The organism is Halorientalis regularis (assembly GCF_023698535.1).
Classification (GTDB): Archaea; Halobacteriota; Halobacteria; order Halobacteriales; family Haloarculaceae; genus Halorientalis; species Halorientalis regularis.
On sequence record NZ_JALJCL010000014.1, the window covers coordinates 54,985 to 109,711 of the forward strand.

At 65.4% G+C, this 54,727-nt stretch carries 58 protein-coding genes and 4 tRNA genes (1 of these 62 cut by a window edge); 23 read left to right on the plus strand and 39 right to left on the minus strand.

What is annotated here, in order from left to right; genetic code table 11:
- Positions 1-1,111, plus strand: partial view of a bifunctional N(6)-L-threonylcarbamoyladenine synthase/serine/threonine protein kinase gene (locus MU521_RS16890; RefSeq protein WP_092694064.1) — the 3' portion only. 554 nt of this gene lie to the left of the window's left edge; 1,111 of the gene's 1,665 nt are visible here — the last part of the coding sequence; its start codon lies off the left edge, out of view; the stop codon is at positions 1,109-1,111.
- Here MU521_RS16890 and MU521_RS16895 read toward each other — a convergent pair whose 3' ends face one another.
- Positions 1,112-1,456 (minus strand): DUF6653 family protein, encoded by a 345-nt coding sequence (locus tag MU521_RS16895; RefSeq protein WP_217630181.1) that lies wholly within the window; start codon positions 1,454-1,456, stop codon positions 1,112-1,114.
- Positions 1,457-1,645: 189 nt separating this feature from the next.
- On the opposite strand from MU521_RS16895, the gene MU521_RS16900 reads away from it, so the two are divergent.
- The 3 genes from MU521_RS16900 (at position 1,646) to MU521_RS16910 (ending at position 2,846) form a co-directional block, all read left to right on the plus strand.
- Positions 1,646-1,918, plus strand: a complete 273-nt coding sequence (locus tag MU521_RS16900; protein WP_092694062.1) for a DUF5808 domain-containing protein — start codon at positions 1,646-1,648, stop codon at positions 1,916-1,918.
- A gap of 39 nt (positions 1,919-1,957) precedes the next feature.
- Positions 1,958-2,608, plus strand: a complete 651-nt coding sequence (locus MU521_RS16905) for a non-canonical purine NTP pyrophosphatase (RefSeq protein ID WP_092694060.1) — start codon at positions 1,958-1,960, stop codon at positions 2,606-2,608.
- 61 nt (positions 2,609-2,669) lie between these two features.
- On the plus strand, positions 2,670-2,846 hold the full coding sequence (locus MU521_RS16910; protein WP_175452911.1) for a hypothetical protein: 177 nt from the start codon (positions 2,670-2,672) through the stop codon (positions 2,844-2,846).
- 43 nt (positions 2,847-2,889) lie between these two features.
- On the opposite strand, the gene MU521_RS16915 is transcribed toward MU521_RS16910, so the two are convergent.
- The 3 genes from MU521_RS16915 to MU521_RS16925 form a co-directional block, all read right to left on the minus strand.
- Positions 2,890-3,363, minus strand: coding sequence for a DUF7384 family protein (locus MU521_RS16915; RefSeq protein ID WP_092694058.1), 474 nt, complete (start codon positions 3,361-3,363; stop codon positions 2,890-2,892).
- 131 nt (positions 3,364-3,494) lie between these two features.
- Entirely contained in the window at positions 3,495-4,583 is a 1,089-nt protein-coding gene (locus tag MU521_RS16920) for a putative sulfate/molybdate transporter (protein WP_092694056.1), read from the minus strand.
- Between the two features lie 302 nt (positions 4,584-4,885).
- Positions 4,886-5,548 carry a potassium channel family protein gene (locus MU521_RS16925; protein ID WP_092658324.1) on the minus strand — a complete coding sequence of 221 codons (663 nt, stop codon included), beginning with the start codon at positions 5,546-5,548 and terminating at the stop codon, positions 4,886-4,888.
- 148 nt (positions 5,549-5,696) lie between these two features.
- On the opposite strand from MU521_RS16925, the gene MU521_RS16930 reads away from it, so the two are divergent.
- Complete coding sequence (locus MU521_RS16930; protein WP_092694054.1) at positions 5,697-6,086, plus strand: hypothetical protein; 390 nt, start codon at positions 5,697-5,699, stop codon at positions 6,084-6,086.
- A 19-nt stretch (positions 6,087-6,105) separates the two neighbouring features.
- Here MU521_RS16930 and aceB read toward each other — a convergent pair whose 3' ends face one another.
- Complete coding sequence (gene aceB, locus MU521_RS16935; RefSeq protein ID WP_092694180.1) at positions 6,106-7,410, minus strand: malate synthase AceB; 1,305 nt, start codon at positions 7,408-7,410, stop codon at positions 6,106-6,108.
- 113 nt (positions 7,411-7,523) lie between these two features.
- Positions 7,524-8,183 (minus strand): helix-turn-helix domain-containing protein, encoded by a 660-nt coding sequence (locus MU521_RS16940; RefSeq protein WP_092694052.1) that lies wholly within the window; start codon positions 8,181-8,183, stop codon positions 7,524-7,526.
- 295 nt (positions 8,184-8,478) lie between these two features.
- Here MU521_RS16940 and MU521_RS16945 point away from each other — a divergent pair, with 295 nt between their 5' ends.
- The gene (locus MU521_RS16945; RefSeq protein WP_092694050.1) at positions 8,479-8,661 is read left to right on the plus strand and encodes a hypothetical protein; all 183 of its coding nucleotides are present in this window, start codon (positions 8,479-8,481) and stop codon (positions 8,659-8,661) included.
- A gap of 151 nt (positions 8,662-8,812) precedes the next feature.
- Here the strand turns inward: MU521_RS16945 and aceA are convergent, their stop codons facing one another.
- The 6 genes from aceA to MU521_RS16975 form a co-directional block, all read right to left on the minus strand.
- Entirely contained in the window at positions 8,813-9,883 is a 1,071-nt protein-coding gene (gene aceA / locus MU521_RS16950) for an isocitrate lyase (protein WP_092694048.1), read from the minus strand.
- Between the two features lie 725 nt (positions 9,884-10,608).
- Complete coding sequence (locus MU521_RS16955; protein WP_245681207.1) at positions 10,609-11,898, minus strand: RNA-guided endonuclease InsQ/TnpB family protein; 1,290 nt, start codon at positions 11,896-11,898, stop codon at positions 10,609-10,611.
- A 143-nt stretch (positions 11,899-12,041) separates the two neighbouring features.
- Positions 12,042-12,113, minus strand: a tRNA-Thr gene (locus MU521_RS16960).
- Between the two features lie 131 nt (positions 12,114-12,244).
- The gene (locus MU521_RS16965; protein ID WP_139171149.1) at positions 12,245-13,555 is read right to left on the minus strand and encodes a homing endonuclease associated repeat-containing protein; all 1,311 of its coding nucleotides are present in this window, start codon (positions 13,553-13,555) and stop codon (positions 12,245-12,247) included.
- A gap of 316 nt (positions 13,556-13,871) precedes the next feature.
- Entirely contained in the window at positions 13,872-15,125 is a 1,254-nt protein-coding gene (locus MU521_RS16970; protein WP_092694046.1) for an RNA-guided endonuclease InsQ/TnpB family protein, read from the minus strand.
- 196 nt (positions 15,126-15,321) lie between these two features.
- The gene (locus MU521_RS16975) at positions 15,322-16,071 is read right to left on the minus strand and encodes a DUF7114 family protein (protein WP_092694044.1); all 750 of its coding nucleotides are present in this window, start codon (positions 16,069-16,071) and stop codon (positions 15,322-15,324) included.
- A gap of 61 nt (positions 16,072-16,132) precedes the next feature.
- On the opposite strand from MU521_RS16975, the gene MU521_RS16980 reads away from it, so the two are divergent.
- Together MU521_RS16980 and MU521_RS16985 are read left to right on the plus strand one after the other, a co-directional pair.
- Positions 16,133-16,813 carry an enoyl-CoA hydratase/isomerase family protein gene (locus tag MU521_RS16980; RefSeq protein WP_092694042.1) on the plus strand — a complete coding sequence of 227 codons (681 nt, stop codon included), beginning with the start codon at positions 16,133-16,135 and terminating at the stop codon, positions 16,811-16,813.
- An 80-nt stretch (positions 16,814-16,893) separates the two neighbouring features.
- Positions 16,894-17,532 carry a hypothetical protein gene (locus MU521_RS16985; RefSeq protein ID WP_092694040.1) on the plus strand — a complete coding sequence of 213 codons (639 nt, stop codon included), beginning with the start codon at positions 16,894-16,896 and terminating at the stop codon, positions 17,530-17,532.
- Here the strand turns inward: MU521_RS16985 and MU521_RS16990 are convergent.
- From MU521_RS16990 to MU521_RS17000, 3 genes are all read right to left on the minus strand, one after another.
- Positions 17,529-18,383, minus strand: coding sequence for an NAD+ synthase (locus MU521_RS16990; RefSeq protein ID WP_092694038.1), 855 nt, complete (start codon positions 18,381-18,383; stop codon positions 17,529-17,531). The genes MU521_RS16985 and MU521_RS16990 overlap by 4 nt on opposite strands.
- 230 nt (positions 18,384-18,613) lie before the next feature.
- Positions 18,614-18,925, minus strand: a complete 312-nt coding sequence (locus tag MU521_RS16995) for a hypothetical protein (RefSeq protein ID WP_092694036.1) — start codon at positions 18,923-18,925, stop codon at positions 18,614-18,616.
- A 110-nt stretch (positions 18,926-19,035) separates the two neighbouring features.
- Positions 19,036-19,212, minus strand: coding sequence for a hypothetical protein (locus MU521_RS17000; RefSeq protein ID WP_175452910.1), 177 nt, complete (start codon positions 19,210-19,212; stop codon positions 19,036-19,038).
- 294 nt (positions 19,213-19,506) lie between these two features.
- On the opposite strand from MU521_RS17000, the gene MU521_RS17005 reads away from it, so the two are divergent.
- Positions 19,507-19,577: transfer RNA gene (locus tag MU521_RS17005), tRNA-Gly, on the plus strand.
- A gap of 124 nt (positions 19,578-19,701) precedes the next feature.
- On the opposite strand, the gene MU521_RS17010 is transcribed toward MU521_RS17005, so the two are convergent.
- Positions 19,702-20,862 (minus strand): DUF8743 domain-containing protein, encoded by a 1,161-nt coding sequence (locus MU521_RS17010; protein ID WP_217630179.1) that lies wholly within the window; start codon positions 20,860-20,862, stop codon positions 19,702-19,704.
- Between the two features lie 65 nt (positions 20,863-20,927).
- The gene (locus MU521_RS21695; RefSeq protein ID WP_342670346.1) at positions 20,928-21,164 is read right to left on the minus strand and encodes a TRAM domain-containing protein; all 237 of its coding nucleotides are present in this window, start codon (positions 21,162-21,164) and stop codon (positions 20,928-20,930) included.
- Here MU521_RS21695 and MU521_RS17020 point away from each other — a divergent pair.
- Positions 21,157-21,220, plus strand: a tRNA-Gly gene (locus MU521_RS17020). The genes MU521_RS21695 and MU521_RS17020 overlap by 8 nt on opposite strands.
- Positions 21,221-21,410: 190 nt before the next feature.
- Here the strand turns inward: MU521_RS17020 and MU521_RS17025 are convergent.
- Positions 21,411-21,713 (minus strand): hypothetical protein, encoded by a 303-nt coding sequence (locus MU521_RS17025; protein ID WP_092694034.1) that lies wholly within the window; start codon positions 21,711-21,713, stop codon positions 21,411-21,413.
- Positions 21,714-21,909: 196 nt separating this feature from the next.
- Here MU521_RS17025 and MU521_RS17030 point away from each other — a divergent pair, with 196 nt between their 5' ends.
- Positions 21,910-23,013, plus strand: a complete 1,104-nt coding sequence (locus tag MU521_RS17030) for a sensor histidine kinase (RefSeq protein WP_092694032.1) — start codon at positions 21,910-21,912, stop codon at positions 23,011-23,013.
- On the opposite strand, the gene MU521_RS17035 is transcribed toward MU521_RS17030, so the two are convergent.
- The 4 genes from MU521_RS17035 to MU521_RS17050 form a co-directional block, all read right to left on the minus strand.
- Positions 23,014-23,433 (minus strand): DUF8057 family protein, encoded by a 420-nt coding sequence (locus tag MU521_RS17035; protein WP_092694030.1) that lies wholly within the window; start codon positions 23,431-23,433, stop codon positions 23,014-23,016.
- Entirely contained in the window at positions 23,430-24,116 is a 687-nt protein-coding gene (locus MU521_RS17040; protein WP_092694028.1) for an RAD55 family ATPase, read from the minus strand. The genes MU521_RS17035 and MU521_RS17040 overlap by 4 nt, the downstream gene beginning before the upstream one ends.
- Before the next feature lie 93 nt (positions 24,117-24,209).
- A complete protein-coding gene (locus MU521_RS17045) occupies positions 24,210-24,938 on the minus strand; it encodes an Nmad3 family putative nucleotide modification protein (protein ID WP_092694026.1) in 729 nt (242 codons plus the stop codon).
- A gap of 36 nt (positions 24,939-24,974) precedes the next feature.
- Positions 24,975-25,250 carry a DUF7577 domain-containing protein gene (locus tag MU521_RS17050; protein ID WP_092658290.1) on the minus strand — a complete coding sequence of 92 codons (276 nt, stop codon included), beginning with the start codon at positions 25,248-25,250 and terminating at the stop codon, positions 24,975-24,977.
- A gap of 320 nt (positions 25,251-25,570) precedes the next feature.
- Here MU521_RS17050 and MU521_RS17055 point away from each other — a divergent pair, with 320 nt between their 5' ends.
- Positions 25,571-26,827 carry an RNA-guided endonuclease InsQ/TnpB family protein gene (locus tag MU521_RS17055; protein WP_092694024.1) on the plus strand — a complete coding sequence of 419 codons (1,257 nt, stop codon included), beginning with the start codon at positions 25,571-25,573 and terminating at the stop codon, positions 26,825-26,827.
- 130 nt (positions 26,828-26,957) lie between these two features.
- Here the strand turns inward: MU521_RS17055 and MU521_RS17060 are convergent, their stop codons facing one another.
- On the minus strand, positions 26,958-27,866 hold the full coding sequence (locus tag MU521_RS17060) for an acyltransferase (protein WP_092694022.1): 909 nt from the start codon (positions 27,864-27,866) through the stop codon (positions 26,958-26,960).
- Positions 27,867-28,031: 165 nt separating this feature from the next.
- On the opposite strand from MU521_RS17060, the gene MU521_RS17065 reads away from it, so the two are divergent.
- Together MU521_RS17065 and MU521_RS17070 are read left to right on the plus strand one after the other, a co-directional pair.
- On the plus strand, positions 28,032-29,126 hold the full coding sequence (locus tag MU521_RS17065; protein WP_092694020.1) for a CPBP family intramembrane glutamic endopeptidase: 1,095 nt from the start codon (positions 28,032-28,034) through the stop codon (positions 29,124-29,126).
- Positions 29,127-29,174: 48 nt separating this feature from the next.
- Entirely contained in the window at positions 29,175-30,227 is a 1,053-nt protein-coding gene (locus MU521_RS17070; protein ID WP_092694018.1) for an aldo/keto reductase, read from the plus strand.
- Between the two features lie 121 nt (positions 30,228-30,348).
- Here the strand turns inward: MU521_RS17070 and MU521_RS17075 are convergent, their stop codons facing one another.
- Positions 30,349-30,747, minus strand: coding sequence for a pyridoxamine 5'-phosphate oxidase family protein (locus MU521_RS17075; protein ID WP_092694016.1), 399 nt, complete (start codon positions 30,745-30,747; stop codon positions 30,349-30,351).
- Positions 30,748-30,804: 57 nt separating this feature from the next.
- Complete coding sequence (locus MU521_RS17080; RefSeq protein WP_092694014.1) at positions 30,805-31,152, minus strand: hypothetical protein; 348 nt, start codon at positions 31,150-31,152, stop codon at positions 30,805-30,807.
- 85 nt (positions 31,153-31,237) lie between these two features.
- Here MU521_RS17080 and MU521_RS17085 point away from each other — a divergent pair, with 85 nt between their 5' ends.
- On the plus strand, positions 31,238-32,341 hold the full coding sequence (locus MU521_RS17085) for a tRNA (guanine(26)-N(2))-dimethyltransferase (protein WP_092694012.1): 1,104 nt from the start codon (positions 31,238-31,240) through the stop codon (positions 32,339-32,341).
- On the opposite strand, the gene MU521_RS17090 is transcribed toward MU521_RS17085, so the two are convergent.
- Entirely contained in the window at positions 32,338-32,739 is a 402-nt protein-coding gene (locus MU521_RS17090; RefSeq protein WP_092694010.1) for a hypothetical protein, read from the minus strand. The two genes, MU521_RS17085 and MU521_RS17090, sit on opposite strands and share 4 nt — an antisense overlap.
- 111 nt (positions 32,740-32,850) lie before the next feature.
- On the opposite strand from MU521_RS17090, the gene MU521_RS17095 reads away from it, so the two are divergent.
- Both MU521_RS17095 and MU521_RS17100 read left to right on the plus strand, forming a co-directional pair.
- Positions 32,851-34,119 carry a YihY/virulence factor BrkB family protein gene (locus tag MU521_RS17095; RefSeq protein WP_092694008.1) on the plus strand — a complete coding sequence of 423 codons (1,269 nt, stop codon included), beginning with the start codon at positions 32,851-32,853 and terminating at the stop codon, positions 34,117-34,119.
- Between the two features lies 1 nt (position 34,120).
- Positions 34,121-35,026: a phosphatase PAP2 family protein gene (locus tag MU521_RS17100; RefSeq protein ID WP_092694006.1), complete on the plus strand. Its 906-nt coding sequence runs from the start codon at positions 34,121-34,123 to the stop codon at positions 35,024-35,026.
- A 116-nt stretch (positions 35,027-35,142) separates the two neighbouring features.
- Here the strand turns inward: MU521_RS17100 and glnA are convergent, their stop codons facing one another.
- Positions 35,143-36,513, minus strand: a complete 1,371-nt coding sequence (gene glnA, locus MU521_RS17105) for a type I glutamate--ammonia ligase (protein ID WP_092694174.1) — start codon at positions 36,511-36,513, stop codon at positions 35,143-35,145.
- Positions 36,514-36,639: 126 nt separating this feature from the next.
- On the opposite strand from glnA, the gene lrp reads away from it, so the two are divergent.
- From lrp to MU521_RS17120, 3 genes are all read left to right on the plus strand, one after another.
- Positions 36,640-37,095, plus strand: a complete 456-nt coding sequence (gene lrp, locus MU521_RS17110; protein ID WP_092694004.1) for an HTH-type transcriptional regulator Lrp — start codon at positions 36,640-36,642, stop codon at positions 37,093-37,095.
- Between the two features lie 168 nt (positions 37,096-37,263).
- Positions 37,264-37,875 carry a TetR/AcrR family transcriptional regulator gene (locus MU521_RS17115; protein WP_175452909.1) on the plus strand — a complete coding sequence of 204 codons (612 nt, stop codon included), beginning with the start codon at positions 37,264-37,266 and terminating at the stop codon, positions 37,873-37,875.
- Positions 37,872-39,299, plus strand: coding sequence for an MATE family efflux transporter (locus MU521_RS17120; RefSeq protein ID WP_092694002.1), 1,428 nt, complete (start codon positions 37,872-37,874; stop codon positions 39,297-39,299). The genes MU521_RS17115 and MU521_RS17120 overlap by 4 nt, the downstream gene beginning before the upstream one ends.
- Here MU521_RS17120 and MU521_RS17125 read toward each other — a convergent pair.
- The 4 genes from MU521_RS17125 to MU521_RS17140 all read right to left on the minus strand — a co-directional run bounded on the left by MU521_RS17125 (position 39,296) and on the right by MU521_RS17140 (position 44,500).
- Positions 39,296-40,252, minus strand: a complete 957-nt coding sequence (locus tag MU521_RS17125) for an AEC family transporter (protein WP_092694000.1) — start codon at positions 40,250-40,252, stop codon at positions 39,296-39,298. The two genes, MU521_RS17120 and MU521_RS17125, sit on opposite strands and share 4 nt — an antisense overlap.
- 107 nt (positions 40,253-40,359) lie before the next feature.
- A complete protein-coding gene (locus MU521_RS17130) occupies positions 40,360-41,037 on the minus strand; it encodes a PGF-CTERM sorting domain-containing protein (protein WP_092693998.1) in 678 nt (225 codons plus the stop codon).
- A gap of 38 nt (positions 41,038-41,075) precedes the next feature.
- Positions 41,076-43,790 carry an alkaline phosphatase PhoX gene (locus MU521_RS17135; RefSeq protein WP_175452908.1) on the minus strand — a complete coding sequence of 905 codons (2,715 nt, stop codon included), beginning with the start codon at positions 43,788-43,790 and terminating at the stop codon, positions 41,076-41,078.
- 260 nt (positions 43,791-44,050) lie between these two features.
- The gene (locus tag MU521_RS17140) at positions 44,051-44,500 is read right to left on the minus strand and encodes a hypothetical protein (protein ID WP_092693996.1); all 450 of its coding nucleotides are present in this window, start codon (positions 44,498-44,500) and stop codon (positions 44,051-44,053) included.
- Between the two features lie 219 nt (positions 44,501-44,719).
- Here MU521_RS17140 and MU521_RS17145 point away from each other — a divergent pair, with 219 nt between their 5' ends.
- Positions 44,720-45,601: a hypothetical protein gene (locus tag MU521_RS17145; protein ID WP_092693994.1), complete on the plus strand. Its 882-nt coding sequence runs from the start codon at positions 44,720-44,722 to the stop codon at positions 45,599-45,601.
- A gap of 249 nt (positions 45,602-45,850) precedes the next feature.
- Here the strand turns inward: MU521_RS17145 and thsB are convergent, their stop codons facing one another.
- The 6 genes from thsB to MU521_RS17175 form a co-directional block, all read right to left on the minus strand.
- On the minus strand, positions 45,851-47,512 hold the full coding sequence (thsB, locus tag MU521_RS17150) for a thermosome subunit beta (protein WP_092694169.1): 1,662 nt from the start codon (positions 47,510-47,512) through the stop codon (positions 45,851-45,853).
- 204 nt (positions 47,513-47,716) lie between these two features.
- Positions 47,717-48,589: an alpha/beta fold hydrolase gene (locus MU521_RS17155; RefSeq protein ID WP_092693992.1), complete on the minus strand. Its 873-nt coding sequence runs from the start codon at positions 48,587-48,589 to the stop codon at positions 47,717-47,719.
- An 81-nt stretch (positions 48,590-48,670) separates the two neighbouring features.
- Positions 48,671-49,492: a DUF6159 family protein gene (locus tag MU521_RS17160; RefSeq protein WP_092693990.1), complete on the minus strand. Its 822-nt coding sequence runs from the start codon at positions 49,490-49,492 to the stop codon at positions 48,671-48,673.
- A gap of 415 nt (positions 49,493-49,907) precedes the next feature.
- Positions 49,908-49,991 (minus strand) — tRNA-Ser (locus MU521_RS17165).
- Between the two features lie 27 nt (positions 49,992-50,018).
- Positions 50,019-50,231 (minus strand): DUF7981 family protein, encoded by a 213-nt coding sequence (locus MU521_RS17170; RefSeq protein ID WP_092693988.1) that lies wholly within the window; start codon positions 50,229-50,231, stop codon positions 50,019-50,021.
- Positions 50,231-50,608, minus strand: a complete 378-nt coding sequence (locus tag MU521_RS17175; protein WP_092693986.1) for a Rid family detoxifying hydrolase — start codon at positions 50,606-50,608, stop codon at positions 50,231-50,233. Before MU521_RS17175 ends, MU521_RS17170 begins: the two co-directional genes overlap by 1 nt.
- A gap of 105 nt (positions 50,609-50,713) precedes the next feature.
- Here MU521_RS17175 and MU521_RS17180 point away from each other — a divergent pair, with 105 nt between their 5' ends.
- Together MU521_RS17180 and MU521_RS17185 are read left to right on the plus strand one after the other, a co-directional pair.
- Positions 50,714-51,568: an SDR family NAD(P)-dependent oxidoreductase gene (locus MU521_RS17180; protein WP_092693984.1), complete on the plus strand. Its 855-nt coding sequence runs from the start codon at positions 50,714-50,716 to the stop codon at positions 51,566-51,568.
- A 31-nt stretch (positions 51,569-51,599) separates the two neighbouring features.
- The gene (locus MU521_RS17185; protein ID WP_092693982.1) at positions 51,600-52,559 is read left to right on the plus strand and encodes a patatin-like phospholipase family protein; all 960 of its coding nucleotides are present in this window, start codon (positions 51,600-51,602) and stop codon (positions 52,557-52,559) included.
- Positions 52,560-52,564: 5 nt separating this feature from the next.
- On the opposite strand, the gene ilvA is transcribed toward MU521_RS17185, so the two are convergent.
- Together ilvA and MU521_RS17195 are read right to left on the minus strand one after the other, a co-directional pair.
- Positions 52,565-53,776 carry a threonine ammonia-lyase gene (gene ilvA / locus MU521_RS17190; RefSeq protein ID WP_092693980.1) on the minus strand — a complete coding sequence of 404 codons (1,212 nt, stop codon included), beginning with the start codon at positions 53,774-53,776 and terminating at the stop codon, positions 52,565-52,567.
- Between the two features lie 245 nt (positions 53,777-54,021).
- Positions 54,022-54,669 (minus strand): CRISPR-associated protein Cas4, encoded by a 648-nt coding sequence (locus MU521_RS17195; protein ID WP_092693978.1) that lies wholly within the window; start codon positions 54,667-54,669, stop codon positions 54,022-54,024.
- Positions 54,670-54,727 lie beyond the last annotated feature (58 nt).

Below are 54,727 nucleotides of genomic sequence, written 5' to 3' on the forward strand. Positions count from 1 at the left end.
CCCCGGCGGCCCGAAGGTCGAAGAAGCCGCAGAGGACGGCGCGTACCACGAACTCCCCTACGTCGTCAAGGGGATGGACTTCTCCTTTTCCGGCGTGATGAGCGCGGCCAAACAGGCCGTCGACGACGGGGTTCCCGTCGAGGACGTGTGTCACGGCCTGCAGGAGAGCGTCTTCGCGATGCTGACGGAGGTCAGCGAACGCGCCCTCTCGCTGACCGGGGGCGACGAACTCGTCCTCGGTGGGGGGGTCGGCCAGAACGACCGCCTGCGGGAGATGCTGGGTGAGATGTGCGAACAGCGCGGCGCGGAGTTTTTCGCCCCCGAACCGCGCTTCCTCCGTGACAACGCCGGGATGATCGCAGTGCTGGGCGCGAAGATGTACGACGCGGGCGACACGCTCTCGATAGCGGAGTCGGGCATCGACGCGGACTTCCGGCCGGATCAGGTCGAAGTCAGTTGGCGCGGGCGGGCGTCGGACACGACGCCCGCCGAACGAGCGAGCGGCGGGACGCCGCGAGCCGACGAACTGCAGGGCGCGGAGGCGACGGTCGAGATCGACGGGGAGCGCGTGATCAAACACCGACGCCCGCGGAGCTACCGCCACCCGAAACTGGACGAGCGGTTGCGCGTCGAGCGCACCAGAGAGGAAGCCCGGCTCACCGCCGACGCGCGCCGCTACGGCGTCCCCACGCCGGTCGTGCTGGACGTGGACCCCTGGGAGACCCGGCTGGTCTTCGAGCGCGTCGGCGACGCGGACCTCCGCGAGCGATTGACCGAGGCGAACGTCCGTGACGTGGGGCGGCACCTGGCGACGATCCACGAGGCCGGGTTCGTCCACGGCGATCCGACGACGCGGAACGTGAGGGTTTCCTTCGAGGGAACCAGTGGGGACGATGGCCGCACCTACCTCATCGACTTCGGGCTAGGCTACTACACCAACGACCGCGAGGACTACGCGATGGACCTGCACGTGCTGGCCCAGTCGCTTTCGGGGACGGCCGACGACCCCGAGGCCCTGCTCGCGGCCGCCGAGGAGGCATACAGTTCTGTGGGAGACGAGCGCGTTCTCGATCACCTGCGCGAGATCGAGGGGCGCGGGCGGTACCAGTAGTCACTCGGGGGTCACGTCGGCGGCGTGGTGGTCGTAGTAGTCGGCGACGAAGGCGACGAACAGGAACTTCAGCGCCATCGCGCCGGCGGTGGCGACGGCGGTCCGGACGGGCTGGCGGCGGACGGCCGCGCGGACGGCGTAGAGGGTGAGGAAGGCGTTGGCGACGTTCAACAACTGGATCGGGTGGCAGCGGTTCCCGTGTTCGAGCCAGAGGCGTTCGCCGTAGACGACGCGGGTCATCCACGCGTCGTCGTCGGACGGGGGCGGGAACAGGACGGGATCGAGGGCGACGAACAGCACGGTGCCGACCAGCAGGCGCTCGTCCCGGCGGTAGATCGAGAGCATGAGGGGGGAGACTGGCGACGCGCGACCAGCCGCTTTTCGGGTTGGCGTGACGTTCCCGGACGGCCTCGCGCACGGCGACTCGGGACGGCTGTGACATGTGTCAACAGATACGACGAGGTGAGATACAGACGAGTCCCGATCTGCCCCGTCAGGACAAACGTCTTAACGGGGCCAGACGAAATACGGAGTATGGCTGACAAGCCGGAGTCCGGTGAAATCTTCGGGGTACCGTACAACTTCGAGCGGCCGAGCATCAAGCGTCTGCTCTCGTCGTACTGGCGGCCCGGCGAGGGGATGCTCGTCGAGAAGCCCTTCGGCATCGGCTACACGCTGAACCTGGCCAACTGGCGGTCCTGGATCGTGCTGGCCGTCGCCGGCCTCCTGTTCTACCAGGGTCGGCAGTCGAGCGAGGAGGGCGAAGCCGGCGACGAGGACGAGCCCGTCGAAGTCATCGTCGACTGAATCGACGCGTCTTTTGACCGGCGGCGCACACCGCCGGGTATGCTCCGGTTCGTGACGACCAACCAGGGGAAGGTGCGGGAAGCCCGCGAGTATCTCGGGGACGGAACGGTCGAACAGCTCGATTTCGACTACACGGAGATCCAGGCCGACGATCTCGCGACCGTGGCGGCCCACGGCGCGCGGGAGGCCTACCGCCACATCGGGGAGCCGGTGCTGGTCGACGACGCCGGGCTGTTCGTCGACGCCTTCGACGGCTTCCCCGGCCCCTACTCCTCGTACGTCGAGGACACGGTGGGCGTCGAGCGCGTCTGGCGGCTCACCCGCGAGGAGGACGACCGCGCGGCGTCGTTCAAGACCGTGCTGGCTTACTGCGACGGCGAGGGCTTCGACGCGTCGCCGGAGCCAGTCGATCACGAGCGCCGCGGGCAGGACCAGAGTGCCGAGGAGCGCGCGGCGGCGACGACGGACGACCAGGTGGCCGCGGGTGACCTCCCGGTGAAGATCTTCGAGGGGTACGTGCCCGGCGAGATCGTCGCGCCGCGGGGGGAGGGCGGCTTCGGCTACGATCCCATCTTCGAGCACGACGGGACGACCTTCGCGGAGATGACGCCGGAGGAGAAGAACGCGGTCTCCCATCGCGGGCGAGCGTTGGCGAAGTTCGGGGAGTGGTACCGGGAGCGAACGGAGTGAGCGACCGGTACGTCGGAAGACGAGCGAAGCATCTATGTGACGTGCTGATTCAGTGACAGGGATGCTGGAGACGAGAGGGAAACGGCTGGCGGCGGGCGCGGGATTGCTGTCGGGGGCCGTCCTGACGACGACACTCTTGTTCGTGTATCAGGAGAGTCGGTTCCGACTCGTTGCCCCGGTCGCGGGTCTGTTGGACGCCACGATCACGTACTACGTGCTGTCGAAGAACGTCGAGTAGCGGAGAGGCGTTCGCGAGCGACGACGAGACGGGCGTCTGAACCTCACGCTCGCGGGTCCCGGTCCGGGCCGGGATACGCGCCGCCGACGACGACCCCGTACATCGCTTCGGGATCGAACAGCGAGACGAACGCCCGCGGGTCGCGGACGCTCACGTCGACGTGTTTCCGGAGGGCCGCGCCGGCCTGGACGGACTGGAGTCCTTCGTCGAAGGTGAGGAGGTGCGGGGCGTCGCCGTTGTAAGCGGAAGCGAGCGCCGGGTGGTCGCCGGGCGGGTGCTCGACGGGTTCGCGCAGGGCCTCGATCGTCTCGCGCCACTCGCCAGCCAGAGCGGCGTCGGCACAGTCGGCGATCACGGCTTCGGCGTCGTCGAGCAGGCGGTCGCTGGCGAGCAGCGACACCCAGTCGTGGGCCCGCGCGATGTCGAGGGCCTCGCGGGCGGGCCCGTCCACGAGTAGGTCGGCCGCCAGCACGTCCGCGTCCGCGACGAACCGGGCGGGGTTCGGTCCGTCAGTCATCCTCGTCACCTCTGCGGGCCGCCAGTCGTTCGCGGACGGTCGCGAGGGCGACGTCGTACTCGTCGGCGCGGTCGAAGAGATCGGCCCAGGTCATACCCGGAATGGGTGGGCAGGTGCCGAAAACCCACCGCTCACGCGAGCCAGCGCTCGCGGGCGAGCCAGTACCCCAGGCCGGCGAGGAAGGCGACGCCGACGTTGGTGGCCACGGCGAGCAGACCGATGGCACCGACCAGCGGCAGGTGGTCGGTGTCGAGCGCGACCCGGCCGAGCTGGACGGCGACGACGCCGAGCAGGGTACCCAGGAGTGCCATCGGGAAGGACAGCCAGAGGCCGGCCACAAGCGCGCCGGCGAGATAGAGCACGCCGAGGACGACGTTGGCGGTCCCACTGCGCGCGCCGAAGGCGTACTTCCCGGCGAGGCCGCCGCTGCCGTGACACATCGGCAGGCCGCCCAGCGGCACCGCGGCCAAGGACATCCCGCCCATGCTCCGGGCGAGTCGGTCCGGCGACACGTCGCGGTCGAACAGGTCGGCACAGAGCAGCGAGGTCGCGACCGCGGCGTTGCCCACGGTCATCGCCAGCTGTGCCATAGTACCTTCGAGGGCACCAACCGTGAGCGCGGGACCGCCGGTCGGAAACAGCGACGCGGCGGGGAGTGCGGGTGCGGGGACGCCCGCAGCGACCGCGGTCCAGACGGTGCCGGCCGCGAGGACGACCAGCGCGGCGGCGCGGCGGTAGCCGGCGACGGCGACCACGCCAGCCAGCGCCGCGCCAGCGGCTGCGACCGCCGGGTCGCCCAGCGCGAGGTCGAGACCGGCCTGGGCGAGCAGGAGAGCGACGGCGAACTGAACGCCGCGGATGACCGGGCGGCCGACCACGGTCTGGAGGCGGGAGAGCGTCCCCGTCGCGCCGACGACGAGCAAGACGCCGCCCGCGAGCAGGCCGGCGGCGACGAGTTCGCCGTAGGTCAGCGCACCGGCGATGGCCAGCCCTGCCAGCGCCTTCATCGGCTCGACCGACAGCGGGAGGCCGTACCGGAGCCCCCAGACGATCTGGAAGACACCGAACCCCACGAGGACGTGGGCGAGCGACGCGGGCGTCAGCGCACCCAGCGCCACCACGAGGGGCAACACCGTAACCGAATCCCCTAACGCGCCCGTCAGGTCCCCGACAGCCACGGGAAGACGCTCCTCGACGCGTTCGACGGTCGATACGGCCACGACACGCTTTCGGAACCGGTGGCATATCAGCGTTGTCAGCAACCGTTGGCCGTTTCACGACGCGTGCCACGTGTCCGGTATCGGCTAGCCGCCGCGACGCGGCGGGCGGTCCGGTCGCCTCGTGAGTGGGGCCCTCGTGTGGTTCCCCCGAGTGTGACGGATGTCTGACGCGATTTTAAGTACTACCGGCACCTGCTGAAAATTAGGGCGCGCTCAGGCGGCCTCAGTCTCCCATCCTTTCGCGCGCCCGGACACCGTTGACCCCACCCCACTTTCCTTTCACCGACGCCGAGGGCGACGGCTCAGGCACTCTCGCCGCGCAACTGTTCGCGAGCGGCCGGCAGCGAGTCCGGATGTGAGATCAGGGCCACGCTGTCGTCGGCCTGGATCTCGGTCTGTGGCAGTGGGATCGTCATGGCCTCGTTCGCGCGCCCGTGGGCGTAGACGCGGGCGTCGGCAGGGAGATCGATCTCGACGACGCGTTTGCCGATCATCGGCGAGTCCTCGGGGATCTGCACACTGGCCGCCGAGAGCTGTTCGGTGATATCCGCGAGGACGTTGAAGTCACCGCCGAGCAACGCGGTCTTCGCGCCGGCGGCCCCGAGCCGTTCGGGGTAGATGATCTCGTCGACATCCTCGGCGTATTTCTCGTAGATCTCCTCGCGGTAGTCCTCGTCGATTCGCAGTACCGTTCGACAGCCGTGGTGTTTTCCGACCATACAGGCCGCGAAATTCGTGTTGAGGTCACCCGTGAGCGCGGCGATGGCGTCTGCCGCCTCGATTCCAGTCGCGTCCAGCACGTCCTCTTCGGCTCCGTCACCCTCGACGACGGCAAAGCCCTCCGATTCGGCGCGAGCGATCTTGTCGTGGTCGCGCTCGACGATGACGACCTCGTGCCCTTCCGACTGGAGGGTCTGTGCGGTGCGCATCCCGACGCGCCCGAAGCCGACGATAACGAACTTCATGGGTGTGTGGTATGCCACCATGGATAAAAACACTAGCCCCGCTGTCGGTGCGGGAGCGGCCGGACGGTCACGCCGCCCGAGTGCCGTGTCGAGGCGGTATCCGGCGGGACCCGGAGGCTTATGCATATTGGTCACTTTACACAGGGTGATGTCCGATCGGGACGCTGTGCGTGACGTGTTGTTCCAGTACACCGATAGCCGGCCCTGCCGACTGCTCTGGGGGGCGCTGGGCGATGGCGGTGACCTGGCCGATCTCGACCTGGCCGACTACGTCGAGGTGACGCGGGTGACCGACGGCGACGTGTGCCTGGTGACCAGAGCCGACGAAGCAGACATGTACCTGCGGTGGGACCGCTCGCTCGGGCGTTTCGTCTACGCCGCGTTCTGGCCGCCCTGGGGCGTCGTCGACGCCGGCGCGGCCGACCGGGCGCGTGCGGAGTCGCTCCTGGCCGAGCGCGACCGGCCCCGGCCCGTCCCCTTCGCGGAGACGCCCTTCGCGAACGGCGGTCCCGCGTCCGATCTGTCCGACTGGCTATAAAAACGAAGACGGTTGCCGCTCAGTTTCCGACGTCCATCGCGCGGTCGACGACGTCCTCGCTGTACAGCTCCGCGAGGTCGTCGTGCTGGTCCGGGCGGTTCTCGTAGACGTCCTGGAAGAGCTTGACCGGCGTCATGAGGGCCTGGTAGGTCGCCTCGTCCCACATGCGGTCGCTGGAAACGTCGACCTGTACGCCGTCGATCTCGACGGTGGCCGCGCGGGTCATCGCGATGGCACCCTTGCCGGCCTCCTTGGCCGCCTCGAACTCCTCCATGGAGTCGACGATGTCGTCCATGCTCGGGACGTAGTCGACCAGATCGAGCAGTTCGTCGGCGAGGTCCTCCTCGGACTCGACGAAGATCTCGTCGCTGCCGACTTCGAGTTCGTAGCCGCCGTCCTCCTCCTCGAGTTCGATCCGGTCGCCGCTGTAGACCTCGACGCCCTCTCGACTTTCGAGTTCGACTTCGCGACCGTCGGCGTCGATGATCCAGTAGCCCTCCTCCGGCGGGAGCGGGCTCTTGTTGGCCTCGACGACCTGCCCGGGGGTCAGCGACCAGATGCCGAGCATCCCCATCGCGTTGTTGGCGGTGATGCGCTCGTGGTAGCCGTCCACGTCGCGGATGTCGTCGTAGGGGCCGTCGACGGAGATACAGCCGGCGGCGCTGGCCGCGCGGGAGGTGTTGTGGCGGAGTTCCTTCCACTCGGGGAGGCCGCCGGTCGGCGTGATCGCGCGCTGGTCTTTGGTGTAGTCGACCTCACCGTCGACCAGCAGGAACAGGCGTTCGAGGTTGTTGTCGGCCTTGCCCATCTCCTCGCGGAGCTTGCCCATGGCCAGCTCGGCGGAGCCGGACTCGATGATGACGGACATCGCGAGGCTCCCCTCTTCGAGACCGTGCTCGTTCTCGACGATGGTAATGAACTCGTCGGCCTTCTTCCAGTCGTCGATGTCGCCGACTTCGGGGATGACGAACCCGTCGATGTTCTCGACGGCTCCGTTCTCGGGGTCGGTGATCTCGAGCATGTGCTGGAAGCCCTTGTAGCGCGTCGAGGGGTCGTCGCGGTGCCAGACGACGCGGGGGTGGATCTCGCCGGGGAACTCCTCGCCATCGTCGGCGACGACCTCGGCGATGTTCTCGGCACCCTCGTCGCGCATGTTGGGCGCGGTGGCGTCCTCGTTGTCCGGCACCCACACGTCGGGGGCCTGCATGCCGCGCAGACCGATGGCGCTCCGGAGCTTCTTGGCCGAGTCGTCGGCTCCGCTCTCTGCTGTCGGAGTCGTGAAGAACGTCCGCACGAACTTTCGGTCGTGGAGACGCTCGTCGATTGCAGTCATTGTAGTCACTCGAAGGGATTACTCCGCGGTTCTTAAAGCTGGCCGAATCGAGTCGCAAGCCGGCTATGCGGGTGCCTACCGTCCGGACGCCGACCGGGACGGGGTCACTCGGAGTCGTCGCTCGTCACCAGCAGCGAGTTGTCGACCAGGTTGACGATGGCCCGGCGGAGCCGTTCGGTGACGGCCTGGTCGGAGATGCCCAGTTTCTCGGCCAGCTCGACGGTCGTACAGGTCCGGGGGATGTCGTAGTAGCCGGACTCGACGGCCAGCACCAGCGCCTCCCGCTGGGTCGGCGTCAGTCCGAACCAGGGACCAGCATCGGGTCGTGTGGGGTTGTACACCCGGATCACCTCGAACGAGATGCCGGCGCCGTTCAGCGACTCCCGGAACTCGGACAGGCAGTCGTGACCGGGGAATCGGAGTTCGAACTGCCAGGCGTCGCTGTGGCCCGTCGCGGCCAGAATGTGGCCATCGTTCTCGACGATAGCGCCGAAGAAGTGGTCGAACTCGACGTCCCAGTCGATGGCGTACAGCGTGCGGTCCTCGAATTCGTCGATCTCGGTGACCGCGTCCACAGCGGGGTGGTCCCGGACGCTGGATTCGAAGGAGGACCGATCGCCGTCGTAAACCCAGAACAGCGGCACCGCTCGCTCGCCAGCGGGCACCATCGTTTCCACCTCGATCCGAACGCCGGGGACGATATCGAGGATGCGACCCAGCTCGAAATCACTCGCGACAACCTCCATCTCCACGATGACACTCATGAGCCGTTCAGTGTCCTGTGGTTCTTGTTCTGGGGTCAAATGTGGCTGCCTTGGTATGCGAGGCTACACGGTCCAGTCATAAGCAATCCCGGGTTTTTTTTAAGATTTTGGACACTGGTTCGGAGACGACGGACGGATTGGGCAGTAATGCATGGTATACCATGTTAATCACGGGGTTGTTAAGTCGGGGCCCCATAGCAGGGAGTACGGCGATTGTACACTGCTACGGACCTCGCGCGGCGCGACTCGGGGCACCGGTTCTGCCGAAGTCACTGCATACCCCCGTGAGGACACCATGGAAGACCCACACCTGAACGTCACCGACGAACCGAGGTTCGAGACGATACTCTCCGAGTTGATACACACGGCACACCAGAACGGCATCGACGTCGAGGGTGGCTGGGACGTCGACGGCGAGGACGGCCACCCCGACTGGGACGTGGTCGTGACCGTCGTCGACCGGGCCGCCGACGACTGAGCGGGCGACGCGTTTTTCGACAGCATCAGACGGACGGAGCAGCCGCTATCCGGTTCGCGTCGAAAGAAAAGCGGCGATTAGAGACCGCTGTGCTCGCGGGCCAGTGGCCCGCTCGCACGTCCGGGGCTTCTCGCTGCGCTCGAAGCTCCCGTCAGTCGTCCTGGTCGGAGCTGATGACCGCGTCTTCCTCTTCGTCGCTGAAGCCGGCGGACTCTTCCTGGCGCTTGGCGGCTTCGGGGTCGAACTTGGCCTCGATGTTCTGGAAGCGCGGGACGAACGAGAGTTCGTGGTGGCTCTCGGTCTCGTGGCCCAGGTAGCGGTCTTCGAGGTCCCACTGCGCTTCTTCGTCGTTCTCGGCGATGTTCTTCATGTCCTCGTAGACCGCGTGTGCGCCCGAGTGCAGGGCGTACAGCGTGATGAACTGGTACTTGTAGCCGAGGTCGCCCAGTTCCTGGAACGTGAGCGGGTCCTCTTCCTCGGACCAGGCGAAGGAGCTGGAGTAGTTGAACGCCAGCTTCAGGTCGGGGTGGGTCTCGTGGATGGTCTCGGCGTACTCGACGGCGTCCTCGCGGGACGGGTCGGGCATCTCGGGCCAGACCAGGTCGACGCCGGCGTCGGCGTACATCCGACCACGCTCGAGGTGTTCCTCCCAGTCACCGTTGGCCGAGCCGTAGGCGTCGGTCCGGGCGATGATGACGGTGTCCTCGTCCTGCTTCGCGTCGACGGCGGCCTCGAAGCGGGCCTTGGCGTCTTCGCGGGAGACGATCTTCTTGCCGGCGATGTGACCACAGCGCTTCGGGGTCGTCTGGTCCTCGATGTGGACCGCAGCGACGCCGACCTTCTCGTACTCTCGGACCGCACGGCGGACGTTGTGGATGCCACCGTAGCCGGTGTCACAGTCCGCGATGACGGGCAGTTCCGTGGCCTCGACGATGCGCTTTGCGTTCTCGACCATCTCGCGCATGTCGACCATCTCGAGGTCCGGGAAGCCGAACTGGCCCAGGACCGTCGAGTACCCCGACATGTACGCGGCGTCCAGACCGGCCATCTCGGCCAGTCGGGCGTCGAGCGCGTGGTAGAGACCGGGCGCGAAGACGTAGTCCTGGTTGTTCAGCTGCTCGCGCAGTTCGCGTGCCTTCTTGTTGTCGACGTCGCGAAGGAACGGTTCTGTCGTCTCGACACTGCTTGCAACGGGGTCTTCCCCATCTGAGTCGTGTGCCATGGTTATTGCGTCTAGGTCCTCCAGTAGAATCGGTTTATCTCTGTCGAAACGGTCCGCGAACGGTGGGACCTACGTGCCGCCCGAAGACCGTGCGGGAGAGCTCCAGTTCCGGTCGGCATCCGTGTTCGACCCAGCCGGTCGACCCCACTCCGGGGGCCAGCAGCGGCGCGAACCGCCCACTGTGCCCACGTGCCGACAGCGGCTGACGACTGGAATCTGCGACGGATCGTACACGGTAGCATGGAACTCCGCCCGCGTTGCCGCGGTGTCTGTTCGTACGCATCCGTCACGAGCATACATCAGCGGAAAAATGTTATGGTCTATAATGTTAAAACTCTTTAATCGGCCTCCCGGACCTAGAGCGAGCTAACGAATATAAGGGATTGTGGTTCTCTAGCACGGGATTTGGCGGTTATCAGATCTCGGTCGAGCCGGCGCACACAGCCGTCGCTCGGGGGTATGGCGTCGAAGTAGAAAGGGTGGGGGATCGGTGGGGGGTGGGGTGGGGTGGCACCGTGTTGGTGCCTACTCATCGATAATCGTGGATGGGTAAAGTATCTTGTGGCCGATTATCAGCAATAAAACTCAAGCGTGATGAACGTCGGCGTCGGTCCGGAAGAACGGGCAGTAGATGTGACTCTCCGGTCCGTTTCGGCCTCGTGACTCTGCACCCGTCGCTGTCGCTCCGTGGTCGTCGAGTCGCGAGAAGCGCCTAGGCCGGAATATCAACTGCGTCGGTGTGACCAGCAGCCGGCATCCGATGGTGTCGGTGGCGTGGTACCACACCGGCGCTTGTCCGTGAACTCGGCCTCGAACCCATCGGGGTAAGCGGTAAATCCGCTGTTCGGAGTCACCGTTCCGGACTTCAGGGCGAGTTGACCGTCGCCCGTCCGCCGTGACGACTGTTGGCCCCGGCGGACGTACCGCAATCCGATATTTTTCGCTGCGTTGTAATCCGCGTTCGCTTCCGTCTCACAGGCCCGACACTCGAACCGGTCACGAGTGGGACGGTTCGCATCGGTGACGAACCCACACTCGCCACACCGTTTCGACGTGTCGGCAGGGTCAACCTGTTCGACCGCGATGCCGTGCCGTTCAGCCTTGTACTCGACGAACTGGTAGAGTTTTCTGTAAGCCCACCTGTGCCCCCACGCATCGTCCGTTCGTTTCCGGATGTGTGTGAGGTCCTCGAAGACGATGCGATCGCACTCGTATCGGACAGCTTCGGTGACGATTCCCTTGGAGACACGATGCATCTCGTCGCGAACGGTTCGCAGTTGGCGGCCGCTCGCCTGTTCGAGCGTTCGGTGGGCGCTTCGGGTTCCGGTCCGTTGCAGCCCAGCACGTGTCTTCTCGAATTCGCTGAGAGTGTGATGTAGCTCTCGTCCCGAAAAGAACCGCGCAGTGCTTGTGACAGCGATGTTTTCGACACCGAGGTCGACCCCGAGAACCGTTCCGTCCTCGGCGGTGTTCGGTTGGTTGTTCGATTTCGGGCGTCGAAAACCGAGATGGAGGAAGTAGTCGTCCCCGTCAGCAGTGAGCGTGCTTTCGGTCACTTCCCAGCGTTCCGAATCAAGGAACCGCCACTGAAATCCGTCGTCGTCTTCCGGAAGGACGAGCGGACAGCGAATCCGGTTTTCGGTCGTACTGAGAGACACCGTCTCGTCGTCGAACAGCGTCAGCGTTCGAGAATCGTACGTCACTGTCGGCGCAGTGAACCGTGGCGTGCTGGCTTTCTCCCCCCTCGATCTGCGCTCGATACAGCCAGTTATCGCCTCTGCGGCTTGGTGTGTGGCGAGAATCGCATGTTGGCTCCCGAGATCGGTCTGCTCACGCAGGGGATCGTAGGCGAGTGACTGGACATCCGACTTCGCCTGACAGCGGTTCCACGCGAGGTCGGTCGCGATCTGACATCCACGCTTCCACTCGGATATCGTCTCTTCGAGTAGCGCGCGCTGCTCGTCGGAAACGTCGAGACGAGTGATCGCGGTCCGATACACGCAGTCGTCCGCCACGGGTCCGTTGCCGTCCGGCGGTTATGTTAATGTGACGATGAGACAACAGTTCGAGCGTTCTGCTCTCACACCTCGACTGTAGTACCACCGGTCGGAATTCTAGAGGTTACAGCCAGTGCGGGTCGGCGACGAAAATTCGAGAGAGCCTGAGGCGGGAATTGAACCCGCGGTCTCGTCCTTACCAAGGACGCGCTTTACCGCTAAGCTACCCAGGCGCTCGATGGGTTTCTACACCCGTTTTTCCTCTTCCGCACCCGATTCTACTACAGAGGCGTATAAGAATGTGATGAAAGCCACCGCGTGTGCCGTACCGTGACGCGCCATCAAACAAATCAGGGTGGGGCATTTATGGGTGGACTTCAGGAAGAGCAGCATCAACCAGTTCAGTCTGTTTTTCGACGGGAAGAGGTTCCAATTGAGAATGGCATTTTTTACAGACAGTTACTAAATTCGTTAGATCATTTGCTTTGTCTAAGATACGTTCGACGGCCTTTCGGTCAGATTCGGATAGAGATTCTTCCGAACGAATGTCATCTTTTAGCTTGTCCGGCAGTATTTCAAAAAAGGACATAATTTTGTGAAGATGGTGAACCTCTAAATCACGATCATAGATATCGGTATGCTCCTCCGAAGTCAAGCCACAACTACGGCACTTGTAATTATCGCGCTCACGGGCTTGTTCAGCGATATTACGCCAATTTGAACCATACGGAAATTCCAAATAAGACCCATCATCGTACGCATACAGATCAGCAAGTTCTTTCATATCATTCCACGACTCAAACGAGTTTTTCATCACCCACGGTACTGGGTCTGTAGGACGCCGATGCCTCCTATATTCTCGTATTCTTGGACTCCGGCCAATTTTTTCAGCCACATATTGGAGTGCCTCGATGCATTCCTCTTCAGTATATTGGGACGGTTGAGGTAACAGCCCAGCGCTATCTAACGCCTGATTCCACGAGCCAAAGAGTCGCATTATCGTATCTACGGACGGGTCTGTTGGCTGTTTTAATTTGAGATACACCCTTTTTGATAACTGTCCGTCATGCTGTTCACTGACACGGGATATAGAATTGATTACTTCTGATTTAGTCCATCCATGCTTCTCCACAACCTCAAGACCCGCGGCCTCCTTCGCGGCATTCCAAGATGAGAATTGATGCTTTATGTTAGCCGCAGAGATTTCACCCTCAGAAATTGTGTTGTCATATTCTCTTTGACTGGGGCTCTTCCCAAGCTGATTCGCAACTTTACGGAGCGCACGAACACACTCCTCCTTTGAGGGCCCATCAGGGCCCGAAGAACAGGGGGATAATCCAGCGGCTTCCTTTGCTGTATTCCATGAATCAAATAATCCCTTGTAGGCACCCACGTTCGGTTCATCTTTGCGCGAAACCTGCTTATATTCCTCTAAAGTAGGGCTTCTGCCCAAGCGATCTGCGACTCGTTGTAGTGCATCAATGTATTCGTCTCGTGAGGGACTAACCTCTCCTCCAGTCGGTCTTCGGTCAATATCGTGTTTCTTCATCCAACGTAGAATAGTGTCTCCAGAAACCCCAACAATATCTCCGATCTCTTTGAGATTTAATTCCTCTTCCCAATATTTCTCTCGGAGCCAATCTGCATTTCTGTATTTTTTCGAGTTCTCAGTCATCCCAGCTACTATCCATTGTTGGTCACCTTATCCAAAAAATGTATTCTCTATATCTCTATCTGAACACATTATAGAAAAAGAAACTAAGGATCTCTGTTAGCGAGTTTCGCTTACCAGATTTGCTCCACCGCTGATGACCGAGTTTCGGAGTCTGAGTGGAGGTACTTCATCGTCGTCGTCACGCTCTTGTGGCGAAGTTGCTCCTTCGCGTGGTGTGGCCCGACATGATTCGCCCAATGAGTCGCCACGCCGTGCCGAATTGAGTACCACGTCCCGGCCGTCCGCTGTGCCCGGTTCTACTGGGCTGCTGTTTGAGCTACCCACCACTAAGGTCGTGGGATTCAGCGTGGACTCCTGTTCTAACCTCTGGCGAGGCAGGGGAATAGTCTCCGTTCACGTTCAGCGTCCCGCTGTTCAAGCGCACGCCCAAGGGTGCGCCTCCATCGCCCCCGGTTTGGTTGCGACGGAGATACCGTAAGCCGATGTTTTTTGCAGCGTTGTAATCCGCGTGGTTCTGATAGCCGCAGTTCAGACACTCGAAGTCCTCACCATCGCGGTTATCAAGATGCGTGAACCCACAGTGCGAACACCGCCGCGACGTGTTCTCTGGATCAACCTGCTCAACCTCAATCCCGTGTTCTTCGGCCTTGTACTCTACGTATTCGTAGAGACGGTCGAACGCCCACTGGTGACCCCACGACGCACCAGTTCGCTCGCGGATGTTAGTCAAACCCTCGAACACAATCACCGAACATCCATTTTCGCAGGCTTCTGCGACGATCTCGTTGCTAATGCGGTGCAGTATCACTTTGAACCGCCCTTCCTCTTTTTGCCCCACGGACTGGATATTCTCGTGTGCCCATCGGGTCCCGCACTGCTGGAGGGATTCACGACGGTTCTCGTATTCTCTGCGCCAGTGATCGAATTCCCCGCCTGTCCAGAACGTGCCCGTCGAGGTGACGGCGAGGGTGTTCACGCCGAGGTCAACCCCGAGAACCGTTCCGTTCTCAGTGGTTGTCTGTGACGATGTGTCAGACTCCACTTCATTCTTGCAACGGATGTGAAGTATCCAGTCACCGTTACGATAGTGCAGTTCCGCACCCGTGGTTTCGTACGCGTCTGAAAACAGGTACTCTGAGTGCGGTGTGTCGCTGTCCTCGTCGGGAAGCACGTACTCGGCTTCGATTCGTCCGTCGGTGGTAGCGAGGCTCACATAATCGTCATGAAACGTCGCGGTGCGCTTGTCATAGACGACGTGCGGACTGGTGAACTGGGGTTTAGACGCGCTCTTGTCCTGCTTCCAGCGTGCGACCACGCTCTTGCAGGCTTCGGCGGCCTTGTTTCTCGCTGCTTGTACCAGTCCACCGTTGAAGCCGTCAGTCTGCTCGCGTACGTCGTCGTAGGTTTCATCGTCCAACGTCGTCTTGCTGGTGGTAACGTACCCGCCCTGAAACGCGTAGTCAACGACGTACTGTGCCGACCAGAGGAACGCATCGACGGTGTCTTCGAGGAGTGCAGCGTCGTCACTGGCCACGTCGAGTGCAACGGGCACGGTACGCCGCACTTCCACGTCTTATACGTAAAACGGGTGTTACATAAACAATGGGGAGTCGGACTACCATCGTAGCAGAGCTTGGTTCCCAGCTGCCACCTTCATATCACGTCTAAACAAATGGGATTTTGCTACAATATAAAATAAACCACGTCGCCGTGGCGAACCGTGACGCACCACCCACAGCGAGTCCAGAATCGTCGATTCTCGGGCGTCAGTGGTCCGCGGAGGTCCGCGCACCGCTGGCGGGCGACGGGTCGGTCCCGACCAGTCCGCCGAGTCGGTCGCGGACCTCGGCGGTGAGGACGGCCTCGGCCTGTGGGAGGTCGCCCTCGACGGTCGCGAGGTCGGTGACGAACTCCCGGCAGCCGACGGGGGCGCTCCCGCCCGCGGCGGTGGTGCCGGCGACGACGGCCAGCTCGAACACGTCGGCTTCGAGGTTGCCGTCGAGCGTGGGGTCGTCGGTCTCCCGGCGGACGGTCTGGTCCTGGCCGAACGAGCGCACGACCGTGACGGCAGCCTCGGCCGCCTCGGTCCGTGCGAGGAGGTAGAAGCCGCGTGCGACGAGGATGTCCGCGACCAGTACGTCGAGATCCGCCGCGGCGGCCGCCCGTTCCTTCCCGTCGCCGTCGCCGGATCGGGCCGCCGCGACCGCCGAGGTCGACCAGTCGTCGAGTCCGCCGCGGCCGGCCCACGGTTCGGCGTGGGCCAGCGAGCGGGTGAGGCGGAGCCCTTCGTAGATGAGCTGGACGCCGGCGGCGCGGTCGTCGATGCCGTCGGTGCCGACCTCCTCGGCCCCAGCAGAGGCCCCCTCGGCGACGGCCGCCGCACTGCACAGCGTCAGTGCGCCCGGCGCCATCGATCCACCCTCGATGCGCTGCTCGATGCGCTCGAAGAGACGATCCGGATCGACATCGTCGACGGCCTCCAGCGCCGCTCGCCGAACCACAGCGGCTTCGTCCATTACGCTGAACTAGCGGGGGGAAAGGCAAAGACCTTTGGAAACGACCGACCACGGACCCCGCATGATAACGACCGAACGGGCCGACGACGTGCTGGTCGTCACGCTCGACCGGCCCGACCGACGCAACGCCCTCACCCCGTCGGGGCTGGACGCACTGGAAGCGGCCGTCACCGACGCCGACACCCCCGTCGTCTACCTGCAAGGGGCCGGCGACGCCTTCTGTGCCGGGGCCGACCTGAACGTGGTCGCCGACCTCGACGACCCCCAGGAGTTCGCCGCCCACGGCCAGGTGGTCGCTCGCGCCATCGAGGACGGCGAGCCCGTCGTCGTCGCAGGGATCGACGGGCCCGCCCGTGGCGGTGGCGTCGAACTCGCACTCGCGTGTGACCTCCGGGTCGGCACCCCGGACGCGAGTTTCGCCGAGACCGGCGTGGAACTCGGCCTGTTCGGTGCCTGGGGTGGTACCGCACGCCTCCCCCGCGTGGTCGGCGAGGGCGAGGCCATGGACATCGCGCTCTCGGGACGGGTCGTCGACGCCGAGGCGGCGCTCCGGATGGGACTGCTCTCCCGGATCACTGCCGATCCACGGGCGGTGGCGGACGAGATCGCGGCCAACGACCACGGCGCGCTCGCCGTCCTCAAGCGCCGACTGCGCGACGGCGCTGGCACGACCGAGCAGGAGCGTCGGGAAGCGGACGCGTTCGCGGACCTGCACGCCGCGGCCGACTTCGACCGGACGTAGCGCCGCGGGGACGAGACTGCCGGATCGAAAAGGTTGAATCGTGGAGTCTCCAAGTGTGGGGGTACGACACGGGGAATCTCATGCCGGAATGTAACTACTGCGACGCGTCGTTCGAGCAAGAGGGGGCGTATCTCGAACACCTGCACACCGAACACGACGAATCGGAACTGAGCCGCATCGACCGTCGCCGGGTCGCCGACCACGTCGGCGACGACGAGGAGGGGGAGTTCCCGACGGGGCCGGCCATCATCGGTGGGACGCTTCTGCTGACGGTAGGTATCCTCGTCTACGTCGTGTTCTTCCTGAACATCGGCGGCGGGAGTGGCCCCGCGGCCGCCAGCGGGAGCGTCGGCGACGTGGAACAGACGCCGTACGGCCTCCAGACCGTTCACCAGCACGGAACCATCGACGTGATCATCGACGGGAACACGCTCGACTTCAGCCAGCAGCAGTACCAGCTGCAGGCCGACGCGTTCCACTTCGAGAGCGGCAACGGCGTGCGCTGGCACAAACACGCCCAGGGCGTGACGCTGGAGTACGCCATGTCGACGCTGAGCATCGGCGTCACCGACTCGTCGGTCACCTTCCAGGGGACGACCTACAACGAGAGCGACCCGGACACGAACGTCACGGTCGCCGTCGACGGGAACGACGTCGACCCGTCGTCGTACGTCCTGCAGGACGACGACCGTATTCGGATCGTCGCCAACAGTTCCTAAGACAGCGGCTCCGGCCCCGGCGGCGTCCGTCGCTTGTGCGCGCTGCGCTCGTAGAGCCCGCGAACTCGGTCGATGACCGACGGATCGACCCCGATCTCGCGGGCGGTCGCGGACTTCGACAGCGGCCCGTCGACGTGGAGCGCGAGCACCGAGTCGAGCGTCTCGTACGTCAGCCCGAGTTCCCGTTCGTCGGTCTGGCCCGACCACATCTCGGCGCTGGCGGTCTTTTCCGCCAGATCGTCGTCGACGCCGAGGTGTTTGGCCAGCTGGCGTACCTGCCCCTTGTAGAGGTTGGCGATGGGATGGCAATCGACCGCGCCGTCGCCGTACTTGGTGAAGTAGCCGACCAGTGCCTCGCTGCGGTTGCCCGTCCCCAGCACCAGCGCGTCCTCCTGGTTCGCGTAGAAGTAGTTCAGGATCGCGCGCGCCCGGACCCGGAGGTTTCCGACGGCCGTCCGGACGGGGTCGGACTCCACGTCGGTTTCGGGGTCGATCCCCGGCACCACGTCCAGAATCGTGTCGACGATGGGTTCGACCGGCACCACGTCGTACTCGATCCCGAGCGTCTCCGCGACGCGTTCGGCGTCGCTCATGTTCCGTTCGCGGTTGACCTCGCTAGGCATCACCAGCCCGTGGACGCTGTCGGTCCCCAGCGCCTCGACGGCCAGGTACGCCGTCAGCGTGCTGTCGATCCCACCCGAAAGCCCGATGATGGCGTCTTCGACCCCCGCCGCGTCCACCTGGTCGCTGATGAACGACGTGATGTGATTCCGACGGGCGTCCAGTTCCGCCGTCGACAGGGAGAGATCGAGCGGCTGATCGGCACGTGCAATCGCGTCCGTTTCTGCCATGCCCGTTCGTTCGACCCCGATGAACTAATACGTCCCGACGCCCCCCGATTTCCGGACAGGCGTTCGGTTCGAGCGGGCGGAAAAGAACAAATCTCGTCCGACACGAAGTCCGGCGTGGTCCCGGAGGAAAACTGAGGCCACCGGAAGCCGGGGGCAGGTCGATGGGCCACGGCGTGACGGGCAGTTTCGAGCTCTATCGCGTGTTGGCCGCGGTCCCGGGAGCGGGCCAGTCAGCGACGCACGGGGCTGACGAGGTCGCTGGTCGCCGCGCACTCTCTCATCTCGGCCCACGTCTCGAAGTCGGTGGTCGTGGCCACGAACGCGTCGCGTTCGTCCGCGGAGAGCCGCTGGACACTCCCGACGGTGTCCCGCTCGCAGGGACAGGCGCGGCAGAACGCCTCGAGCGACTCGAAGTCCGTGTGTTCCCGGACGAACGACCGGCAGAAGAGTGCCTCGGTATTCGGTTTGGGTGTGACGGCTCGTGCGACGGTGGTCGCCAGGCGGGCAGGGGCGTACGTCCCGACCCGATGGTCGAGCGCCATACACCATCCCTCCCTCCGGAGACGTGTAAAACCAGTGCCACACGACGAAGTCGGGGATGTCGGATAGCCCGTCCCGGCCCGAACGCGTCACGAGTCGTGATCCGTGCACCTCACTCGGGCGTCGGCGTCTCGGTCTCGGCGACGGTCACATCGACGGCCGCGTTCGGGACCGCGTGGACGATCCGGACCTGTGCCGTCCCGTCGTCGGTCTCGTTCGCCGGTGTCTCGTCCTGTGCGACGCCCGCTGTCGCCCCGGCGACCAGCAGGGTCCCGAGGAGTACGGCCACCGGAACGACACCGGAGGTGCGGCGCGGATAGTTCGTTGGTATGCACCGATGCGAGGACCGACGACGGCTTGGTCATGCGCGGGATAGCAACGGTCTGCAACTGTTGTCCGGCGGTCGGTCTGGTGATCGGCGGATTTGGCTCGGCTTAGGGCGCGTGCAACGGTCGCTGGGTGCGTCGAGTGAAACGCTACGTTCAAGTGCCGGGATGCGGTACGCTGGAACGTGAGCGCGCCGGTGTACCATCGAGCGAAGCGAGATGGTGCTCGGGGCACGAGCGAACGAAGTGAGCGAAGTGCGCCGATGGTCCAGTGGTAGGACTCGAGCTTCCCAAGCTCGCGGCCCGGGTTCAATTCCCGGTCGGCGCATTTCCTGCGGCGAACAATTCGTGAGCCGCAGGTATCGGAGAGGGAATTGAAGTAGAGAAGACGCAGCGCAACCGACGGGAGCGACCGTCTTCGCGTGGTTCAATTCCCGGTCGGCGCATGACAATTAGAACAGATCGTCAGTCGTCTCTGCTGACCGAAGCGCCCCGAGAGTAGTATATCGAAGGCCTTGCGGGTACTTCGTCTCGTAGGGAACGGGGTCTTCCAACTCGTACAGACTGTCCGGTTCAAACCGAATCACCATCTTGTCCTCTGCGATTTTCGCGCCGTCGGCGTACTCTTCGATGGGGCGAGATAATTCGGCTTCTTCAGGTGGAACTACATCCTTGACCGTAGCGAAGTATTTGACCTGTCGCACGTCGCCAGTCACGTACATTGCTACGTACTCAAACTCGCTCCCGACACGAACGAACCCCCACGCATTGTTCTCCTTCAGGAAGGGCAGACCGGATTCTTTCGTCGGGAACACTGCGACCTTCGCGTCCCCGTTGCCATCCACCTCGGCGCGTCTAATCTGACCGGCGATGTGATTGTCCGATGGTTCGATACCACCACCGCTACCACCACCTATCGGGCCGTCTGTGCCACCATCATCAGTGTCTATTTCGGATTCAATATCCGAGACGAGGCGGTCAATCATCTCCTTCGCCTGTGTTTCCGCAAGCGACGAGATAGCGTCTGAAACCTCGTCAGCTAGCGTGTTCGAGAGTTCGACTGCCAAGTCGTCCTTATCCGCTTCGAGGGTTCGGCGGGCTTCACGGAGTTCGTTGATACGTCCGAGTATTTTCCCTGACTCCCCTGACTCGATAGCGTCTTTTTCGTAGGCCTTCAGGACAGCAAGGCGGTTTGGAAGGTCTTCCAGGGCTACGTCACCGACCTTCTGAACGTCTACGTTCGAGGCGTCCACACGGCGCTGAAAGAAGCGGTACTGCTTGCCGTTCGTGAGGATTCCGTAGGTGACATTCTTGTTTGTCATGTACGACGACAATTGGTCTTCGTGGTCGTCGGTCAGGGCTGTGTCTGCCCCCTTGGCCTCGAGGAAAGCGACCGGTGTGCCATCGAGAATCAGCGCGTAATCTACCTTGTAGGTCTGCCCGAACGCTTCGACAGAGTATTCAAGCTGAGTGTTTTGCGGAATCTGCCAATCGAGAAGATCTAAAAAGTCACGTAGCACGGCGGCCTTCGTGTTAGCCTCGTCCATCTGTGGAGAAGAGTCGAGAACGGCGTCAGATTGTTCGACATACTCCCAAACAGTGTCCCTATCCATGTTGTTCTGTCACGTCACAGCGGCGGCTTATCAAACCCTGCGAACGAATTTCGGTGGCAAAGGAATCAGTCGTAGTAATTCACACGCTCGACAACTTCCGCGAAGGCGGCGTTCTGATATACATCGGTAATCTCGACGGTGACGTGCTCGCCCTGTTCGGTGTCGGGCATATACGTTTTGCGTGAGAAGCGGGCGACTGTTGGACGGATTTTGGGTGTAGACGCCTGAAAGCGCCGGTGCCGAGTCGAGCGGAGCGAGACGAGGGCTGATAGACGAGCGCCAGCGAGTCTATCAGAAGTCAGTGGTAGGACTCGAGCTTCCCAAGCTCGCGGCCCGGGTTCAATTCCCGGTCGGCGCATTTCCTGCGGCGAACAATTCGTGAGCCGCAGGTATCGGAGAGGGAATTCAACTACGCAAATCCGAGCGGTAGCGAGGATTTGCCATCGGGTTCAATTTCCGACCGACGATGTCGGTCGGCGTTCACCTCCCGGTACTCGGTGAACTGCCGGCCGGCGCATACCTGTGGCGAACAACTCGCCAGCCCTGGCTCACTCCTCCCGGCCGAACCGGGAGAACAGGCCGACGCCGATGGCGATGCCCGCGGCGATGCCGGCACCGGCGACGGGACCGGTGGCCGACGGGATCTCCATCCCGGCACTCGCGTCGACCGGTTCGGTCGCGCCGGGATCGTCGGCGGCCGGGGCCGGCGTGGCGGGTGCCGGCGTCGTCGCGTTGTCGGCGGCGGCCGCGCCGGAGACGAACAGGGTCCCCAGCACAGCGAGCGCGAGCGCCAGTCGCGCCGCTCGGTCGATCACACTGTACACGGTTCCGTCGTCGCGTGTCTGTCCCATCCGTTGACCCCCTGGAAGCGTTCGCTGCGTTGTCGTCCCCACGACGCCCACTCGATGCTTCCGTTGATACCACCAACGTCAGCATCCATATAAAAGGTTGGTCCTCACATCCGAGGGATCGGGGGTGGTCGGCCGTCCCGCATCTGCCACTCCGATACACATAAGGCGGCGAGTCGAACAGGGAAAACCAGGGGACATGGCCTGGACCGATGTCGACGAGTGGGTCATCGACACGTTCTTCGAGTGGATCGTTCCAGTCGTGAGTCTCGTCTTGCTCGCGTTGTTCGTCGGGTTGGTCCGGATGCACGTCGACGAACCGTTCTTTCGGGCGCTCGATCTCGTGCTGCCGGCACTGTTCGTGACGCTGATCGTCTGGCAGGGGCTGAAGCTCCACGAGCAGAACCTGACGACGGAGGGCCGACGGACGGTCGCGGTCTGGTACGCGCTGGGGATCTACACGATGGTGGGGCTGGCCGGGTGGTCGGTCCTGCTGGGGCTGCTGGGCCAGGACGTGCCGATGAGCGTCGAGTCGACGACGGAGATCGTCGCCGGCGGCTTCTTCGGGCTCCTGGTGGGGACCGCACAGGTCCGGGCCAAACAGAACGCGGAGGCGGCGACGCAGGCCCAGATGGAACAGGAGTTCGTCGAGCGCCAGCAGGAGACCAACGAACTGTTGAACCGCATCCTGCGTCACCACCTGCTGAACGGACTGACGGTCATCCGGGGGCAGGCACAGCTGCTGGAAGCCCGCGTCGACGGCGAGGGAGTCGATCACGCCGAGACGGTGATCGACCGCGCCGACGAGATGACGGCGACCATCGAGGAGATCAGAGACATTACGCGGACGCTCACCGAGGAGCCGACCCTGTTGCCGGTCGATCTCGGGGCCGTCCTGTCCGAGGAACTGTCCGCGGCCCGGGAGACGTTTCCCGAGGGGACCTTCGAGGTGGTCGGCTCGATTCCGGCCGACTGCACAGTCCGGGCCAACGACCTGCTCGGACGGGCCATCGCGAACGTCCTGGCGAACGCGGTCGAACACAACGACAGCGAGGACCCGCAGGTGGAAGTGTCGGTCGCGAAACGGGAGGACGAGGTCGTTCTCTCGGTGGCCGACAACGGCCCTGGCATTCCCGACGAGGTGCGGGCGGACGTGTTCGAGCCAAGCGAGCGGGGACTCGACAGCGACGGCGAGGGACTCGGGCTCTTCCTGACGGCGTCGGTCCTCGAACAGTACGGCGGGCGCGCCTGGATCGGCGACAGGGGGAAGGGGGCCGTCGTGAATCTCGAACTGCCACGGTAGCTACTCCAGGAACTCGGGGAACTCGGTCTGCTCGGGGTCCCGATCCGGTTGCTCGGTCATCTCGGGGAGATCGGAGACGGCGGAGGGGAGGTCGGTCGCACGACTGGTCGTGTCGTCGTCCTCGGCGGGCTCGTCGTCGTCCAGTTCCGCGCTGATGACGGCCGCCCAGATGTCTTCGAGGTCGGTCGCGTTGTCGACGGCCCGTTTCCGTTTGGTGCCTTTCTGTTTCCCCTCCTTGTAGGCGAGTTCGACGATGCTGGCGTCGTAGTTTGTCCCCATCGCCTGGTGGACGGCCTCGTACTCCTCCTCGTTGCGCTGGCCCAGCGAGGCGGCGACGCCGAGCGCGAAGGCACGCTCCATGGCCTCGTCGCGGTCGAGGTGGTCCCAGTCGGTGTCGAAGCGATTCTCGTAGAGGTTCATCGCTGTACTTTCTCGTTGGGATGGACTCGCAACCCGCTGTCCGAGAAGTCGATCTTGTGGATGTCACAGTCGATGGCCGTCCCGCGCATCTTGATCGTCTGGACGCCGCGTGTCATCCCGCCGGCTTCCATGTAGTTGTGGAAGAAAACCACTCCGTGGGCGAGGTAGTGCTCGTCCGAGTAGGAGGTCGGATCGGTCATCTCCGAGATGAGCAGGATCGTCGCGTCGGTCTGTTTCAGCGAGGAGAGAAAGCCCGTGATCTCCTCGGACATATCGGCGAAGAAGTGCTGGAGGAGCATCGTCGAGTCGATGACCGCGCGGTCGATATCGTTGGACTCGATGAAGGCCTTCAGCCGGTTTGTCAGGCCGCCGTCGGTGCCGAACTGGGTGATGGTCCGCTTGCCGGCCTCGGTCACGAGATTGAGAAACTGCACTCGATCCGAGCGCATCACCTTCTCGAAGCCGAAATCGAAGTTCGACATGTCGTGGACGAGTTCGTCTTTCGACTCGTGCATCGTGACGTACAGGCAGTTCTCGCCGTTGCGGGCCCCCTCGGTGATGAACATCGAAGAGAAGGTCGTCTTGCCGCTCCCCGGCGGGCCACTGACCACGTACAGCCGGTTCGCCGGGAGGCCGCCCTCGACGATCTCGTCGAAACCCGGGACACCGCTCGAAACGCGCATACCCGGAACAGATCCATCTCGGAATATATGTGTTCCTGCTGTGTTCTCACGATTGAGAACGGTACGGGGTCACGGCCCGGGTCGTTGGCCGTTTCACCGGCCCGACAACCGCGCGGCGTCGGCGGGATCGAGGGTCAGGACCCGGTCGGTCGCGTCGGGTTCGAACCGGAGCGGGCGACGCCACCACGGCCCCTTCCCGGAATCGGCCGAGAGGGCGGTCACGACGGCGTTGGCCTGGCTTCCGGTCGACGAATCGCTCAGTGGGACGGCGGTGTCGTACAGCCCCGACGCGTCGGGATCACCGTGGACCAGCACGCGCGCGTCGAACGGGTCGCGTTTGACGTGGGCGTTGTTGGCGAAGGCGGCTCGGGCCTCGGCATCGGCGGGCAATTCGCGGTACTGTTCGCCCGTCAGGGGGTCCCGGGCCAGTCGGAACTGGCCGATCAGGAACGCGCCCCACTCGGGCGGGGCCCAGTCGGGCCGGTCCCCGTCGGTGGCGAGTGTCGCGTAGAACAGCAGGTAGTCGCCGGCCGCGAGGTCGAGGATGGGGGCAGCTTTCACGCCGTTGGGATCGCCGTAGGTGTAGCGGTCACAGCCAGGATACGCCGCGAACTCCGGGTCGAGGTGGACCGGGTGAGACCGGTAGTCCTCGGGCACGTCGGTGGTTAGGTCGAGGTCGGCGTAGGTCGGGACGGTCGCGTCGGTATGGGTGGGTTCTGCCTCGGGGATGGGGACGTACTCGAAACTGCCGTCCGAAAAGAGCGGGCCGCGGACGCCGGGCTCGTTGGTGTTGGCGGCGACGTTGATCGCGACGCTACGCATACCTGCCAGTCGGCGCAGTGGGGCAAAACCTCGTCGCTACCGGAGCGGTGAGACGCAGTGTTTGCAGTACCGATACGTCGCTTCGTGTTCGTTGAACGTGCCGCAGTGTTGGCACACCGTGCCATCGTCGTCACGGGTCCGGCGACTCGTCTGGTCCCGCTCCAGTCCGTCGGTCGCGGCCGAGTACTGCTCGCCCGAGCCCGTCGAGGCTCCCTCGACCGACGGGTCGCTGTCCCGGAAATACCGGTACACCAGCAACTGGAGCAGACTGAACCCGACGATGTACGCCACGATCCAGGTCCAGACCTCCATGCCGTGTGATAGGGTGTCACGGTACTTGGCTTTTCCGTCGGTTGCAGGGGCCGAGGGGGAGCCGGTCGGGACGGGACAGTACGGGCGGGACCGTGTTCAGCAGTTTCGAGGCAGAGCCCCCGGCCTCAAGGAGCGAGAGCTTCTGACTGGTCGGAAGCGCGAAGCGAGTAGGCCGGGGAGGACAACGCGGAACGGAGTTCCGCGGGCCGTGCGAGCGGGCAAAGCCCGCGCGCAGAAGCCGACACTCCCCGACACACATGACGGGACTGTCGCTGTCCGACTCCCGATCTATTGAGAACCGTCGGAACGGCACCTGAAATATGGAGGTCAGACGTACCGCGCCGGTCAAACTCGTTGTTCCCGACGAGTACCGCGACGACCTCCACGAAACTGCCGAGCAATTCCTCTACTGTGCGAACGAGGCAAGTGACTACTGCTGGGACAACACCGACTACGAAGACTGTATCACCTCGAATGTGACAGCCAGAGACGCGCTCTACGACCGACTCCGCGAAGAAACCGACCTGACAGCGAACCTCGTTCAAGAAGCCATTCGGCGTGCTATCCACGCCGTCGATAGTGGTGTTGACCGCTGGAAGAAGGGCAAGCGGACGAACAAACCGGAGTTCACCTCGTGGAGTGTGGTCTACGACAAGCGGAGTGCGACGTTCTACCGGAACGAGATCTCGCTTTCGACGGTGAACGGACGCATCGAGTGTGACTTTGAGTTGCCGGCAGATAGTCCAACACCATACGAGGAGTACGTGCTTTCGGACGACTACGAGTTTCGGACGAGTACACTCCAATACGACCAAGCGACCGACGGGTTTTACTTCCACATCAAAACGCGGAAGGTAGATACAGACGGTGAGGCTGTTGAAATCGGGAGTTCGGACGATACCGGGCACCAGACAGTCCTCGGGATCGACCTTGGTGTGAACAGCCTTGCCGTTTCGTCAACGGGCACGTTCTGGAGTGGCGACGAGTACGACCACTGGATTCACGAGTTCGAGAAGCGCCGGGCAGAGATGCAACAGCGTGGCACACAAGCCGCTCATAACGCCTTGCTTCGACTTGGAAAGCGAGAGCGAGCATGGCGCAAACAGTACATCCACACAGTCGCCAACGAGGTCGTTGAGGAGGCGGTTGTCCACGACTGCGACGTGATCGTGTTCGCGGATTTGACCGACATCCGAGGGCGGCTGCCCCACGCTGACTGGCATCACATCTGGGCATTTCGCCGTCTTGTCGAGTACGTCGAATACAAAGCGCCAGAACGGAGTATGGCTGTTGAGCAGGTCGAACCCGCCCACACCAGTCAGCGGTGTTCTCGTACTGACTGTGGGTTTACTCACGAAGACAACCGCGACGGCGAGCAGTTCCAGTGCCTCAACTGCGGGTGCGAAATCAACGCGGACTACGACGGCGCGAAAAACGTCGGCCTGCGGTATCTGCGGAAGCGACAACACAGACTGCGTTCCTCGCCCACGCCGGGGAGCGCAGACGCACCAGTAGACGTGCGTGTAAATGGTGGGATGCTGAACGGCGACGGCTATCGGCCAACCGCCGAGAGCTGATCGCCGGGAGTCCACATCAAAGCCACCGAAAGGCGAAGCCTTTCGAGGCCTCGATAGAGCTCCGCTCTATCGGTGGCCCCACCCTCAACGAGCGAACCCCCTGCGGGTGAGCGAAGTAGGGTGGGGTAGTTTACCTGTCGGGCGGCGAGAGGTCCCGCTGGAACTCGTCGAACACGTCCACGTCGGGCACGTCGTACTCGACGACGCGCTCGTCGCTACGGTCGACGTTAGCGTCCTCGATGGGGTCGGCAACGCGCTCCCAGCCCTCCTTGATCGCGATGGATTTGGCGGGCTGGCCGGCGGCGATGTGGTGGGCCGGCACGTCCTTGCCGGCGATGGATTTCGCCGCGAGAATGGAGTTCTCGCCCATGCGCACGCCCGCCTGCACCATCGAGTCGTAGGTGACGCGCACGTCGTCCTCGATGATGGTGTGGTAGTCGGTGACTTCGGTCTGGTCGACCACGTCGTGGTCGTGGGTGTAGACGTGGGCGTTGTCGGAGATCGACACGCGGTCGCCGACGGTGAGCGTCCCGCGGTCATCGAGGTGGACATCGTCGTGGACGACCACGTTGTCGCCCAGTTCGATGTTGTGGCCGAAGGTGAACGTGATCCCCTTGAACAGCCGGAGGTCGTCACCGGCCTCGGCGAACAGGTGATCGGCGAGCATCTGGCGGAAGCGCAGAGCGAAGGCGATGTTGTCGGCCATCGGCGTGGCGTCGAACTGTCGCCAGAGCCACTGGAGGTGCTTCGAGCGCTCGTATTCGCCCTCGTCCATGCCCGCGACCTCGGCGTAGTACTCGCTCTCCAGGGTCGCGTTACAGGGGTCGTACCCCTGCAGTCGGACGCGTTCGGCCGGCGACACCGACTCGCCGGACTGCCAGCGTTCGTAGGCCTGGCGGTCGCCGTGGAGGTCCACGAGTACGTCCTCGACCACGTCGCATGTGTTCTCGTCACTGCTGAGGCGCTCGTCGACCTCGTCGATGAACGCCCGGAGCCCCTGTTCGGCCAGGGGCGGCAACGAGACGTGACGCTTCGTCATACCCCTCTCATTGGAACCCGCGTTGATAGGGGTTTTCGTTACTCTCGGGACCGTTACCGGAAGGTAACCGCCGCACACGTTCGGGCGACCGGCGCGACCCGAGACGGCTGTTCCGAAACGAGCGTGACCCCCACGTTCATTCCATCGGCGGCCGACACACCGGCCATGGCCGACGAGCGCGGGCCCGACGAGGGAGCGTCGGGCCTGGACGACGGGACGCCGAACGAGGACGAGCGCGCCGGGACGGAACCGGGGTCCGGCGGACCAACGACGCAGGGCGCCGGCGGACGCGGCGTCGTCGGCCACGTCGTGAGCGTCTTCTGGAACCGCCGGGAGCGCCGCCTCCGACTCCCCTGGCGGTTCGCGGTTGCGGCCGTGCTGGTCGGCCTGCTCGTCCTCGTCGTCGGGTCCGTGGCCGTGGTTGCCCTCGGGGACGCCTGGATCGACGGTGCCGGCGGACAGGTGCTCTCCTTTGTCGGTATGGTTGTCGGCCTCCCGGCGGCGAGTTATCTGGTCGGGCGGCGACGAATCGACGGGCTGGGACTGGGGCTCGACCGTCAGTGGGCCCGTGATCTCGGCTTCGGCCTGGCGCTCGGTATGGTCCTCCCGACGCTGCTTTTCCTCGTCGGCGTGGCCGCCGGCTGGGTGACTATCACTGGGGTCGTCGGGACGACGCCCGATGCCTTCCTCGTGTTCGGTGACTGGCCCGTGTCGCTCTCCTTGCTCGCCGTCGTGCTGTTTTTCGTCGGCGTCGCGGTGTCCGAAGAGCTGTTTGTCAGGGGCTACCTCCTGACGAACCTTGCGGAGGCACTGGGTGGGTTCGACCGGATCGGCCCGCGGCTGGCGATCGGACTCGCCACGGTGTCGACCGCCGGGCTGTTCGGCCTGCTCCACGCCGAAAACCCCAACGCGACCGCCCTCTCGATCGCCAACATCACGCTGTTCGGCGTCCTGCTGGGGCTCGGGTACGTTTGGACGGACCGGCTCGGCGTCCCCATCGGACTCCACCTGGCGTGGAACACCGTGGTCGGCGCGGTGTATGGCTTCCCCGTCAGCGGCCTCACGATCGGTGTCACCGTCTTCGAAACCGAAACGAGCGGCCCCGCGCTCCTCACCGGCGGCGCGTTCGGCCCGGAGGGCGGCCTGCTCGTCCTGCTCGCGCTCGTCGTCGGCACCGGCCTGACCGCGTGGTGGGTCCGCCGGGCGTACGGCGATCTGGCGCTCCGGGAGTCCGTGGCGGTGCCGACCCTGCGGGAGTAGCGGTCGGCAATCGTACGCGCTAAGTGGGCCGCGTGCCAACGAAGGGGTATGAACCAGCGCGAACTCGGAAACTCGGGCGTCGAGGTCAGCGAAGTCGGCTTCGGGGCCTGGGTCGTCGGCACGGACTGGTGGGGCGACCGCTCCCGCGAGCAGGCCGTCGACATGGTCCAGCACGCCCTCGACCGGGGGATCAACTTCTTCGATACCGGCGACGTGTACGGCCACGGCGACTCGGAGGAGCTCGTCGGCGAGGCCCTGAGCGAACACCGCGAGGAGGTCACCGTCTCCACGAAGGTCGGCTACGACTTCTACAACAACCCGCAGGCTGGCCACGGCGAACTCCCGAAGCGCGTCGATCCCGAGTGGATCCGCACGGCGCTGGACCGCTCGCTCGATAGGTTGGGGATGGACTACGTCGACGTGTTGATGTTGCACAACGCCAACGTCGACGAGGTCACGCCGGACGTGCTGGAGACGCTGGACGAACTCCGCGAGGAGGGCAAGGTCGAGGCCATCGGCTGGGCGCTCGGCCCCTCCATCGGCTGGCTCGCGGAGGCCACCGAGGCCGTCGAGCAGGAGTTCGACGCCCTCCAGCTCGTGTTCAACGTGTTCGAGCAGACGCCCGGCCGCCACGCCATCGAGGAGGTCCGCCGGCTCGACGCCGACACCGCCATCCTCCCCCGTGTCCCTCACTCCTCGGGCCTCCTGAACGAGCAGGTCACGCCCGACACCGAACTCGGCGAGGGCGACCACCGCGCGCACCGGCCCCAGGAGTGGTACGAGACGGGCTGGGAGAAAGTCGACGCCCTCCGATTCCTCGAACGGGATGGGGAACGGACGATGGGCCAGGCCGCGATCCAGTGGCTGCTGGCCTTCGACGAGGTGGCCTCGGTCACGCCCACCTTCCGGACCGCCGACGACATCGACGAGTGGGCTGGCGCAGCCGACACGCCCGCCCTCTCCGAGGAAGAGTTCCAGCGCGTCGAGGACCTCGCCGAGGACAACTTTGGGATCGACCGCGACGACGGGATGGACGCCCTGCGCTCCTCGGTCGGCGGTGCGGACCTCGAAGACATCGACAAGCAGGCCGCCGGGGACTGACGGGCGACCGCCGGCTGGCCGAACGGAGAGCGAACCGAGCCGTGAATCGGGAGGCAGGACTGAAACCGCGTCGCCGGACGCGGGCGACGTGCCCCACAGGCGAGATGTGGCGCCGCTGGCCTCACGCCATAGTATAGATGTCCTCGGGGCGGATACGGAGAAGGATCCGTTCGCTCTCGGTGGCTTCCGAATACTCGTCTTCTCCCATGTACCGACCGGCGAGCTCGTCGACGTGCTCCGGTGCGCCCTCGGTGGTCACGGTCTCGACCTCGCCGGTGACCGAGAGGAATCGGTTGGGGTCGTCCGGATCGGTCATGCTGGCCGAGACTGTCGGGTCGCGTTCGACGTTTCTCGCTTTGCGGGTGTGGCGTTCGGTGTTGACCAGCAGGCGGTCGGCGTCGGTGTCGTAGTCGATCCAGACCGGCGTCGTGTGCGGGCGGCCGTCGGGCAGCATCGTCGTGAGGTGGGCGATGGTCGCCTTCTCGAACAGGTCGTGGTAGGCCTCTGGGATTTCGGGCATGGGACACTGGACGACGCCCCACCAATTATACGCTTGGCCTGGTTCCCGGGTGGCCGTCTACAGAAAATCCCGCACGTCGCTGTACCACATATCGTGGTGGTCGACTTCGTCGATGGCCTCGGCGACCCGGACGGCCAGGGCGTGCCAGCACAGTTGCGTGGGGTCGTCGGTATCGAGGTTGTACTCGGAGTCGGCGCAGTTGCAGTCCCCGGCCTCGACGATGTACTCGTCCTCGTAGCCGACGACGACGGTGAAGTCGCGGTACTCCTTGACGCGGTGTTCGCCGACGGCCTCGATGGCGCGCTGGCCACGCTCGCCGTGGAGCGAGACGATACGGTCGACGCTCTCCGGAGTGAGTTCGCCGGCGGCGGCCAGGTCGGCCACCCAGTCGTCGACCGCTGTCACGGACTCGAAATAGTCCCGGACTGTCAAAACAGGTTCGATGAGTGTAGAGCGCATCCCTTTTCGCCCCCGCGTCCGGATCGGAGGTATGCGAATCGAGGAGGGCAGTGTCGAGGTCGAGGTCCCCGGAGAGGCCACCGACGGGAAGGAGGGCGAGGTGTTCTACAACCCGGAGATGGAGCTCAACCGGGATCTGACGGTAGCGACGCTGCGGGCCTACCGGGAACGGGCGGACGCGGAGCCGTCCACGTATCTGGACGCGACGGCCGCCAGCGGAATCCGGGGCGTCCGGGCCGCTGCCGACGGCTGGACGGCGACGACCTGTGACGTAGACCCCGAGGCCGTCGACCTGGCCGCCGAGAACTTCGAGCGCAACGGGGTAGCGGGGGAGACCGTCCACGGCGACGCCAACGTCCTGCTGCACCAGGAACGGTTCGACGTGGTGGACGTGGATCCGTTCGGGACGCCAATCCCATTCGCCGACGCCGCGGCCCGGAGCGCGCAGGGCCTCCTCGCCGTCACCGCGACCGACACCGCGCCGCTGTGTGGGGCACACTTCGAGAGCGGCGTCCGCAAGTACGGCGCGGTCCCGCGCAACACCGAGTACCACGCGGAGATGGGGCTCCGGGTGTTGCTGTCGGCGCTGGTCCGCACCGCCGCGAAGTTCGACGTGGCGGCCCGGCCCGTGTTCAGCCACGTCACCGACCATTACGCCCGAACCTACCTCGACGTCGAGCAGGGGGCCCGCGCCGCGAACGCACTGCTGGACGAACTCGGCCACGTCGACCACTGCCAGCACTGTCTCTACCGCGGCCACGAGCGCGGCCTGCTCGCGGACCCGGGCGACGAGTGTCCCAACTGCGGCCACCACCTCCAGACCGCCGGGCCGCTCTGGCTGGGCGACTCCCACGACCCCGAGTTCGTGGCCGCCGTCCGCGAGCAGGTCACCGACGGGTTCGGGACCGCGGCCCGGGCGCGGGACCTTCTCTCGACCATCGAGGGGGAGCTATCCACGCCGACGCACTACGACCAGCACCGCCTCTACAAGCGCTGGAACGAGTCGGCGGTCGGGATGGACGACTTCCTCGCGGCGCTTCGCGACGCGGGACACGAGGCGTCCAGAACCCACTACGGGGGCACGACGTTCAAGACGACCGCGGACGTGGCCGAAATCGAGACGGCACTGCACTAGGAGGAGCGTTCTTCCTGGATCTCGCGGCCGATCTGGACCGCGCCGGCGACGATGTAGTGGACGATCCGATAGACGGGGCGGAGGATGAGGTTGAACACGCCGACGAGACCGACGATACCGCCCAGCGCCTGGAGTTCGCCGGGCGAAGCACCGATGACGAACCCGGCGACGGCGACGATGGCCGCCAGAACCGGGCCGAGCCAGAGTCCGGAGAGGTAGACGCCGTACTCGTCGCTTCGCTGCCAGGCGACGTACAGCCCGGCGGCCAGGACCGCGAAGCCGACGGGCAGGACCGGTGAGGCACCGATCCCGGCGTAGCCGACCGGGATGAGGAGCGCGGCCGCGAGCAGGAACACGGCCGAGATGCGGAGGATCCCCCGTTCGTATTTCTCGTCCATACCGACTCCTGCAGGCCCGGGACTAAATGGGTTTTCGGTCCACGGGAGTCCCGGCGCGAGGCGGGTTCGGCTTCCGGTGCGGTATTGGACCCGGAGGTGGAAGTGGGCGGCGTGTCACGGAACGCCGACGCCACGGGTGTCGCACGGGCGGTCGTCAGCGCCGCGCGGTCCGAGCAGATCACGTTTTTGGCCGCCAGCCTCGCCTACTACACGTTCGTCTCGCTGATGCCACTCCTCTTGCTGGCACTCGTCGTCGCCTCGGCGCTGGGCGGGGAAGCGCTGGCCGGGACCGTGGTCGGCCAGCTGGGAAGCGTTCTCTCGCCGTCGGGTGAGCAGGTCCTGCTCGAATCGCTGACTGGTGCGAGCGGTCGCGCCGGCGCGACCGTCGCCGGTGTGGCGGTCCTCGTGTGGGGCGCGCTGAAACTGTTTCGCGGCCTCAACGTGGCCTTCGGACAGGTGTACGGCACCGCCGAGTCGAGTTCGTTCGTCAATCAGGTGACCGACGCCAGCGTCGCGCTGGTGGCAGTCGGGGTCGGTGTGGGTGTCGCGGCGGCCGTGAACGTCGTCGTCGGGCTCGTTCCGAGCCGGCTGGCCGACGCCCTCGGGACGCCCGTACTGGCGCTGACGCTCACCATCACGTTCCTCCCGCTGTACGTGATTCTCCCGGACGTGCCGGTCGGCGTCCAGGAAGCCCTGCCCGGGGCCGTCCTCGCGGGCGGTGGCTGGACCCTCCTGAGTACGGGCTTTCGACTCTACGCCGAGAGCGCGGGGAGTTTCCAGCTGTACGGCGTCATCGGCGGCGCCCTGTTGCTGGTCACCTGGTTCTACGTCGGGAGTCTCGTCTTGCTGGCTGGCGTCGTGTTGAACGCCGTACTGGCCGGCCGGGAGGACGGCAACCGGCAACTACAACAGGAACGCCCACGAGGTGTCGGCCAACGAGGCATGTCCGAGGAACACGGGGGCGCGCCGGAGGACGGCGACGACGACGCCGACGCGAGCACCACAGCGACCGGTCCGGACGAGGACATCGAGGACGAACTGGCTGAACTCCGCTCGAAACTCGACGCGTTCGAGGAAGACATCGACGACCGGACGGTCCACCGCGAGGAGATCGAGCGCGACCTGAAACGGTACGTCCGCCGTCGCGTGGGCCGTGGCCGCGCGACCGGCTGGGGCCCGTACCTGGTCTTGCTGTACGGCACCGCCATGACCATCGGCGCGTTCTACTTCCTCGGCGGCGGCTGGGCCATCCTCGCCATGCTCGTCATCTGGCTCTCGACGCTGGGCCTGTACACGCTGATGGTCCTCGTCGGCATCGGCGTCACGATGGCCGGCCTCCCCGGTCGCCTCCGCAACACCGTCGAAGAGTTCCGGAGCTGAGATGCCGATCCGCGACGCCGGTGCCGTCGAGGCACTCGGTGCGTTGCCGGACCCGCTGGTCGCCGCGTTCGCGCTGGTGACACTGCTCGGCGACGTGGCCGCCTACTTCCTCGTCTTCTCGCTGGTGTACTGGCTTGGCGACCGGACGCCCGTCCTCGGCGACCGGATCGACCGACCGTTGATCGTCCAGGTCGTCGCGGTCGGGTTCGGCGCGCTCGCCCTCGTCGCACTGCTGAAACACGCCTTCGCGTTGCCGCGGCCACCGGGAGCCGGCCAGCCCGTGACCGTCGAGGGTGTCCCGGGGATCCTCCGCTCTGTCGTGGGCGACGCGACCGTCGACGACGGCTACGGGTTCCCGAGCGGCCACGCCTTCGGTAGCACAGCCGTCTACGGCGGCCTCGGCTGGCTGACGGCCGAGCGGGGCGACCGCCGACCGCTGTACGCCGGCGCGACCCTGGCAGTTCTCGTCTCGCTCTCCCGGGTCGTCGTCGGCGTCCACTACCTCGGGGACATCCTCGCCGGGATGGCGCTTGGCGTCCTCTGGCTGGCCGTCGCCGTCCGATTCCTCCCGACGCCGCGTCGATCCTTCCCCGCGGCCGGCGCGCTGGCCGGGACGGGACTGATCGTCGCCGGGCCGACCGAGAACCTCCTGTTCGGCCTGGGCGCGTCGCTGGGTGGCTCGGTGGTCTGGTGGACGCTCGCTGATCGCGTTCCCACGCCCGTCGACACGGGCCGCGAGGCACTGGGAACGGCCGTGCTGGGGGTTCTGATCGTGGGCGGACTCATGGCTGTCGTCGCGGCGCTCGATCCACCGCCGCTTCAGAGTGTTCTCGCCACGGCAGTCGTCATCGGCGCGCTGGTCGCGATCCCGGTCGCGGGGTCGCGTCTGGACGCCCGACTCGGGTGACGGCCGCGTCGAGTCGACCCGGCACGCCAGGGCCGGGCAGCTGTCGACCAGCCAGCGTTACCCGAAACTGTCGGCACTCGAACACGGCAGTCGGAAAAAAAGACGTGTGTTGCCGATTAGAACTTCTCGAGGTACCGGTCGAGCTCCCAGTCGGAAACGTCGACGAGGTAGTCCTCGTGTTCCTGGTTCTTGGCTTCGACGAACTTCGGACCGACGTGTTCGCCGAGTGCGTTGTAGATCGTCTCGTCGGCTTCGAGTTCGTCGACGGCCTCGCCGAGGTTCTCGGGGAGGGTCTCGATGCCGTACTCCTCGCGTTTCTCCTCGTCGAACTCGTAGATGTTCTCCCGGACGGGGTCGGGGCACTCGAGGCCGCGCTCGATGCCGTCCAGGCCGGCGTGGATGAGCGCCGCGAAGGCGAGGTATGGGTTACACGACGGGTCGGGGAACCGGGCCTCGATCCGGCTGGCGGCCGGGATGCGCGCGGCCGGCTTGCGGATCAGCGCCGAACGGTTGCGGTCCGACCAGGCGACGTAGACGGGAGCCTCGTAGCCGGGCACCAGGCGCTTGTACGAATTCACGGTCGGGTTCGTGACCGCCGCCAGCGCGGGCGCGTGTTCGAGGATGCCGGCGATGAACTGGTGGGCCTCCTCGCTGAGGTCGAACTCGTCGTCCTCGTCGTGGAAGGCGTTCTCGCCGTCCTCGAACAGCGAGATGTGCGTGTGCATCCCCGAGCCGTTGATCCGCGGGATCGGCTTGGGCATGAAGGTAGCGTGCAGGTCGTGTTCGGCCGCGATGGCCCGCACGACCGTCCGGAAGGTCGCGACGTTGTCGGCCGTCGACAGGGCGTCGTCGTACTCGAAGTTGATCTCGTGTTGCCCCTGGGCGACCTCGTGGTGACTGGCTTCGATCTCGAAGCCCATGTCCTCCAGCCCGTAGATGATGTCACGGCGCACGTCGGAGGCGAGGTCCTTGGGCGCGACGTCGAAGTAGCCACCGGCGTCGCTAGTCTTGGTCGTCGCACGGCCGCCTTCGTCTTCCTCGAACAGGAAGAACTCGGGTTCGGGCGCGGCGTTGACCGTATAGCCCAGTTCCTCGGCGCGTTCGAGCGCGTTCTTCAGGACGCGGCGCGGATCGCCCTCGAAGGGCTCGCCGGTCGAGGTGTTGATGACGTCACAGATCAGCCGGGCGCTGGCGTGTTCCTCGCTGTTGCGCCACGGCAGGACTGCGAACGTGTCCGGGTCCGGCACGAGCCGCATGTCCGACTCCTGAATCCGGACGAACCCTTCGATGGAGGAGCCGTCGAAGTAGATACCCTCGGAGAACGCCTTCTCGACCTGCTCGGCAGGCACGGAGACGTTCTTCACGGTCCCCAGAATGTCCGTGAACTGTAGCCGGAGGAAATCGACGTTTTTCTCCTCGATCTCGTCGACTACTGCCTGTGCGTCCTCAGTCAACCCGCCGTCAGCCTTGATATTCGGGTTTGTCATCTTTCTCGTCATCGGTAGGGAATACCCGAGATACAAAAACCCTACTGATTTGTGCAAGTCTTCCTTCGACGCGCTGAAATTGAATATTCGTAAAATTCTAAAGGGTGGGGCGTCTGTCCAGACATAATGACGTACGAAAATCTGGACCGAAAGTTGGTGAATGCCCTGCTGGGCGACGGTCGAGCAAGCTTGCGAAGTCTTGCCGAGGAACTGGACGTTTCCGTCACGACCGTCTCGAATCATCTCAAGGACCTCGAAGAAGACGGGATCATCTCCGGGTATACACCAAAAGTCGACTACGACGCGCTGGGCTACGACGTGACCGCCGTCGTCCAGTTGAAAGTCGAGGGGTCGGCCCTGCCAGACGTGACCGACCGACTCCAGGAACACAAGCAGATGATCTCGGTCTACGAGGTCACCGGCGACTACGACATCATCGCCATCGGCAAGTTCACCGACACGGACGGCATGAACGACCAGATCAAGGAGATGCTGGTCGATCCCGAGATCAAGGAGTCCAACACCAGCGTCGTGCTCAACGCCGCCAGCGAACACGAGCAGTTCACGCTCGAAGTGGAGTAACGCCGCGATCAGTCACCGGTTCTGCGGGCCGCGAGTACCGCCAGCACCGCGAGCGCGAGTATCGCTCGCACAAGCCTCGTGTGTCGGTTCGACACGAAACAGTAGGACGTGAAACCGTGACACGGGGCCCCCAACCCTTTTGACTGACCAGTCAGTAAGTACGTGTAGATGAGCGAGACTCGTGACGAGATCATGGAGGCGACCTATCGTGCGCTCTGTACGCACGGCTATGCGGATCTGACGATGCAGGACATCGCCGACGAGACCGAGTTGAGCAAGGCGGCCCTCCACTACCACTACGACAGCAAACAGGAACTGCTGGAGTCGTTCCTGGATTTCCTCTACGACGAGTTCACCGAGCGCGTTGGCGACCCCGAGGGCGGGACCGCGCCCGAGCGCCTGCACGCGCTGGTCGAGAAGGTCCTCTCGCCACCCGCCGAGGACGACGACGAGCGGGTGGCGTTCAAGACCGCGATTCTGGAGCTGAAGGCGCAGGCCCCCTACGACGAGGGCATCCGCGAGCGCCTCCAGCGGTTCGACGCGTTTCTCCACGACGAGTTCGAGGCCGTCATCGCGGACGGCACCGAAGCGGGAACGATTCGTGCCGCGGTCGATCCCGACGACGCCGCGCGGTTCCTCGTGACCGCGCTCGACGGCACGAGCACGAAACAGGTCGCGGTCGGGCAGGACCCCGACTGCGCGCGCCGGATGCTCACCGCCTACATCGAGCGGACGCTGACGGTCGACGGCGAGAACGTCGCGGAGGTCAGTCCCGAATGAGCCGACTGTTCAAGGGCCAGGAGGAACTGAACCTGACCGACGGTCCCATCGCCAAGCCCCTGTTCTATCTCTCCCTGCCTATCGTCATCACCAACCTGCTGCAGGTCACCTACAACCTGGCGGACACGTTCTGGCTGGGCCAGTACAGTACCGTGGCGCTCGCGGCGATCACCTTCGGCTTCCCCCTCGTCTTCCTGCTGATCTCGCTGGGGATGGGGCTCTCGGTCGCAGGGAGCGTACTGGTCGCCCAGTACACCGGGGCCGAGGAGACCGAGGACGCCCAGTACGCCGCCTCCCAGACCGTGACCTTCGCCCTGCTGTTCTCGGCGCTTCTGGGACTGGCCGGCTTCTTCGTCGTCGAGGACTTCCTGGCACTGATCGGGGCCTCCGGCGCAGTCTTGCCGCCGGCGACCGACTACATGGAGGTCGTCACCCTCGGACTCCCGTTCATGTTCGGGTTCATCGTGTTCATCGCGCTGATGCGGGGCTCCGGTGACACGATCACGCCGATGCTGGTCATGCTCGGGACCGTGATCCTGAACGTCGCGCTGGACCCGTTCCTGATCTTCGGCTGGGGTCCGTTCCCCGAACTCGGCGTGCAGGGGGCGGCCATCGCGACGATCTTCTCGCGGGGGCTGGCGATGGCCGTCGGCGTCGCGATCATGATCGGCGGCCGGCGGGGCATCCAGATCAACGTCCGCGACATGGTACCCGACTTGGCCTACGCCCGCCGCCTCGTGCGGATCGGGATTCCGGCCTCCGTCGAGGGAACCGGGCGGGCGGTGTCGGTCAACCTCCTGCTGGTGATCGTCGCGACCTTCTCCGTCACCGTCGAAGCGGCCTTCGGCGTCGGAATCCGCGTGTTCTCGACGATCTTCATGCCCGCCATCGCGGTAGACCGGGGCGTCGAGACGATGACCGGACAGAACATCGGCGCGGGCAAGCCCGACCGCGCAGCGACCGCCAACCACTTCGCCGCGAAGGCCTCGTTCGTGATCCTCGCGGCGCTGGGCGTCGTGACCTTCGTGGCCGCACCGGCGATCATGAGCCTGTTCTCGGACAACCCGGCGGTGATCGCCGAGGGCGCGAACTTCCTCCGGATCGTCGCGCCCACGTTCGGGTTCATGGGCGTGACCCGCGCGTACAGCGGCGGCTTCCGCGGTGCAGGCAAAGTGTTGACCGCCGCGGGGATCACGGTGCTCATGCTGGGACTCATCCGCCTCCCCATCGCCTGGTTCGGCGCGCAGGTCTACGGCCCGAGCGGCATCTGGGCCTCCTTCGCCATCTCGAACGTCCTGGCCGCGACCATCGCCTACCTCTGGTTCAGGCGGGGCACCTGGCGCGAGGCCGACCTCACCGACGACGAGGGTGAAGGCGGCGAGGAGGCCGACCTCGGGAGCCCCACAGCCGCGACCGACGACTAGAGGGCGACTCCCGCCTGTAGCAGGGCGATCAGGCCGGTCAGCGTCACCAGACTCGCGAGCGTGGTGACGAGGATCGTCGTACTCACGTAGTCGGCGGCGGCGAGGCCGTCGCTTCGCGCCTCGCTCCCCCCGAACTCGATGGTCAGCAGCAGCGGCGTCACCGCGGCCGGCATCGCGCATTCGAGGACGAACACCCGGCCGACCGTCCCCGTCAACCCGACGGCGAGCGCGACACCCAGCGCGAGGACGGGCGCGACCAGCAGTTTGAGCGCGCTGGCCGGCGCGGTCCGGGCGACGGAACTCCCGCCGCCGGAGTCGGCGAGCTGGATCCCGAGCATGAGCAACATGACGGGAATCGCGGCGTCGCCGGTGAGTTTGATCGTCTCCATCACCGCCGAGTCCGTCGGCGGTGCGAGGTCGGCCACGCGGACGACGGCCGCGGCCGCCAGGGCGTACACCAGCGGCAGGCGAAACACCCGCGTGACAGCACCCAGCGCCGACCCCGCCTCCCCGCGGGCGGCGACGTAGACCCCGACGGTGTACATCAACACGGACTGGGCGACGATGTAGAGGACGGCCGTGCTCCGCCCGAGTGCGCCGAAGGCGAAGGCCGACAGCGGAATCCCGTAGTTGCCCGCGTTCGAGAACGTGCTCGTCAGGACGAGCGCACCGAGGACGGGTTCGTCCTCGCCCAACGCCCGCCCGACCAGTTCCGCGAGCACGACCATCCCGACTGTGAAGGCCGCGACGCCGGCGAACAACCGGGCGACCGTCGGCCCCGCGATGGGCGTGGTCACCAGACTGTAGAACACGAGGGCTGGCACGAGGACGTAGAGCGTGATATCGGAGAGGGGTTCGACGGCCACGTCTCTCCCCGTTCCGAGGCCGTACCCGACTGTGGCGACGGCCACGACTGGCAGAACCGCCGACCCCAGTACCGAGACCAGCGACACGTTCGACGTGAACCGCGGCCGCGGGTCAACGGTTACGATCCGCGGCGGGCGAAGACAGAACGTGTGAAATAGAGAGGGGAGCGGACTGGAAGCGTGTGGGGGAACAGTCAGCGCCGCCGAGCCAGCAGCGCCACGGCCAGCAATGCCGCGAGCGCGGCGACCACGCCGAAGCCGGGGCCGGCCGCCCCGGTCGTCGAGTCGTCACGGCCGGGGTCGTCGGCCGGGTCCACAGGGGACGATCCCTCCGGCGCGTCGCCGTCGGTCTCGTCACCGCTGCCGGTGCCACCCCCATCGTTAGACAACGGTTCGACCGCCACCGAACCGGGGCTGTACGTGGGCGCGACCCGGCTCCCGTTGTCGGCGTCGACCTGCGCGTCGGTGACGCGGACGGCGGTGGTCCCGCCGCCGGAGCCAGTGACCTCGACGGTCGCCAGCGTGACGTTCGTCGCGCCTGGTGACGTGTCGGTGACGGCGGCTTCCAGCGTCACGCGCTGGCCGCCGCCGGCGATCGCTGGGTCGGTCGACAGCCGGAACGCGTCCGGATAGCTGGCGTTCGTAATCTCGGCGACGCCCGACTCGGAGAGTTCGAGGGTCACCTCGTAGCCCGACAGCCCGGCCGGGGCGCGCGAGAGCGCGAGCCGGAGCGTGCTCGTCTCGTTGTCCTCGACCGTCGCGTTCGTGACGGTCAGCTGTGCGCCGTCGTCGGCCGTCGCCGTGCCGGCCCCGCCGACCAGCAGCAGGCCAGCGAGGAGGGCGAGGGCGGCGACCGTCTGGGTTCGTGTCATGGCTGTCGGGGGAAAGCGGGTGTCGGGAGTCGGTCGGCTTACTGTTCCTCGTACAGTTCGACCACGTCGTCGTAGTCGATCTTGCCGTTGTCGTTGAAGTCGTAGGCCTCGACGTTCATCGTCACCGCGTCGCTGTCGAGGTTCTCGAACAGGAGTTCGATGTCGGCGTAGTCCAGCCGGCCGTTGCCGTTGACGTCCTCGTACTTGCCGTCGCCGTCGGGATCGGTCGGGGCACTGCCGGCCGGACCGAGACCGAGTCCGGGCGGGCCAGTGACGACCATCCCCATCCGCTCTTGTACGTCGATCTCGCTGCCGTCCTCGGCGTCCATGTTGTGAACGTCGATCTGGAGGTCCGTCGTGCCAGTGCCGGCGGCTTCGAGTTCGAGCGTGCCGAGCGTGACGTTCTGTGCGCCGGGCTGGATCTCGCCGTCGAGGTCCGCGACGCGGAGTTCGGCCGCCTGGCCGTCAGCGGCCAGTTTGGGCTCGGCGGTGAGACCGAGCGCGTCGTTGTAGGCCCCACCGGTGATGTTCGCGACGCCGTCGTCGCTGGTCGAGACGGTGAGCCGCGCACCCGAGAAGCCCTTCGGCAGCGAGGACACCGTGAGGTCGACCTCGCCGGTGGCGTTCTGGCTGAGCGCGGCGGACTCGACGTCGACATCGACCGGCGGCTGGTAGACGTAGAGCGCGTCGTTCGGGAAGGAGGCAGGTCCCTCGTTGAAGCCGTCCTCACAGCACAGCACCCGGCCGTCTTCCATGGCGTAGACGTTGTCGATGTTGGCCACACCGTCGTCGCCGTCGGGGCGCTGGTCACTCCCGACGCCGAAGTCGGGCCCGACGATGACCGGTTCGAGTCGGGAGACGTTGTAGTCCTGTTCGAGTTCGCCGCGGAAGACGATCCCGCCGTCGATGCGTTCGAGCTGGATGTCGCCCTCCTCGTCGGCGAGCGCGTCGTTGAACTCCGAGATACCGAAGTAGACGTACTCGCCGGGACCGGCACCGTCGCGGCTGTCGACGCCCTCGGCCTTGTTGAACTCGATGGACGCGCCGATCTCCTTGGCGGCGGCACGTGTTTCGAGGAACGGGACCATCCGGAGGTCCGCGTCGACGCCATCGTGGCCGTTCGCCTCGTACTGGCGGGCCCACTCGACGATCTCCTCGTTGGTGATGTAGTTCTGATTGCCGTTCTCGACGACGGTCCTGTCGGCCTCTTCGAGGACCGCGTCGGTGACCTCGTCGCCCTCGCTCCAGTTCTCGGTGTGGGCTTCGAGGTAGTCGACCTGCGTCACGTCGTCGTACCGGGCGATCCACGCCTCACACTCCGCGTTGGAGGCGTGGCCCAGCGGGAGCCACTCGACTTCGAGGTCGGTCTGTGCCGGGTTGTTCCGGTCGTCCGACTCGGCGGCCGACGCCGCGTCGTTGGTGATCTTCGGGGCGTACAGGGTGCCCGCCACGTCCATCGGGTCGTCGTAGCTGTCGATCGCCGCGTCGGCGACGAACTTGTAGATCCCCTTGTTGTCGCCGTCGGAACAGCCGTAGACGGTCTTCTTGTCGGCCTGGATGTTCGGCGCTTCCCACGAAGCACGGCCCATGACGTAGTACTTGACCGGCTGGGGCGGGTCGGCGGCCGGCTCGCGGAAGTCGACGTGGTAGCCGTAGCGGTAGGGGTTCGGGTAGACATCCCCAATCGGCTCGGTCGTGTTCCCGCCCTCGCCCTGGTCGACCTGGTCGGCACCGAGGTAGTAGGCCAGGAACTCGACGCCGTCCAGCGCCCAGTAGCCCTGGACGTACCAGCCGTCGTCGTAGTAGTCCCCGACGGCGCCGTTGATACCGGTCGGGTTCGGTCGGTTCCAGAACTGACACCCGCCGATCATCCCCTTGCCGGTGCCGTCGTCGACCATGTCGCCGACCGTGTTGGTCAGCGAGACTCGGGTGTGCGCGTAATTCTCCTCGGAGGAGAGCATCGTGTTCCATGGGGTGCGGTCGCCATAGCAGTTGATCCGGGTCCCACCGAGGTCCCGCAGGGGTTCGGTGTTGGCGAGGTTGATGGCCGCGTCCATGTCGGCCGCCCACTCGCCGTCGTCGGTCATGCTGATCGGGACGCGGCTGATGTTCCCGGGGCTGTTCTCCCAATTTGTGAACAGGTACCCCTCGGTGCCCGCGTCGTTCGTGGGCACGAACTGGTTACAGTCCGGGTTGGTCGCGGCGGCCCCGTACTGGGTCCCCTCGAAGTTGTCCTGCGTGACGTTGGTCCCGTCCGGCGTCTGGGTCACGCCGAGCAGTTCGCTCCCGCCGTCGATCCGGTCGCGAGCCTGGGCGAGCATCACGAACTCGTGGTTGGCCGAGAGGACCTGGCCCTGCTGTTCGACGCTCGAGGGGACGGGCAGTTCCTCGAAGTCGTCGTTGTCGCCGTCGAACTCGAAGGTGAAACCGCTGAAGTAGCCGACGCCGGCCCGGTCGTAGGGCGGCTGGTTGGCCTTCGCGTCCGAACTCGAAAAACCGTCGCCACGTGTCCCCGTCGCCGGGTGCTGGAGGCTGTACAGCAGACCGCCGTTCTCGAACACGAACGGGCCCGTGACCTCCGCGCCGAAGGCGGTCGTCGAGAACCGCTTGATGCTGCCGACGACGCCGGGCGCGCCCGCAGTATCCGTTTCGGAAATCTCTGTCTCTGAACCGGTCGCGATCCCCACCACACTGGCACCCAGTGCGGCCGCGACTGACGATTCCATCAGGTTTCGCCGAGTTAGATCCACCATGCACCCGGAGAGCAGGATGCACGTACAAAACCGCTTTATATTACCAGTATGTTGGAAAGAAGAAGGTACGTTCCGGTAAGTGTGACGCGGGGTAGGACGTGCGACTACGTTTGTGAGTGTTTGACAATCGGCACTGACACCACAGTCAGACACGCCGGGACGGCGACAAACCACAGGCGGGAGTCGGACGGCAACAAAAAAACCGGACGGTCGGTGACCGAGACGGAGGAACGGTGGGGGACAGCGCCGTGTCCTGGCCGTTATCCTTCGGCCTGTGACTCGTCGGGGTCGTCCTCGATGCCGTGCTCGACGGCCTTACGCTGGATCTTCTCGGCGCGTGCCCGGACGTTTCGGAGCAGTCGCCGGATCTTCTCGGGGCGCTCCGCGAAGTAACAGCTCAGCCACTCGGTGTCCGCACCGGGGAGCGTGCGCATATACGCCGCCATCGTGTCCCGTCCCGCCGAGACGATGGCCGGCGGCACACCGCGCTCGCCCGTGTCCGCCTCGACGAAGCCGTTCACGTCGAAGTAGACGGCGGCGTACAGCGTCGCGACCTCGGAGTCGTCGAAGGTCTCGCCGCAGTGGTCCGGTGCGTCGAACCGGTAGCGGGTGTCGTCCCCGTCGGTCAGTTCGACGACCCGGACACCCATGATGTACTCCTCGTAGACGGTCTCTTGCGTGTCGGCGGCCTGGTCCACTTGCTGGGACATGTCCGGAGTTCGACTGCGCCACCGCTTTAGTTTAAGTAATTCTGATACGTTTCGGTCAGAGCGGAACAGGCGGCTCTATACTCTCAATAGAGGGAGTGGCGGAGAACAGGACAGGTGGTGGTCGGTCGCGGTGTCACGCGGCGGTCGTTCGACACAGCAGGGGTAGAGCCGAGGTACCGTGGGTTTTTGCCACTCGACTGTCTGGGTCGGCGTACTCGAATGCGCTCGCGACGTTCGTATCTCGGTGTCCTCGGGGCGCTGAGTGCCCTGGGGCTAAGCGGCTGTCAGAGTACAGACGACCCGACGACCGACGCCTCGTCCCCGACGGCGACGCGACCGAGGGGGAGCGAGTCGCCGACGGCGACGCCGACAGGGCCGCCACCGGCGTTCCACCACTATCGCGACAGTTTGACCATCTCCGACAACGAGCGGTATCACTCGACCCACCCCGGCGTCGTCTTCGAGGAAGAATCGGCGGAACTGGGACCGTCGACCGGCCGGTTCGAGGTCGAGAACGCAGAGACCGGCGCGACGCTGGCCGTCGTCCCGTCGGACTCGATCACCCTGGGCAAGGAGGCCCCCGTGCGGATGTTACTCTACGGTGCCGACGGGAGCCCTGCGGATACGCCGAAGTTGATCCAGAACGTCGACACGCGAGAGCGGTACCCCGTCCGCGTCTCGGGATCGGTGTCGGACGTGTTCGGACAGACGGCACCGCCGCTCCGGATCCGGTATCTGTCGGACGGCGAAACGCGATACGAGACCGGGACCCGGCGGGTCGTCGTCGGCTACTCCGGGCTCCTCCAGCAGTCCGGCACGAGCGGTGAGGTTCGGTTGTGGGTGCCCCGGCAGGGGCTTCCACGGGACCTCTCGGTCGACGGGGAACTCGTCCACGAGGACCGGGACCCGGTCACCTTCGGCCTGTCCTACGATCCATCGCCGGACCGGTTCGCGACGACCGTCGACGCGGCCGACCTCGAAAGTGGGAGCTACGACTGGACAGTCGAGTTCGGTTTCGAGAACCGCACGTTGCTCCACTTCGGGAGCCGGTGGGGCGGCCGGGAGTTCGAGGCGATTCCGGAGATAGAGATTTCGGAGTGAATCCCCGAGCCGCTCCCGTGTCGAGCGTATCCCACACGGCTATCGAACGTGCGCGGTGCGGGTGCAGTGCGGCGGGCAGTAAGGCGTTGCACCGCACGCGAGCGGCGCGAAGCGCCGTGAGCGCGCGGAACCTCGGCGAGCGACTACGGACGCGCCGTGCGCGCCCACTGGAGCGAGCCGAGATTTTTCCCCACGTTTTTGCCTGACCGAGCGCGCCGAAGGCGCGCGAGGGAAGTGCGAAAAGTGGGTTTACATCATCCCGCCCATACCGCCGCCCATGCCGCCCATGCCGCCGCCCATGCCGCCGGGCGCGCCGCCGGGGCCGCCTTCCTCTTCGTCGCCTTCGGTGGAGAGGTCACCGGCGGAGATGATGTCGTCGATCTTGAGGACCAGGTTGGCGGCCTCGGTGGCCGAGGACAGCGCCTGTTCCTTGGCGTGGGCGGGTTCGACGACGCCGGTCTCGTAGGTGTCCTCGACGTCGCCGGTGAGGACGTTCAGGCCGGCCCGTTCGTCGCCGTCGTCGTGGGCGGCGCGCAGGTCGACCAGCGTGTCGATGGGGTCGAGGCCGGCGTTCTCGGCGAGGACGCGGGGGACGAGTTCCAGCGCGTCGGCGAAGGCCTCGACGGCCAGCTGTTCGCGGCCTTCGACGGAGTCGGCGTGGTCGCGGACGCGGCGCGCGAGTTCGACCTCGATGGCACCGCCGCCGGCCAGCACGCGGCCGTCGGTGACGGTGGCGGCGACCACGTCGAGCGCGTCGGAGATACCGCGTTCGAGTTCGTCGACGACGTGTTCGGTCGAGCCACGCAGCAGGAGCGTCACGCCGTGGCTGTCCTCGCCCTCGACGTAGAATAGTTCGTCGTCGTCGCGGGTGAAGTCACCGGTGCCGAGATCGTCGGCTTCGACACCGTCGAGGTCCGAGACGATGTTCGCGCCCAGCACCTCGGCGAGGAACTGCATGTCGGTCTTCTTGACGCGGCGCAGGGCCAGGATGCCCTCCTTGGCGAGGTAGTGCTGGGCCATGTCGTCGATGCCCTTCTGGCAGACGACCACGTCGGCCCCGCTGTCGACGATCTGGTCGACTTTCGCGCGGAGCTGTTCCTCTTCCTGCTCGATGAAGGACTGGAGCTGGTCCGGGCTGTCGACCGAGAGGGAGGCGTCGGCCTCGGCCTCTTCGATCTCGACGGGCTGGTCGAGCAGCATGACGGAGGCGTCCTCGAGGTCATTCGGCATGTCCTCGTGGACGGGATCCTTGTCGATGACCGCGCCCTCGAGCAGTTCGGAGTTGGCCGCGGAACTGCCTTCCTGGGTCTCGATGTTGAGGAATTCGAGGTCGACGACGTGGGAGCCGTCCTCGGCCTCGACGGTGACGGCCTGGACGGCCTCGTAGATGAGCTGGCTGAGATGCTCCTTGTTGAGTTCCGCGCCCTTGCCGGTCATGGAGGTTTCGGCGACTTTGCGGATAGTCTCCTCGTCGTCGGGGTCGACGGACTCGGCGATGTCGTCGATCTCGGCCTGGGCGTGCTTGCTGGCGATGTCGAAGCCCTTGATCATCGCCGTCGGGTGGATATCCTGGTCGAGCAGGTCCTGGGCCTGCTTGAGGAGTTCACCAGCGATGGCGACCGCGGTGGTGGTACCGTCGCCGGCCTCGTCCTCCTGGGTCTCGGCGACTTCGACGATCATCTCCGCAGTCGGGTTGTCGATGTCCATCTCCTGGAGGATGGTCACGCCGTCGTTGGTGACGGTGACCGACCCCATCGAGGAGACGAGCATCTTGTCCATGCCCTTCGGGCCGAGTGTGGACTGTACCGACTCCGCGACCGCGCGAGCAGCCGCGATGTTGTGTTCCTGTGCGTCCTTGTCTTTCATCCGCTGGGCGTCCTCGCCCATGATGATCATCGGCTGCCCTTGCATTCGCTGCTGCTGGCTCATAATCAAGCGAATGATTGAAAGTGCTTCTATAAAAAAGTGTCGTCCCGGCGGCGAGCGAGCGATCGTCGATGGGGTCGCTCCGAGCCGAACAACCGGCCGCCTGCAACGGATTTTGGTCGACCGTGTGTCGTGTTCTCACACTGTCGGTCGTCGACCGGGATCCGAAATGCGGCCCTGTTTAAGTGATCAGTCGACGAAGTCGAGGATTCGGTCGGCGACCGCATCGGGGCGTTCGGCGTGCAGGAAGTGGCCGGCGTTGTGCATGATGTCCAAGTCGGCGCGGGCGTCGAAGCAGTCGGTGACACCCTCGAAGAGGTCGGCCCCGATACAGCCGTCGTGCGCGCCCGCGAGGACGAGCGTGGGCACGTCGATGCCGGCGATCTCCTGTTCTGCGCGGCGACGCGGCAGGAACATGTCGAAGAAGTCCCGGTAGTACCGCAACGCGGCCTCGACGGTCTCGCCGGTGCGGAAGGTGTCCTTCACAGTTTCGAGGTGGTCCTCGTCGTAGTTCCAGTCGGGACTCCAGAGTTGCCAGAGCCGCTCGATGAGAGCGAAGTCGTTGGCCCGGACGATCTCCTCGCCGTGGCCGGGCACCTGGAACTGGTTCATGTACCAGCTGCGGGCCGCCTGGGTGGCGTAGTCGTCGAACTGCGACCAGAAGTTCGGCGGGATGGCCATCGAGACGCAGGTGCCCAGCCCGCGCCCGCCGGTGACCGCCGCCGTCGTGACAGCCATCCCGCCCCAGTCGTGGCCCACCACGAGGGGCTCGGGGTCGTCGAGTTCGCCGGTGAGCGCGAACACGTCCGAAGCGAGCAGCATCGGCGAGTAGTTCCCCGGCTCGGTCGGCGGCCGCTCGGTCTCACCGTACCCCCGCATGTACGGGGCGTAGCACGTGTAGCCCGCGTCGGCGAGTCGTTCCATCAGCGGCACGAACGTCCGTGGCGCGTCCGGGAAGCCGTGCAACAGCAGGGCGTCGCGATCCCCGTCCCCACAGGAAAGCGCCGCGAACTCCAGTCCAGTCGTGTCGAGCGTCGTCTCCGTAACTGCTGGCGTCGGCATGTGTCAGGCCATACTACCGGCCCGGATTGGCCTGACTCCCGAGACGTGAGGGCGTTTATACCAGGTCGCGCCGAGTCACCGTCAGCGCGCGCCGCGGTCGAAGTCGACGTTGTCGAACTCCGGCGGGCGCTTGCCCTCGGTCGCGTAGACGTACAGCGCGGTCTTGGCGATGGCACCGAGTGCCGTCGAGAGGAGGGTCACCCCGAGGACGACGATGGCGGCGATGACGGCGGCGACGACGAAGCCCGGTCCACCGGCGAACCCGCCGAGTGCGAAGAAGACGACGGCGGCGATGGCCAGGCCGACGAGCCCGAACAGGATCGACACCAGTCCGACGCCGAAGTTCGCACCCGCGGTCTCGCCCCAGGTGTTCTTGAACGTCTCACCGCTGCGCTTGAACATCTCCAGCGGGCCGACGTCCTCGAAGACGATCACTGGGATGATGAAGTAGGTGATGATCGACCAGGCGACGCTGACGACCAGCGCGACGATACTGCTCACGATGCTGTCGTCGCTCTCGATGGCCCGGAGCAACATGCCCACGGTCGCCGAGATGACCGCCCAGACGAACAGCGGCGTCTTGTGCTCCCAGGCGGCATTCAGTCCGGACTTGACCGATGGCTCACGGCCTTCGAAGCTCTCGCGGGCACTGTACACCAGTCCGGCGTTGAAAAACGAGGCGATGAAGGCCGTCCCCAGGTAGAACACGAACAGGACGACGTACGCCATCGTTCCCTCGAACAGGTTCAAGACGTACGATCCACCGAACAGCAGTGCGATAAATAGCAACCCTGCGATACCACTGATCACCGGAAAGAGGGTCAGTTCCGGCTGCTTGCGGAGGACGCGAAGGCTGTCCATCGACAGGTTCCAGCCCATTTTCAGGCGGCTAAAGATCCCCATGCTACTTCTTTCATCCAGGAATCACATATCTGTTTTGGGTCGTCGCGTCCGTCGGTCGTGGGAGAAGCGGGAGCGGAGCGGTGGCTGTGCGGTTGGAACAGGTGTTGTACCGAACTCGCGGCGGCGCCGCGAGTTCGGCCTGTTTTTCGCCCACGTTTTTGCGAGGAGGGTGGCGGCCGTGCCGCCACCCGACGAAGTGAGAACGTGGTACGCCAGAACTGGGATTTGAACCACGGTCGTTCCCGTTCGCTCGTCGCTCGCAGCTCCGCCGCTCGCGTTTCGAGGCGCTTCGCGCCTCGCTCCCCTCGCTCACCTCCCACTCCCTGATTCAAATCCACTGTCGGTCGTGACTCGCGGGGAGTGAGCGACGCTTCGCTGGCGGTCGGCGTCGCTCACGGGTTGCTCGTCACAGACACGCCAGAACTGGGATTTGAACCCAGAATCCCTAACGGGAACACGCTTTCCAGGCGTGCGCCTTACCAGATTCGGCCATTCTGGCTCACGTGAGTCTATCGCCGTTCCGTGTTTAACGTTTACCCTTTGGGGCGTCCGCAGGGACGCCGAACTGGTAGACGTAGCTCACGCCGGTCGCGCCGACCACGACGAGGGCGGCGACGGCGAGCTTCACCAGCCAGGCCACCCGCTCGGCACTCACGAGTTCGTACCCCTGCAACAGGACCAGGAAGGCCAGCCCGCCGACCAGGCCCCACAGCAGGCTCGACTTGAGACGGGGGTCCATCAGGTCGTGGCGACAGCCTCGATCTCGACGCCGACGCCTTTCGGGAGGTTCGCGACTTCGACGGCACTGCGAGCCGGCGGCTCGTCGTCGAAGTAGGTGGCGTAGGTCTCGTTCATGGCCTCGAAGTCGTCGATGTCGGCGAGGTAGACGGTGACTTTCAGCACGTCGGCCATGCCCGCCCCGGCCTCGTCGAGGATGGCGGCGAGGTTGTCCAGGGCCTGCTCGGTCTGGTCGGCGATGGGGGCGTCGTCGAGCAGGTCGCCGTCCGGCGTGAGGGGAATCTGGCCGGCCGTGAAGACCAGGGAGTCGGTCGCAGTGGCCTGGCTGTAGGCCCCGACCGCCGCGGGCGCGTCGTCGGTGCTGACGGTGCGTTTCATGGACGACCACGGGGGCGGCGCGGACTTAAACACCGGCGGTGCGTCGCCGATGCGTTGGCATGTACACGCCCACCTTTTTGCACGGCCGGGGAGTCAGATGGAATAATGACAGACGGAGTCGAACCCCCGGAACTCACGGCCGACCGCATTCTGACCCTGGACGACGACCGCTTCACGACCGACAGCGTGGCGCTGGTGACCGGCGCGGGCTCGGGCATCGGCCGCGCGACCGCGGTGGCACTGGCCCAGAACGGTCTCGCTGTCGCTGCGACCGACGTGGACGAGGAGGGACTGGCAAACACGACCGAGAAGGCCGCGGAACTGGACACGGGCGGCGAGATTCACGAGATCGCCGGCGACCTGACCGACGACGAGGACGTGCGACGGATCGTCGACGAGGCCGCCGAGGTGGGCGACCTGCGTTACGTCGCCAACATCGCGGGCCTCCAGCACATCTCGCCGCTGCCGGAGTTCCCGATGAAGCAGTACGATCTGCTGCACGACGTGATGCTCCGGGCCCCGTTCCTGATCGCCAAACTCGTCATGCCCCACATCCGCGAGACCGACGACGGCGTGGGCGCTATCGGCAACATGTGTTCGATCCACGGCCACACGGCGACACAGGACAAGGCCGGCTATATCACCTCGAAGTTCGGCCTGCGGGGGCTGACCAAGTCCATCGCGGCCGAGGGGGATGGTCCCCTGCGCGCGTTCACCGTCTCGACGGGCTACGTGAAGACGCCGCTCGTGACCGAGCAGATTCCCGACACCGCCGAGGAGCGAGGCATCTCCGAGCAGGAAGTCGTCGAGGACGTGATGCTCGGGGAGTCACAGGTCACGGAGATGATGGAACCGGTCGACGTGGCGAACCTCTTCACGTTCGGGTTCTCGAAGTACGGCCAGCACCTCGACGGCGAGGACCTCACCTGGGACGGCGGCCACCTCTCGACGTACGAGTAGAGTTACGTGGGCCGGCCGTCGAAGCAGTGACATGAGCGACGAGGCGAACGTCGCGATCGCGTGCCAGGGCGGGGGCAGTCACACCGCGTTCACCGCCGGCGTCCTCTCGGAGTTGCTGCCCGCCGTCGACGAGCGGGGCGACCGGCTGGTCGGCCTCAGCGGCACCTCCGGCGGCGCGTTCGCGGCGCTGGCCGGCTGGTACGGCCATCTCGCCGACGACACGACCGCGCCGGCGGTGCTGTCCGATCTCTGGACGGAACTGTCGGCCTCGGGCCCCGCCGACAGAGCGGGCAACGATACGCTGGTCTGGACGACTCGGCTCGAGAACATGGGCGTCCCGTTCCCGGAGATCAGCCCGCACCAGCACCCGTTCACGGGCTGGGGACAGAACCGACTCCGGCGGACGCTGGAATCAGTCGTCGACTTCGACGCACTCCCCGGGCTGGCGACCGCCGCGGCCCCCGAACTGGTCGTGGGCACGGTCGACATCGAGGCCGGCACGTTCGAGACGTTCACGAACGGCGACGTGACCGCCGAGGCGGTGCTGGCGTCGGCGGCGGTCCCGGCACTGTTCCCGGCCGTCGAGATCGACGGTGACGAACACTGGGATGGCCTCTTCTCGCAGAATCCGCCGATCCGTGACCTCTATCACGTCCCGCCGGAGCGCAAACCCGACGAACTGTGGGTCGTCCAGATCAACCCCCAGACCCGCGAGGGTGAACCGACCTCGATGCGGGAGATCGCCGACCGCCGCAACGAACTCGCGGGCAACCTCTCGCTCAACCAGGAACTACACACGGTCGAACAGATCAACGAGTTCGTCGCCGAGGGCTACCTCCCCGACGACGAGTTCCGCCACACCGAGGTCCGCCGCATCGGCTTCGACGGCGACCTGGGGTACGCCTCGAAACTCGACCGCAGTCCCGAGTTCGTCGACGATCTGATCGAGACGGGCCGCGAGCGTGCGACCGACTTCCTCGACGGGCTCTGAGAGACCTACAGCAGGACCTCCGTCTCGTAGCCCGCGTCTTCGAGGGCGTCCAGCACGGTCTCGACGTGGTCGTGGCCGCGGGTCTCCAGGTCGAGTTCGACCTCGGCGTCGTTCATCGCCACGTCTCTGGAGGTACGGTCGTGGCGGATGGCGTAGATGTTCGCGCGATGCCGCGAGAGGATGTTCGTCAACTCCTCCAGCGTGCCGGGCCGGTCTTTCAGGACCGTGCGCAATCGCAGGTAGCGACCGGTCTTGACCAGTCCCCGCAGGATCACCGTCGTGAGGGTGTTGAGGTCGATGTTCCCGCCACAGAGCGTCGGGATCATAACCTCGTCGTCGGCGTACTCGAACCGCTCTTCGAGGATGGCCGCCAGCGGGACCGCACCCGCGCCTTCCACGAGGGTCTTCGAGCGTTCCAGCAGTTTGGTGAGCGCGATAGCGATCTCCTCGTCGCTGACCGTCACCACCTCGTCGACGCGGTCCCGGATGATCGGGAAGGTCTCGTCGCCGATCCGTCGGGTCGCGATGCCGTCGGCGATGGTCTCGACGCTGTCGCGCTCGACGATCTCGCCCTTCGCCAGCGACGCGGCCGCGCTGGAGGCCCCCTCGGCCTGGACGCCGATCACGCGCACGTCCGGGTCCCGGCCCTTGATCGCCGTGGCAATCCCGCCGATGAGTCCACCGCCGCCGATAGGGACGACGACCGTCTCCACCTCGGGGCAGTCCTCGATGATTTCGAGGCCGAGAGTTCCCTGCCCGGCCATCACCATCGGGTCGTCGAAGGCGTGGACGTACGTGCGGCCCGCCTCGCGTTCGAGCTCGTGGGCGTGGTCGGCAGCCTCGCTGTAGTCCTCGCCGTGGAGGACGACCTCGGCCCCGTAGTTCCGGGTGGCCTTCACCTTCGAGACCGGGGCGGGTTCGGGCATGACGATCTTCGAGTCGACGCCGGAGCGCGTGGCCGCCAGCGCGACTCCCTGGGCGTGGTTGCCGGCGCTGGCCGTCACGACGCCAGCCTCGCGCTCGGCGTCGGTCAGCGTCGCGATGCGGTTGGTCGCACCGCGGATCTTGAACGCACCCGTCCGCTGAAACGTCTCCAGTTTCAGGTGGACCGCCGCGCCGGTCATCGCGGAGAAACTGTGGGAGTACTCCAGCGGGGTGTGCCTGGCAGTCTCGGCGACTCGCTCTCTGGCGGCCTCCACGTCGGCGAGGTCGAGCATAGCCGGTCTTTCCACTACGCGGAGTTAGGTATTTCCCGACCCGAAACCACAGCGGGCTGATCGGCGCACTCCCTGCGCCGTCTGGCGGTCGGCAAAAGCGGAATGGAGCGTGTGACTGCGTTTCTACACGCACCCCCGAGGGACTTAAACCCCGTGGACATTCTATCGCTCCGAAACCGCCACACAGCGGCCGTATATGACCTGTGTCAGACGGGTAGCTGACGGGCGTCCAACTATATAAATGGTTAGAGCAGTGACCGAAGTGAGCGAGTGCGGACGCCACACTGCTCGCGGAACTCGCAGGGGGAACACTTCGCGTCGTTGTCGATCCGGGCGGGTGGGCCGTCGACGGCGTCGGCCGTGCGGACGGCGCTCCGGTAGGCGGCCTTCCGGCGGGTGGTCAGCGGCACCGTTCGGACGACGCCGTAGGCCGGATACTCCGCGAAGGCGCGCTCGACCGGCGTCTCACGTTCCCACGACAGGGCCTTCGCCGCCGCGACCAGCCGCACGGTCTGGGGTTCCCAGACTCCCTCTTCGGGTGGCCGGCCGGCGAACACGAGCGACGGGGCCAGCGGGTCTTCGATGGTCTTGTGGGCGACGCCGCGACACTCCCGGCCCTCAAGCGTGCGCTCGCGGATGGGTGGGTCGGCCAGCGCCTCCCAGGCGTCGAGGCGCGCCTTCGCCTGGCCCAGTCGAGACCGGAACGTCGTGGGCGAGACGTCGATGGGCGCGGCCAACAGGTCGGCGTCCGAATCGAGCAGGCGCTCGTACTCGAAGGCCAGACTCCGGCAGGCCGCGACGTCGTCTGGCACGTCCGGCGGGCCGGCGCGGCGGCGGTAGTACAGTTTTCGCGGACAGTACGCAGCCGTCTCCACGTCCCGGAACGTGTGCATGGCCGGAGGTGGTCCCGGACTGGTACTTGAACGTTCGTGACGACCCGGTCGCCGGCGG

Bases quoted from the DNA above. Each gene is read 5' to 3' on its own strand.
- MU521_RS16895 (WP_217630181.1), bottom strand. From the start codon at position 1,456: ATGCTCTCGATCTACCGCCGGGACGAGCGCCTGCTGGTCGGCACCGTG.
- MU521_RS16900 (WP_092694062.1), top strand. From the start codon at position 1,646: ATGGCTGACAAGCCGGAGTCCGGTGAAATCTTCGGGGTACCGTACAAC.
- MU521_RS16905 (WP_092694060.1), top strand. From the start codon at position 1,958: ATGCTCCGGTTCGTGACGACCAACCAGGGGAAGGTGCGGGAAGCCCGC.
- MU521_RS16910 (WP_175452911.1), top strand. From the start codon at position 2,670: ATGCTGGAGACGAGAGGGAAACGGCTGGCGGCGGGCGCGGGATTGCTG.
- MU521_RS16915 (WP_092694058.1), bottom strand. From the start codon at position 3,363: ATGACTGACGGACCGAACCCCGCCCGGTTCGTCGCGGACGCGGACGTG.
- MU521_RS16925 (WP_092658324.1), bottom strand. From the start codon at position 5,548: ATGAAGTTCGTTATCGTCGGCTTCGGGCGCGTCGGGATGCGCACCGCA.
- MU521_RS16930 (WP_092694054.1), top strand. From the start codon at position 5,697: ATGTCCGATCGGGACGCTGTGCGTGACGTGTTGTTCCAGTACACCGAT.
- MU521_RS16940 (WP_092694052.1), bottom strand. From the start codon at position 8,183: ATGAGTGTCATCGTGGAGATGGAGGTTGTCGCGAGTGATTTCGAGCTG.
- MU521_RS16945 (WP_092694050.1), top strand. From the start codon at position 8,479: ATGGAAGACCCACACCTGAACGTCACCGACGAACCGAGGTTCGAGACG.
- aceA (WP_092694048.1), bottom strand. From the start codon at position 9,883: ATGGCACACGACTCAGATGGGGAAGACCCCGTTGCAAGCAGTGTCGAG.
- MU521_RS16965 (WP_139171149.1), bottom strand. From the start codon at position 13,555: ATGACTGAGAACTCGAAAAAATACAGAAATGCAGATTGGCTCCGAGAG.
- MU521_RS16975 (WP_092694044.1), bottom strand. From the start codon at position 16,071: ATGGACGAAGCCGCTGTGGTTCGGCGAGCGGCGCTGGAGGCCGTCGAC.
- MU521_RS16980 (WP_092694042.1), top strand. From the start codon at position 16,133: ATGATAACGACCGAACGGGCCGACGACGTGCTGGTCGTCACGCTCGAC.
- MU521_RS16985 (WP_092694040.1), top strand. From the start codon at position 16,894: ATGCCGGAATGTAACTACTGCGACGCGTCGTTCGAGCAAGAGGGGGCG.
- MU521_RS16990 (WP_092694038.1), bottom strand. From the start codon at position 18,383: ATGGCAGAAACGGACGCGATTGCACGTGCCGATCAGCCGCTCGATCTC.
- MU521_RS16995 (WP_092694036.1), bottom strand. From the start codon at position 18,925: ATGGCGCTCGACCATCGGGTCGGGACGTACGCCCCTGCCCGCCTGGCG.
- MU521_RS17010 (WP_217630179.1), bottom strand. From the start codon at position 20,862: ATGGATAGGGACACTGTTTGGGAGTATGTCGAACAATCTGACGCCGTT.
- MU521_RS17025 (WP_092694034.1), bottom strand. From the start codon at position 21,713: ATGGGACAGACACGCGACGACGGAACCGTGTACAGTGTGATCGACCGA.
- MU521_RS17030 (WP_092694032.1), top strand. From the start codon at position 21,910: ATGGCCTGGACCGATGTCGACGAGTGGGTCATCGACACGTTCTTCGAG.
- MU521_RS17035 (WP_092694030.1), bottom strand. From the start codon at position 23,433: ATGAACCTCTACGAGAATCGCTTCGACACCGACTGGGACCACCTCGAC.
- MU521_RS17040 (WP_092694028.1), bottom strand. From the start codon at position 24,116: ATGCGCGTTTCGAGCGGTGTCCCGGGTTTCGACGAGATCGTCGAGGGC.
- MU521_RS17045 (WP_092694026.1), bottom strand. From the start codon at position 24,938: ATGCGTAGCGTCGCGATCAACGTCGCCGCCAACACCAACGAGCCCGGC.
- MU521_RS17050 (WP_092658290.1), bottom strand. From the start codon at position 25,250: ATGGAGGTCTGGACCTGGATCGTGGCGTACATCGTCGGGTTCAGTCTG.
- MU521_RS17055 (WP_092694024.1), top strand. From the start codon at position 25,571: ATGGAGGTCAGACGTACCGCGCCGGTCAAACTCGTTGTTCCCGACGAG.
- MU521_RS17060 (WP_092694022.1), bottom strand. From the start codon at position 27,866: ATGACGAAGCGTCACGTCTCGTTGCCGCCCCTGGCCGAACAGGGGCTC.
- MU521_RS17065 (WP_092694020.1), top strand. From the start codon at position 28,032: ATGGCCGACGAGCGCGGGCCCGACGAGGGAGCGTCGGGCCTGGACGAC.
- MU521_RS17070 (WP_092694018.1), top strand. From the start codon at position 29,175: ATGAACCAGCGCGAACTCGGAAACTCGGGCGTCGAGGTCAGCGAAGTC.
- MU521_RS17075 (WP_092694016.1), bottom strand. From the start codon at position 30,747: ATGCCCGAAATCCCAGAGGCCTACCACGACCTGTTCGAGAAGGCGACC.
- MU521_RS17085 (WP_092694012.1), top strand. From the start codon at position 31,238: ATGCGAATCGAGGAGGGCAGTGTCGAGGTCGAGGTCCCCGGAGAGGCC.
- MU521_RS17090 (WP_092694010.1), bottom strand. From the start codon at position 32,739: ATGGACGAGAAATACGAACGGGGGATCCTCCGCATCTCGGCCGTGTTC.
- MU521_RS17100 (WP_092694006.1), top strand. From the start codon at position 34,121: ATGCCGATCCGCGACGCCGGTGCCGTCGAGGCACTCGGTGCGTTGCCG.
- glnA (WP_092694174.1), bottom strand. From the start codon at position 36,513: ATGACAAACCCGAATATCAAGGCTGACGGCGGGTTGACTGAGGACGCA.
- lrp (WP_092694004.1), top strand. From the start codon at position 36,640: ATGACGTACGAAAATCTGGACCGAAAGTTGGTGAATGCCCTGCTGGGC.
- MU521_RS17115 (WP_175452909.1), top strand. From the start codon at position 37,264: ATGAGCGAGACTCGTGACGAGATCATGGAGGCGACCTATCGTGCGCTC.
- MU521_RS17120 (WP_092694002.1), top strand. From the start codon at position 37,872: ATGAGCCGACTGTTCAAGGGCCAGGAGGAACTGAACCTGACCGACGGT.
- MU521_RS17130 (WP_092693998.1), bottom strand. From the start codon at position 41,037: ATGACACGAACCCAGACGGTCGCCGCCCTCGCCCTCCTCGCTGGCCTG.
- MU521_RS17135 (WP_175452908.1), bottom strand. From the start codon at position 43,790: ATGGTGGATCTAACTCGGCGAAACCTGATGGAATCGTCAGTCGCGGCC.
- MU521_RS17140 (WP_092693996.1), bottom strand. From the start codon at position 44,500: ATGTCCCAGCAAGTGGACCAGGCCGCCGACACGCAAGAGACCGTCTAC.
- MU521_RS17145 (WP_092693994.1), top strand. From the start codon at position 44,720: ATGCGCTCGCGACGTTCGTATCTCGGTGTCCTCGGGGCGCTGAGTGCC.
- thsB (WP_092694169.1), bottom strand. From the start codon at position 47,512: ATGCAAGGGCAGCCGATGATCATCATGGGCGAGGACGCCCAGCGGATG.
- MU521_RS17155 (WP_092693992.1), bottom strand. From the start codon at position 48,589: ATGCCGACGCCAGCAGTTACGGAGACGACGCTCGACACGACTGGACTG.
- MU521_RS17160 (WP_092693990.1), bottom strand. From the start codon at position 49,492: ATGGGGATCTTTAGCCGCCTGAAAATGGGCTGGAACCTGTCGATGGAC.
- MU521_RS17170 (WP_092693988.1), bottom strand. From the start codon at position 50,231: ATGGACCCCCGTCTCAAGTCGAGCCTGCTGTGGGGCCTGGTCGGCGGG.
- MU521_RS17175 (WP_092693986.1), bottom strand. From the start codon at position 50,608: ATGAAACGCACCGTCAGCACCGACGACGCGCCCGCGGCGGTCGGGGCC.
- MU521_RS17180 (WP_092693984.1), top strand. From the start codon at position 50,714: ATGACAGACGGAGTCGAACCCCCGGAACTCACGGCCGACCGCATTCTG.
- MU521_RS17185 (WP_092693982.1), top strand. From the start codon at position 51,600: ATGAGCGACGAGGCGAACGTCGCGATCGCGTGCCAGGGCGGGGGCAGT.
- ilvA (WP_092693980.1), bottom strand. From the start codon at position 53,776: ATGCTCGACCTCGCCGACGTGGAGGCCGCCAGAGAGCGAGTCGCCGAG.
- MU521_RS17195 (WP_092693978.1), bottom strand. From the start codon at position 54,669: ATGCACACGTTCCGGGACGTGGAGACGGCTGCGTACTGTCCGCGAAAA.